50 protein-coding genes and 2 pseudogenes are annotated in these 57,671 nt (G+C 35.7%); 13 read left to right on the top strand and 39 right to left on the bottom strand.

The features are described from left to right. Positions 1–187 precede the first annotated feature (187 nt). The 6 genes from RTP99_RS25865 to RTP99_RS25840 all read right to left on the bottom strand — a co-directional run bounded on the left by RTP99_RS25865 (position 188) and on the right by RTP99_RS25840 (position 5,712). Positions 188–1,213 carry an NEAT domain-containing protein gene (locus tag RTP99_RS25865; protein ID WP_000592093.1) on the bottom strand — a complete coding sequence of 342 codons (1,026 nt, stop codon included), beginning with the start codon at positions 1,211–1,213 and terminating at the stop codon, positions 188–190. A gap of 27 nt (positions 1,214–1,240) precedes the next feature. Then, positions 1,241–1,492, bottom strand: coding sequence for a hypothetical protein (locus RTP99_RS25860; protein ID WP_000435470.1), 252 nt, complete (start codon positions 1,490–1,492; stop codon positions 1,241–1,243). Positions 1,493–1,604: 112 nt separating this feature from the next. Next, positions 1,605–3,137, bottom strand: coding sequence for a fatty acid--CoA ligase family protein (locus RTP99_RS25855; RefSeq protein WP_001055164.1), 1,533 nt, complete (start codon positions 3,135–3,137; stop codon positions 1,605–1,607). Positions 3,138–3,298: 161 nt separating this feature from the next. Beyond that, a complete protein-coding gene (locus RTP99_RS25850; RefSeq protein ID WP_000832624.1) occupies positions 3,299–3,727 on the bottom strand; it encodes a hypothetical protein in 429 nt (142 codons plus the stop codon). Positions 3,728–3,978: 251 nt separating this feature from the next. Next, positions 3,979–4,968, bottom strand: coding sequence for a lipoate--protein ligase (gene lplA, locus RTP99_RS25845; protein WP_000897256.1), 990 nt, complete (start codon positions 4,966–4,968; stop codon positions 3,979–3,981). A gap of 9 nt (positions 4,969–4,977) precedes the next feature. Then, positions 4,978–5,712: an MBL fold metallo-hydrolase gene (locus tag RTP99_RS25840; RefSeq protein WP_000784665.1), complete on the bottom strand. Its 735-nt coding sequence runs from the start codon at positions 5,710–5,712 to the stop codon at positions 4,978–4,980. Positions 5,713–5,892: 180 nt separating this feature from the next. On the opposite strand from RTP99_RS25840, the gene yhfH reads away from it, so the two are divergent. After that, positions 5,893–6,021 carry a protein YhfH gene (gene yhfH / locus RTP99_RS25835; RefSeq protein WP_000567010.1) on the top strand — a complete coding sequence of 43 codons (129 nt, stop codon included), beginning with the start codon at positions 5,893–5,895 and terminating at the stop codon, positions 6,019–6,021. A gap of 38 nt (positions 6,022–6,059) precedes the next feature. Here the strand turns inward: yhfH and RTP99_RS25830 are convergent, their stop codons facing one another. Next, positions 6,060–7,073 (bottom strand): LacI family DNA-binding transcriptional regulator, encoded by a 1,014-nt coding sequence (locus tag RTP99_RS25830; protein WP_000103718.1) that lies wholly within the window; start codon positions 7,071–7,073, stop codon positions 6,060–6,062. A gap of 197 nt (positions 7,074–7,270) precedes the next feature. On the opposite strand from RTP99_RS25830, the gene RTP99_RS25825 reads away from it, so the two are divergent. Together RTP99_RS25825 and RTP99_RS25820 are read left to right on the top strand one after the other, a co-directional pair. Then, the gene (locus RTP99_RS25825; protein WP_001082262.1) at positions 7,271–8,212 is read left to right on the top strand and encodes a helix-turn-helix transcriptional regulator; all 942 of its coding nucleotides are present in this window, start codon (positions 7,271–7,273) and stop codon (positions 8,210–8,212) included. 84 nt (positions 8,213–8,296) lie between these two features. Further along, positions 8,297–8,800 carry a DinB family protein gene (locus tag RTP99_RS25820; RefSeq protein ID WP_000713028.1) on the top strand — a complete coding sequence of 168 codons (504 nt, stop codon included), beginning with the start codon at positions 8,297–8,299 and terminating at the stop codon, positions 8,798–8,800. A gap of 67 nt (positions 8,801–8,867) precedes the next feature. Here RTP99_RS25820 and yknW read toward each other — a convergent pair whose 3' ends face one another. From yknW to RTP99_RS25805, 3 genes and pseudogenes are all read right to left on the bottom strand, one after another. After that, positions 8,868–9,545 (bottom strand): YknW family membrane protein, encoded by a 678-nt coding sequence (gene yknW, locus RTP99_RS25815; RefSeq protein ID WP_001198369.1) that lies wholly within the window; start codon positions 9,543–9,545, stop codon positions 8,868–8,870. 24 nt (positions 9,546–9,569) lie between these two features. Next, the gene (locus RTP99_RS25810) at positions 9,570–9,872 is read right to left on the bottom strand and encodes a DUF2087 domain-containing protein (RefSeq protein ID WP_000140259.1); all 303 of its coding nucleotides are present in this window, start codon (positions 9,870–9,872) and stop codon (positions 9,570–9,572) included. After that, positions 9,865–10,101, bottom strand: a pseudogene (locus tag RTP99_RS25805) (hypothetical protein). Before RTP99_RS25805 ends, RTP99_RS25810 begins: the two are co-directional and overlap by 8 nt. Before the next feature lie 320 nt (positions 10,102–10,421). On the opposite strand from RTP99_RS25805, the gene RTP99_RS25800 reads away from it, so the two are divergent. Next, positions 10,422–11,141 carry a hypothetical protein gene (locus RTP99_RS25800; protein WP_312368091.1) on the top strand — a complete coding sequence of 240 codons (720 nt, stop codon included), beginning with the start codon at positions 10,422–10,424 and terminating at the stop codon, positions 11,139–11,141. Positions 11,142–11,181: 40 nt separating this feature from the next. Here RTP99_RS25800 and RTP99_RS25795 read toward each other — a convergent pair whose 3' ends face one another. From RTP99_RS25795 to RTP99_RS25780, 4 genes are all read right to left on the bottom strand, one after another. Continuing rightward, positions 11,182–13,917, bottom strand: coding sequence for a YhgE/Pip domain-containing protein (locus tag RTP99_RS25795; RefSeq protein WP_000678113.1), 2,736 nt, complete (start codon positions 13,915–13,917; stop codon positions 11,182–11,184). A 215-nt stretch (positions 13,918–14,132) separates the two neighbouring features. After that, a complete protein-coding gene (locus RTP99_RS25790) occupies positions 14,133–14,705 on the bottom strand; it encodes a TetR/AcrR family transcriptional regulator (protein ID WP_000963380.1) in 573 nt (190 codons plus the stop codon). Between the two features lie 273 nt (positions 14,706–14,978). Beyond that, a complete protein-coding gene (locus RTP99_RS25785; RefSeq protein WP_000566592.1) occupies positions 14,979–16,910 on the bottom strand; it encodes a M56 family metallopeptidase in 1,932 nt (643 codons plus the stop codon). A gap of 2 nt (positions 16,911–16,912) precedes the next feature. Next, positions 16,913–17,314, bottom strand: coding sequence for a BlaI/MecI/CopY family transcriptional regulator (locus RTP99_RS25780; protein WP_000184506.1), 402 nt, complete (start codon positions 17,312–17,314; stop codon positions 16,913–16,915). 331 nt (positions 17,315–17,645) lie between these two features. Here RTP99_RS25780 and RTP99_RS25775 point away from each other — a divergent pair, with 331 nt between their 5' ends. After that, positions 17,646–18,500 carry a hypothetical protein gene (locus RTP99_RS25775; protein WP_000984160.1) on the top strand — a complete coding sequence of 285 codons (855 nt, stop codon included), beginning with the start codon at positions 17,646–17,648 and terminating at the stop codon, positions 18,498–18,500. Between the two features lie 58 nt (positions 18,501–18,558). On the opposite strand, the gene RTP99_RS25770 is transcribed toward RTP99_RS25775, so the two are convergent. From RTP99_RS25770 to RTP99_RS25760, 3 genes are all read right to left on the bottom strand, one after another. Next, positions 18,559–19,395, bottom strand: a complete 837-nt coding sequence (locus tag RTP99_RS25770) for an alpha/beta fold hydrolase (RefSeq protein WP_000021258.1) — start codon at positions 19,393–19,395, stop codon at positions 18,559–18,561. Positions 19,396–19,410: 15 nt separating this feature from the next. After that, the gene (locus tag RTP99_RS25765) at positions 19,411–19,713 is read right to left on the bottom strand and encodes a hypothetical protein (RefSeq protein ID WP_000226523.1); all 303 of its coding nucleotides are present in this window, start codon (positions 19,711–19,713) and stop codon (positions 19,411–19,413) included. A gap of 110 nt (positions 19,714–19,823) precedes the next feature. Next, positions 19,824–22,190, bottom strand: a complete 2,367-nt coding sequence (locus RTP99_RS25760; RefSeq protein ID WP_000279259.1) for a DUF6359 domain-containing protein — start codon at positions 22,188–22,190, stop codon at positions 19,824–19,826. 240 nt (positions 22,191–22,430) lie between these two features. Here RTP99_RS25760 and RTP99_RS25755 point away from each other — a divergent pair, with 240 nt between their 5' ends. Further along, positions 22,431–23,783: a DUF4026 domain-containing protein gene (locus RTP99_RS25755; protein WP_000453733.1), complete on the top strand. Its 1,353-nt coding sequence runs from the start codon at positions 22,431–22,433 to the stop codon at positions 23,781–23,783. A 39-nt stretch (positions 23,784–23,822) separates the two neighbouring features. Here the strand turns inward: RTP99_RS25755 and hemY are convergent, their stop codons facing one another. The 4 genes from hemY to RTP99_RS25735 all read right to left on the bottom strand — a co-directional run bounded on the left by hemY (position 23,823) and on the right by RTP99_RS25735 (position 29,555). Further along, complete coding sequence (gene hemY / locus RTP99_RS25750) at positions 23,823–25,244, bottom strand: protoporphyrinogen oxidase (RefSeq protein WP_001228088.1); 1,422 nt, start codon at positions 25,242–25,244, stop codon at positions 23,823–23,825. Positions 25,245–25,263: 19 nt separating this feature from the next. Then, entirely contained in the window at positions 25,264–26,199 is a 936-nt protein-coding gene (gene hemH, locus RTP99_RS25745; RefSeq protein WP_000726783.1) for a ferrochelatase, read from the bottom strand. Between the two features lie 14 nt (positions 26,200–26,213). Further along, positions 26,214–27,260 carry a uroporphyrinogen decarboxylase gene (gene hemE, locus RTP99_RS25740; protein ID WP_000252614.1) on the bottom strand — a complete coding sequence of 349 codons (1,047 nt, stop codon included), beginning with the start codon at positions 27,258–27,260 and terminating at the stop codon, positions 26,214–26,216. 177 nt (positions 27,261–27,437) lie between these two features. Then, entirely contained in the window at positions 27,438–29,555 is a 2,118-nt protein-coding gene (locus RTP99_RS25735) for a transglycosylase domain-containing protein (RefSeq protein ID WP_000756252.1), read from the bottom strand. Between the two features lie 127 nt (positions 29,556–29,682). Here RTP99_RS25735 and hmoB point away from each other — a divergent pair, with 127 nt between their 5' ends. Continuing rightward, positions 29,683–30,180, top strand: coding sequence for a heme-degrading monooxygenase HmoB (hmoB, locus tag RTP99_RS25730; protein WP_000644054.1), 498 nt, complete (start codon positions 29,683–29,685; stop codon positions 30,178–30,180). Between the two features lie 139 nt (positions 30,181–30,319). Here hmoB and RTP99_RS25725 read toward each other — a convergent pair whose 3' ends face one another. The 9 genes from RTP99_RS25725 to RTP99_RS25685 all read right to left on the bottom strand — a co-directional run bounded on the left by RTP99_RS25725 (position 30,320) and on the right by RTP99_RS25685 (position 37,985). Continuing rightward, positions 30,320–31,738, bottom strand: coding sequence for a PH domain-containing protein (locus RTP99_RS25725; protein WP_000278118.1), 1,419 nt, complete (start codon positions 31,736–31,738; stop codon positions 30,320–30,322). Next, a complete protein-coding gene (locus RTP99_RS25720; RefSeq protein ID WP_001182705.1) occupies positions 31,731–32,207 on the bottom strand; it encodes a PH domain-containing protein in 477 nt (158 codons plus the stop codon). Before RTP99_RS25720 ends, RTP99_RS25725 begins: the two co-directional genes overlap by 8 nt. A gap of 73 nt (positions 32,208–32,280) precedes the next feature. Next, complete coding sequence (locus RTP99_RS25715) at positions 32,281–32,577, bottom strand: hypothetical protein (protein ID WP_000606819.1); 297 nt, start codon at positions 32,575–32,577, stop codon at positions 32,281–32,283. A gap of 247 nt (positions 32,578–32,824) precedes the next feature. Then, positions 32,825–33,712: a hypothetical protein gene (locus RTP99_RS25710; protein WP_001228791.1), complete on the bottom strand. Its 888-nt coding sequence runs from the start codon at positions 33,710–33,712 to the stop codon at positions 32,825–32,827. Positions 33,713–34,360: 648 nt separating this feature from the next. Beyond that, a complete protein-coding gene (locus RTP99_RS25705) occupies positions 34,361–34,732 on the bottom strand; it encodes a DUF1304 domain-containing protein (protein WP_000402488.1) in 372 nt (123 codons plus the stop codon). Between the two features lie 510 nt (positions 34,733–35,242). Continuing rightward, a complete protein-coding gene (locus tag RTP99_RS25700; protein WP_000278220.1) occupies positions 35,243–36,685 on the bottom strand; it encodes a PH domain-containing protein in 1,443 nt (480 codons plus the stop codon). Then, positions 36,678–37,154, bottom strand: coding sequence for a PH domain-containing protein (locus tag RTP99_RS25695; RefSeq protein WP_000433535.1), 477 nt, complete (start codon positions 37,152–37,154; stop codon positions 36,678–36,680). The genes RTP99_RS25700 and RTP99_RS25695 overlap by 8 nt, the downstream gene beginning before the upstream one ends. 79 nt (positions 37,155–37,233) lie before the next feature. Further along, the gene (locus tag RTP99_RS25690; RefSeq protein WP_000783808.1) at positions 37,234–37,401 is read right to left on the bottom strand and encodes a hypothetical protein; all 168 of its coding nucleotides are present in this window, start codon (positions 37,399–37,401) and stop codon (positions 37,234–37,236) included. Between the two features lie 2 nt (positions 37,402–37,403). Further along, positions 37,404–37,985, bottom strand: coding sequence for a TetR/AcrR family transcriptional regulator (locus RTP99_RS25685; RefSeq protein WP_000164840.1), 582 nt, complete (start codon positions 37,983–37,985; stop codon positions 37,404–37,406). 155 nt (positions 37,986–38,140) lie between these two features. Here RTP99_RS25685 and RTP99_RS25680 point away from each other — a divergent pair, with 155 nt between their 5' ends. Further along, positions 38,141–38,284, top strand: a complete 144-nt coding sequence (locus tag RTP99_RS25680) for a YjcZ family sporulation protein (protein WP_000522749.1) — start codon at positions 38,141–38,143, stop codon at positions 38,282–38,284. Positions 38,285–38,324: 40 nt separating this feature from the next. Here the strand turns inward: RTP99_RS25680 and ecsC are convergent, their stop codons facing one another. Genes ecsC through ecsA form a run of 3 tightly spaced genes read right to left on the bottom strand, consistent with a single transcriptional unit; the run spans position 38,325 to position 40,993 of the window. Then, positions 38,325–39,032, bottom strand: coding sequence for an ecs operon protein EcsC (gene ecsC / locus RTP99_RS25675; protein WP_000634125.1), 708 nt, complete (start codon positions 39,030–39,032; stop codon positions 38,325–38,327). Positions 39,033–39,045: 13 nt separating this feature from the next. Beyond that, a complete protein-coding gene (gene ecsB / locus RTP99_RS25670) occupies positions 39,046–40,257 on the bottom strand; it encodes an ABC transporter permease EcsB (RefSeq protein WP_001089141.1) in 1,212 nt (403 codons plus the stop codon). Further along, complete coding sequence (gene ecsA, locus RTP99_RS25665) at positions 40,250–40,993, bottom strand: ABC transporter ATP-binding protein EcsA (protein WP_001292602.1); 744 nt, start codon at positions 40,991–40,993, stop codon at positions 40,250–40,252. Before ecsA ends, ecsB begins: the two co-directional genes overlap by 8 nt. Positions 40,994–41,553: 560 nt before the next feature. On the opposite strand from ecsA, the gene RTP99_RS25660 reads away from it, so the two are divergent. From RTP99_RS25660 to RTP99_RS25650, 3 genes are all read left to right on the top strand, one after another. After that, positions 41,554–41,988, top strand: a complete 435-nt coding sequence (locus tag RTP99_RS25660) for an HIT family protein (RefSeq protein ID WP_001016840.1) — start codon at positions 41,554–41,556, stop codon at positions 41,986–41,988. A gap of 174 nt (positions 41,989–42,162) precedes the next feature. Then, positions 42,163–42,525: a YtxH domain-containing protein gene (locus RTP99_RS25655; RefSeq protein WP_000030301.1), complete on the top strand. Its 363-nt coding sequence runs from the start codon at positions 42,163–42,165 to the stop codon at positions 42,523–42,525. Between the two features lie 298 nt (positions 42,526–42,823). Then, a complete protein-coding gene (locus RTP99_RS25650) occupies positions 42,824–43,381 on the top strand; it encodes an HTH-type transcriptional regulator Hpr (protein ID WP_000834918.1) in 558 nt (185 codons plus the stop codon). Position 43,382: 1 nt separating this feature from the next. Here RTP99_RS25650 and RTP99_RS25645 read toward each other — a convergent pair whose 3' ends face one another. Beyond that, the gene (locus RTP99_RS25645; RefSeq protein ID WP_000383661.1) at positions 43,383–43,721 is read right to left on the bottom strand and encodes a DUF1878 family protein; all 339 of its coding nucleotides are present in this window, start codon (positions 43,719–43,721) and stop codon (positions 43,383–43,385) included. Positions 43,722–43,839: 118 nt separating this feature from the next. Here RTP99_RS25645 and RTP99_RS25640 point away from each other — a divergent pair, with 118 nt between their 5' ends. Both RTP99_RS25640 and prsA read left to right on the top strand, forming a co-directional pair. Then, a complete protein-coding gene (locus RTP99_RS25640; protein WP_000172692.1) occupies positions 43,840–44,034 on the top strand; it encodes a hypothetical protein in 195 nt (64 codons plus the stop codon). Between the two features lie 425 nt (positions 44,035–44,459). Continuing rightward, the gene (gene prsA, locus RTP99_RS25635; protein WP_000710073.1) at positions 44,460–45,323 is read left to right on the top strand and encodes a peptidylprolyl isomerase PrsA; all 864 of its coding nucleotides are present in this window, start codon (positions 44,460–44,462) and stop codon (positions 45,321–45,323) included. 34 nt (positions 45,324–45,357) lie between these two features. On the opposite strand, the gene RTP99_RS25630 is transcribed toward prsA, so the two are convergent. The 5 genes and pseudogenes from RTP99_RS25630 to RTP99_RS25610 all read right to left on the bottom strand — a co-directional run. Beyond that, positions 45,358–51,150 (bottom strand): AAA family ATPase, encoded by a 5,793-nt coding sequence (locus RTP99_RS25630; RefSeq protein WP_000108792.1) that lies wholly within the window; start codon positions 51,148–51,150, stop codon positions 45,358–45,360. A 74-nt stretch (positions 51,151–51,224) separates the two neighbouring features. Beyond that, entirely contained in the window at positions 51,225–52,391 is a 1,167-nt protein-coding gene (locus RTP99_RS25625; protein ID WP_000433038.1) for a tetratricopeptide repeat protein, read from the bottom strand. A gap of 45 nt (positions 52,392–52,436) precedes the next feature. Further along, positions 52,437–53,954 carry an Hsp70 family protein gene (locus tag RTP99_RS25620; protein WP_000583401.1) on the bottom strand — a complete coding sequence of 506 codons (1,518 nt, stop codon included), beginning with the start codon at positions 53,952–53,954 and terminating at the stop codon, positions 52,437–52,439. A gap of 293 nt (positions 53,955–54,247) precedes the next feature. After that, positions 54,248–54,535, bottom strand: coding sequence for a hypothetical protein (locus tag RTP99_RS25615; RefSeq protein WP_000105691.1), 288 nt, complete (start codon positions 54,533–54,535; stop codon positions 54,248–54,250). Between the two features lie 32 nt (positions 54,536–54,567). Next, a pseudogene (locus RTP99_RS25610) lies at positions 54,568–57,671 on the bottom strand (hypothetical protein); the annotation flags it as partial.

Genomic DNA, 57,671 nt, shown 5'->3' with positions numbered 1-57,671 from the left:
AATAGAAAAAGGCACACAATATATTCACAAACGTGAACATTGTGCGCCTTCAGTTTATCTGATTAGCTTCTAATGTATTCGATTTCTTTTCATTTTAATTCTGTAATTCGCATGTGTCAACTTGGAATTTGTTTTTTTAATAACGAAAAGTCAGTGAGGATTTTCCCTCACTGACTTTTCGTTCACTTTATTTCTTCAACTTATCCGCCTTCGCAATAAATTGTGCTGCTTCCGCACGGCTTACCGCTTTATCTGGAGCCCAGCCATTATCTGTTCCAATTGAAATGTTTTCTTGGATTAAAATATTGGCATACTTCGCACCCCAATGATTGTTTAAGTCAGCAAATTCTTTCGGTAGTTTTATATTTTCATTTCTTTCTAATTTATATGCATTTACTAGCATAGAAGCCATTGATGCACGGTTAATTAACCCGCTCGGATTAAAGTTCCCCCTCTCATCACCTTTTACAATACCTGCTTTTTCAACAGCAGCGATATACGGCGTTGCCCAGTGATTTTGTGCATCAGGAAATGATGGCTTTGCATCTTTCTTAATTTCTAATCCTAAAACAGTTGCTAATATTTTTGCAGCGGAACTACGATCGATATTTTCAGCCGGTGCAAATGTACCATCTGGCTTACCGTGCACTGCTTCTTTATCTACTAAATATTGAACTGATTCTTGTGCCCATGCTGGTACATCTGAGAATTTAGATTCCTTTTTTATTGTACTTCCATCTACTTCAAATTGTACTTGGAAGTGATGATCATATTGCATTGCTGGAATCACGATATGTAATTTCATATTATATTTCTTTGAAAAGTCACCCAGCTCAAATTGAACAACTTTCGTACCGTTATTCGCTGCGCTTTCCGAGATTACTTTCACATCCTGGTACGTTCCTAATTGATTCGGATTTTCTACTTTGAACTCTTTAAAATAATTACTATCTGTCGCTGTTAATGTAACAATTTTTTTATTACCTTGAATCGTTACTTTTGCATCTTTTAAATATTTTGAAGCGATTGATGCTTCATTTGTTTTATCTTTATATGCTTTAAATACAACGTCATACGTGCCATCTGTTAGTCTACTATTTGCTTTCATTTCAACCGCTGCTTCAGCTTTCGCGATTGGTGCCATAATACCGCTAAATGGAACTACTAACGTTGCTGCTATAACGAATGCATTTACATGTTTTTTCTTAATCATTATCAATGTCAAATAAAAATAATAATATTATTTCCTACATAAGTACGCCTTCCGCTCGTTATTAAAAAGTAAATAATGTGCCGTATGAACTTTCCTCTCTAAATAATCAATAGAATACGAGCTTGATGGATCCACTAAATCACCTATCGCTCCTGAAAGATGATCAATGACTTGCTGCAAAATCTCTAAGTTTTTCTTCTCACTTTCAGCATTCATTTCATCCATAATGTCACAAATAAGATACTGCACTCGCCGTAAACGTAATTCCTTCTGTTCCACTTATATCTCCTCCTTATTAGTCATATTACGGTTTAAATATATGGCACCATAGCTTAACCAATGCTAAAAAGTAGAAAGGCAACCATCTTCATAAAGATGGTTGCCCCTATTTTTAAACTTGCATCGCTTTTTCTCTCAAAGCTCTTCTCAGCAATTTACCTGTCGTATTCTTCGGCAATTCTGTTAAAAATTCAATACTCTTTGGCACTTTATATTTCGCTAAATGTAACGCACAGTAATGCATCAGTTCTTCTTCTGTTACGTTCGTTTGTTTCAGAACGACGTAAGCTCGCACTGCTTCTCCTAAGTTTTCATCAGGAACGCCGATTACGACCACTTCTGCTACAGACTCGTGTGTATACAATACTTCCTCTACTTCACGAGGGTATACGTTATAACCGCCAACTAGGACGATATCTTTTTTACGATCAACGATATAGAAGTAACCTTCTTCATCCATCTTCGCTAAGTCTCCTGTATACAACCAGCCGTCCTTTAATGTCGCAGCTGTATCTTCTGGCGCGTTATAATATCCCTTCATAACGTTAGGTCCGCGAACAATTAATTCACCAACTGCTCCAACAGGTACTTCTTCCCCAAGTTCATTTACAATTTTATTTTCTACATGCCAAATATTTGTACCGATCGATCCTGGTTTACGCGGACGATCAAGCGGATTAAAACAAGTAACTGGTGATGCTTCTGATAAACCGTATCCTTCTGAAACGATAACGTCAAAACGTTTTTCAAAGTTTTGCAGAAGAGCAACTGGCATTGAAGCACCACCTGAAATACAAAGGCGAAGTGTCTTCACATCTTCCGCGCTCGCTTCTTCGAATAAATATAAATAATTGTACATCGTCGGTACACCAGCAAAAATCGTCGGTTCGTACGTACGACAAATACGGAATACTTCTTTCGGGCTAAATTTCGGTAACATTAAAATCGTTGCTCCGTTCACAATCGGTGCATTTACCGCCACCGTTAAACAAAATACGTGGAACATCGGCAGTGCCGCAACGACGCGATCATCAGCCGTATATTGTAAATACGACGCCACATCGCTCGCATTACTATATAAATTTTTATGAGTTAACATAGCGCCTTTCGGTTTTCCAGTCGTGCCTGAAGTGTATAGAATAACCGCTACATCTTCTTCATCTAGCTCTGGGCCTTCGTAAGTTAAATCTCCAGCCCCTATCATTCTAGTAAACGTTTTCATTTTTTCGGTTTCTGTATGGTTAAAATCTGATGAGGTTTCGCATATGATGATGTTTTCTAATGAAGGAAGTCTTGTTGTAAGAGATTGTATAACAGGTAGAAGGACGTCGAGTACGATGATTGTTTTTACATCTCCATTTTGTAAAATGTAATGCATTTCGTCTGCTGTATAAATTGGATTAACTGGAATAACAGTTGCTCCCGCTTTCATTGTTCCGTATAAACCGACCAAAAAATGTGGTGAATTCCCAACAACTAATGCAACATTGTCCCCTTTTCCAATGCCCATTTCTGCTAAATTGCTAGAAAACCTTGTGACCATTTTGTTTAATTGGTCATATGAGACCGACTGATCCATAAATATATAAGCCGGTTTATCCCCCTTCTTTTTCGCCGTTTCAGCCAAAGATTGAACGAGATTCACACAAACCCCACCTTTATAAAATTTAGAATATTTAAAAATTCTAAATTAATTATATTAAAAGAAAATTAAAGTGGCAAGTGTTATTCCATTAACTGCATATAGACAGATCACTTTCTCTTCATTTACTTTGGAAGGATAAGGGAATTTTGTTTGCAAGTAATTTATGAAACTAGACCAGAAATCATTTTAGGATAATATGCACTCATCTTTTCTCTCAGCATTGCAAGTTCTTGTTTATTTAAACTCGTATACTCCCCGTACAAGTTAAGAACGTCCGCTCCATCTTCATGAAAATACACCGTAACATATAATGTTGGTAACCCTGCATTGTCTTCATCTATTGAAAAGACGACATCTGGTGTCTTATTAACAGTGCTGAATGTTTCATTTCTTTTCCACTTCTTATTTTGAAACATGTCTTGTATTTCCTGTATCTTTCGTCTGTTATCTGTATGCGTAAAATATATAACATTATCTTTCGCTGGCTTTCCAATAGATAAAAGTGTGCGACTTTGGGACGTTTCATCGTTACAAGCTGTCATTCCGATGACAAAGCTGAGCAATAATACAACGTACATTACCCTCTTCATTTCAATCCGCCTCCTTTTAAATATATATATTCCTTTATAAGGGGCAAATGTCTTGTGATTTTATGGTATATGAAATTATATCGGCGATTTTTCACATATATCAGCGCAACTCAATTTATATCAGCGATTTTCCAAATATATCGACCGCAACTCGAAATATATCAGCGATTTTTAAAATATATCGACTTACCGACAAAACGCGACAATCTACGCAAAAAAAAAAGGCTGCTCGTTGGCAGCCCCCCTTATTTTTAGAAGAATAAATGTAAGAAATCTTCTGTTGTAATATTACCGAAATAGCGTTTAATATCTACGCCTTCTAAAGCTACAGTAAATGCATCTTTATCAAATTGTACCCCTGTTAGACGCTCTTCAATATCATGCACATCTAATGAACCGAAGAAGTCACCGTAAATTTTACATTCTGTTACTGTTCCTTTTTTCACTTCCAGACGAACATCAACTTGTCCAACTGGGAAGCGGTGTGAATGTTGTAAGTTGAACTTCGGAGATTTTCCGTAGTTCCAATCCCAATTTTGGTAACGCTCTTCAGAAAGTTTATGGATTTCTTTCCAATCTTCTTCTGTTAATTCATACGTTGGAATTTCTGTTTCTCCTTCGAAAATTGTTTCTAGAAGAAGTTGTCTAAATTCTTCTGTCGTCATTTCTTCGTTTAGGAACTCTGTAATATTCGCAACGCGGCTACGGATTGATTTAATGCCTTTTGATTGGATTTTATCCATTTTTACTTTTAACGCTGATACGACGTGATCGATTTCAGAGTCAAATAGTAACGTACCGTGACTGAACATACGACCTTTCGTTGAGAACTGCGCGTTACCTGAAATTTTTCTACCTTCAGCTAAAATGTCGTTACGACCACTTAGTTCTGCATTTACACCTAATTTACCAAGTGCTTTCGTTACAGGCTCTGTGAATTTTTTGAAGTTGCTGAAACTGTCCCCATCATCTTTCGTAATAAAACTGAAGTTTAAGTTTCCTAAATCATGATATACTGCGCCTCCGCCTGATAGACGACGAACGACATGAATCCCTTTTTCTTTTACGTAATCAGCATTAATTTCTTCTACTGTGTTTTGGTTTTTACCAATGATAATAGAAGGTTCGTTAATGTAGAACAGTAAATACGTTTCGTTAATATCTAAATTCTTCACACAATATTCTTCAATTGCTAAGTTTATTCTAGGATCTGTAATTCCTTTATTATCAATAAATAACATCGTATCACCTCATGAGTTCCATACGTAGCCACTATGCGCTAACGTAATATGGCCACTGAAAATTTGTTTTGCTTCTGTTACTAAATCAGCTGGATTGCCTGTATGCGGTAAGTGCGTTAATAAAAGTTCTTTTACATTCGCATCTTTCGCAATACTTGCTACTTCTGTACTATTCATATGCCCTGCTTTTGCAGCCTCTTGATGTGCATACATATTACACTCACAAATGAAAAGATCAGCATCTTTCGTGAATGGAATAAATTCAGGAATATAACTGGAATCTGCGCTATATACTACAGCGTCATTACCTGCTGTAATACGCATCGCAAAGCATGTAACAGGATGAACAGTTTTTAAGAATGAGATCGAGAACGGTCCAACTTGAAGTGTTTCTTCTGGATTGTACGCGATTCCTTTCGTATGCGGTTCATGTGTTAAAGAATGAAATCCATTCTCGTCAAACGTATGACCGTATATTAGTAATTCCGGTAGTTGCCTTTTTGTCGCACTCGTAATTAATCTCGCATATTGCAATACCCCAATATCTGCAACATGATCGTGATGGTAGTGCGAAAGTACAACTGCATCTATATCAGATGGCGTTATATATTTTTGAAGCTGTGCTAGTACACCACTACCACAGTCTACAAGTAAACGAAAACCATCGTGTTCAAACAAATACCCCGACGTTGCTTCTCCCGCTTCTGGAAAGCCGCCCCAAAAGCCGACAACAGTCATTTTCATATGTATCCATCCTTTCTAAAACCGAGTAGAAATGCATGTTTTACTTACATCCTACATTGTTAACTATAATCCATTTCCTAAACTTTTTCATTAATTTTCAATTTTGTTATAAAACAGTTGTTGACTTTTGTTTTTTGTACTAATACAATGATAGTAAGAAATGGAAATGGAGGGATTGACATGATCGATCAACCAATGGAGTTTTTCAGAAATTTACCGACGAAAACTTGTGCGCACTGCGGGAAAGAAATTGATGAGCAGCACGAAGCATACCATAACAAATGTGATGACTGCGTTCACGAAGAATAGTAGTTTGTGAACATAAAAAACCTAGCAGACATAGTCTACTAGGCTAATAACATCGTATCCTTCATCGTTGAACCTTTCACCAAGAGCTCCAGTTCAAACTCATACAATTCTTTTTTTCGATAATTTTTCGTATGGATTTTATCCATCATCAGGTCGACAACTTTTCGGGCCATCTCATCGATTGGCTGTTCAATTGTCGTAATACCTGGCTCTGTAATCTGTGATAAAATTTGATTATCAAAACCGATAACAGCGAGATCATCTGGAATACTCCAGTCATGGCGCTTCGCCTCTGAGATAATTCCAGCTGCTACCTCATCGCCTCCTGCCAAAATCGCGGTAGGATTTTTTTTGTCCTTTAATACTTCATGGAATATTCGTTTTCCATCTTCCCAAGAGAAAGCGTTTTCAAGAAAATCAATCGCTTCTACTTGGCGGCTCTTCTCCGTTATGGCACGTAAAAAGCCCATTTTTCGCTGTTGACTAACGACTTTGGTTTCGTTTCCACGGCAAAAAATAAGATTACGATATCCTTGTTCTAACACATGCTTAGCAGCTATGTATGCTCCTTGCGCATGATCAAACTTCACTGTTGGAATATTTGCTTCCTCAATATATTCATTACATAACACGATTGGACCGTGTTGTAAGTATGGCTCTACATCTTCCCACGGATTTTCTAGTGAACATAGAATAATCCCATCTACTTGCTTCGTAGATAATAATTGTAAATACTCCATCTCTTTTTCCGGTAAATATCTTGTTTGACAAATAATCAGTTTATATTTATGCTCAGAAGCAGCAATCTCGATTGCTTCAATAAATCTACTGAAGAAAGGATTTGTAATCCTTGGAACTAGCACCGCAATTGTTTCTGTTTTTTGTTTACGAAGCCTTCTCGCCGCAGAATTAGGAACGAAGCCTAAATGCTTCATTGCTAATTGAACCCTTTTTTTCTTCTCATCTGAAACATATGGATGATTATTAATCACCCTAGAAACCGTTGTCCTTGATAACCCCGCTAATTTCGCCACGTCCTCTATAGTCGACACGAAATTCTCCCCCTTTGCATGAAAACGTTTTCTTAAATTGATTATATAGTATATTATTGGAAACTGCAATACGGCTTCTTATGATTTTACTATATTAATATTATACATAGGGAAAAGTATGTTAAGGGGAGGGGAAAACATACTGCTTTTAGAAGTTTATAGTAAACATATTTATAAAAATTTGAAGGTGATATTTCATGAATCGGACAGATCGTTTATTAGCCATATTAATTGAATTACAAAGAAGACAAACTGTTACAGCAAAAAGCTTAGCTGAAAAATTCGAAACAAGTATAAGAACGATTTATCGAGACATGGATGCACTTAGTGAATGTGGCGTCCCACTTTTCGCTATGCCCGGCCACGGTTATTCATTAATGGATGGTTATTTCTTGCCCCCCATTCAGCTTACGCCTGAAGAGGCTGTTACTCTTTTACTAGGCGGTGATTATATCGAGAAAACTTTTACTTCTTCTTTTTCTGTACATGCACGATCAGCAAAAGAGAAACTTGAAATTGTTCTCCCTGCTGATCAACAAAAGAAAGCCCAGGAATTACGAGAAACTTTTCGTTTCCTTTCTCCTATATTTTCACATCAGCAATCTGAACAAGAAAAACTAGAAAATCACCTTCTTCTATTGCAAGAATCTATTCAAAAAGAACAAGCTATCTCTTTTTCTTATCGGAAACCGAGAGAAACTACAAAAATAAAGCGGACCGTTCATCCTTACGGCTTAGTCAATATTTCAGGGATTTGGTACATCGTTGCCTACTGTTTACTTAGAAAACAAATACGTAATTTCCGCTTAGATCGAATGGAGAAATTACAGCAAGAACAAGAATTCTTTACAAAACCCGAAGACTTTTCTTTGCAAGAATATCAGCCTGAAAGCAACCGTACTGTGATGATTCATTTATTATTCCCCTCCCATATTGCACATAAAATTATTGAATCACGATATTTTTTTATAGATTCATATGAACATAGAGATAACTATTTTCACGTCTTTTTGAAATCTAGAAACATAGATGAAGTGTTTCAATGGGTATTGAGCTGGGGAAGCCAAGTGCACGTACTTGAGCCAAAAATTCTTTCTGAAAAAATTCGTGATGAAGCAAAAAAAATGTTAAAACTTTAATTTCACTACTGACATAATGTTGTCAGTAGCCATCCTTTATATTAGGTAGTAACAAATATATTTTCATAAAAAGGAGTTAACGCTATGAAGAAATTTGAAGAATTAGCTACGTATTACATGGAGGAATTAGAAAAATATTCGATAGAACAATTTAGGATCAAACCTTCTGCTGAGGAATGGTCCCTCGGTCAAATGTATAATCATTTAATTACCTCTACATATATGCAGTTAGATGCAATCACGAAATGCAGAACTGAATTACCTTCTGTAACTAACAAGAAAACAGATATGGGAGAAAAGGTATATATGATGGGGGCTTTCCCAGACATAAAAATCAAATTACCAGATCATCCTGGATATACGCCTGAAAACCCAGCTAATAAAGAAGACGTACAGAAACAGCTTCTAGAATTAATTACAGTTGTTAAAGACATTGAGCCAACACTTTCTTCTATCCCTAGGGATTGTAAAGTCGAACATCCTGGGCTTGGTTACTTACATGCAGCAGAATGGTTTCAACTTATTTCTATGCATTTTGCACATCATCTTCGTCAGAAAGAAAGATTGGAGACAAAAATTTTAGTGTGAACAATGAAAAAAAGGTGGATTGGATATATCCAATCCACCTTTTATAGTTCTGCTTCTCATAATACCTTTATGGATTAGATATTTCCTGCATAAATCCAGCCATACTTGCTAATAAACTAGTAAAAATGAAAAGTACAATAATAAGAGGAATAAGTTTATCCTTATTTAAATTCGTAATCGTTTTTAAACCTATGCCTAATAAAATGTAATACCAAATATTAAATATATCTATTCTTTGAGCGATTGTATGTAAAACCATATTATCCGTTGCTATCGCGCCTAAACTTGTATAAGATATCTCATACCCACTTAGAGACAGTGCAATTAATCCGTTTAAAATCATCCCTAATCGCAATACAAATGAAGCATAAATAATTATCGGGAATGTTTGCTTATAGTTAATGTCAACCCCGAAAAAAATCATAATATTTTTATAGAATATAGGCGCAAAAAATAAAGCTACGATTCCACTGACTGTAGAAATCCCAAATGTGGTAAAGAAAGTTATGTATTTTGGTACAGTAAATCCCGTTTTATCATGAAACATACTAAGCGCAGGATTATTTAAAGCATTCCAAGACATTAAAGCACTTGAAATAATAATAAGAACCATTAAAAGAGCGAGTGGTAAAAATATATTTCTTTGATTCTTCATCCTTTTGAATTGCAGTGTTGGTGAAGTAAACATCCCCAAAATTGATGGTTTCCCTGAAATCTCTTCATGTATAAGACTACTAACTTGCAAGAAAATCCCCCTTCCTCATTACATCTATAACTCCTCCCACTTCGTCCAAACTTCTCTTTCATTTATACGATACATATTATCCTCGCGATCCATAAACCCCTGCACAATAAACTCGCGTCTAATCGTACAAAAATCGTCATGATATTGTTTGATGAATGCATTGATTTCTTTTTCCGTATACTGATTTTCAACGTTTAATTTGCTAATTAAATACTCTAACAATACTAGTTTTTTCTTCTTTTGACCTGGAATCGATTTTAGACGGTCCTCTTTATCAAAAAAGTTACGAATGGTCGTATCCCTGAATTTTATTTCACTTTCAGTCATTTTGTTGTCCTCCATCGATTTTTTCTTTATCATTTTTATTGATTTTTTTACTTAAAAAGTAAATAAAGTACTAACCACCCATTAACACATAGTAGAACGTAAGTATTCCAAATGCATCTCTCATACTTGTATATACTTCTTTATCAAACAATATAGGTGAAAGGGCATAAACAAGAAAAATAATTAGCGGATTTATAATTAAATAAGAAATATGTTTTCTTTTCATCATATCCCCCCTCTACTCTATGTTTCTCTATAAATTGTTGTAATTCCTATCCTTTTATTTAGCCTACACATGAAATATGGTGAAATTAAGAAAAAAAAGGGATATAAAACAACCATTACATTATGAAGAAAATATTTTATCCACTTTAAATACAGTTGTACACCTTTCTTACAACTGTATTTCTTTTTCATTTTTACTCCTCTCATCTACACTTCTCTTAATTTATTTATTACTTTTACGTCTGCAACTTTTTATTCAAATTAATAAATTCAATATGGTAAATTATGTTATAATTTAATTATACATACTTTGGAGGGGAAATAGTGAAAAAAGCTATTATCGTATTAAGCATCCTATATCTTATTTTAACCGTACATACAGGAGCTGTTCTTTTAGGAAAAGAGGATTATAAAGGGACTATCAATACATTAAAGAAAACAAAGGAAACCGCTTCCTTCCAATCTGCAAAAGACGGTGTGATTTTATTAAAAGGAACATTAACTACCGCGCAACCTATTACAGAGGAAAAACTTCAAAATAAAGAATTCGCACTCCTTGAAATTAATACATATAAACGACGAAAAGCAAATTGGATAAACATTAATACTGAGCAGCATATTGCAAAGCAACTCTTACTAAACAATGAGACTCTTCCTACCTTAAAAGAAATCCGTTTCTCAATGGAACCAATTACACTGTCAGGCAAAGATATTTCTGCCGAAGACTATTCACTAAAAAAGAATGATACCCAATTAACAATTAAAGGTAAAGGATACCGATACACCGGAATAGAAAACAAATCAGACGTTCTTATTTTTGGCATAAAAAAAGGAGATACACTTGAAGGTTATAGTGGCTCTGAAATTCTAATAGGAAAAACAAAAGAGGACATTGCCAGCAACATGAAACTATATACTTTTGCTGAAAAATATGGTCCATTTGTTTGGATTGTAGCTACAATTATTCTTATAAGTATTGCTATATGCTTCTTCCGTAAAAATAGAAAAACAAATGAAATTTCTCAGCCAATAAAACAAAACTAATAAAAAAAGCACCATTTCGGTGCTTTTTTATGTTCCTTATTTACGCTTCAATCGATTGATTTTCAGCAATATTTCTAAATTGTCGTTTGTGCATCCAAGTTAATGAAGCGATTGTTCCAAGTGATAATACAACGATGAAGATCATGAGTACTCCTATGTTTTGCCACATGAAGTTAAAGTCTCCGCTTGATACGACTGCCTTCAATCCAGATACAGAGTATGTCATCGGTAACCAAGCATTGAATGGTTGTAAAAACTTCGGAATCAATTCTAGCGGGAATGTTCCGGCACTCGTTGTCAGCTGAATAATTAATGTGATGATGGCAATGAAACGTCCTGCATCACCGAATGCTGTTACTAAACATTGAATTAATGCGATAAACGCTAAACTTGTAACGATGCTAAAGAGTATGAAATACGGAATACTTTGTACTTCTACACCTAATCCGAATAGTAATATGATATCTGCTACTACAGCTTGAATAATACCGACTGATAGTAAAACGCCGAACTTACTAATAAACCAGCTAAACCCTGATTTTGGAACACCAACTGTGTCACGTAATGGATATACGATTGATAATAGTAATGCCCCAACAAATAAACCGAGTGATAAGAAATACGGTGTAAATCCAGTTCCGTAGTTTGGAACTTCTGCCATTTTCTCCGTCTTCACTTTTACAGGACTTGCAAACATATCATACGTTTTATCCGTCCCTTTTACTTCACCAGTTTTTTCTGCTCCTTCGCCAAGTTTCTCAGCAAGTTCACCTGAACCGTCGTTTACTTTTACGAGACCATCTGTTACTTTTCCTGATCCGTCTGCTAGTTTATTTACGCCGTCGATTAGCTGGGTTGAGCCTGTTGACATTTTGTTTAGGCCACCATTTAGATCGCCCAGACCTGTTGTTACTTGATTTGAGCCATCTGCTAATTTGCTTACTCCTACAGATAATGAGCCTAAACCGCCTGTTACTTGACTTGAACCGTCCGCTAATTGATTTATTCCACCTGCCATTTGATTTGCTCCTACAGATAATGTACCTAAACCACCTGTTACTTGGCTTGAGCCATCTGCTAATTGATTTGCTCCTTCAGATAATTGACCTAATCCTGCTGTCACTTTTCCAGAGCCACTTTGTAATTGCGTTACTCCATCAATTAATTGAACTGATCCATCTTTTAATTTATCGGCACCTATTTTTGCATTACCTAATCCTTCACCTAATCCATGGAACTTACTTACAAATTCGCTTTGTGCATTCGCTAATTTTTTAATACCACTCGTTAAATTTCCTACATCTTCCGGATTCGGCATTTTGCTTTGCATCCCACTTGTCTTTTCACCGATTTCACCTTTTAATTGTTTTACTTCTTCATTTAATTTATTTGTTCCACCTGCTACCCCAGCAGCTTTTTGCTGAACTGTCGTTGTACTTTTTACGGCACTTGTTATGAATGGTTGTAACTGCTCTTGATATTCTTTCGGTAAACTTTCAATTTGCTTTTGTAAATTCGCTACCTCTTGCGCTGCATTTTTTGCATCTCCTGCTGTTGATTGCGTAAGTTCATTTAACTGATTTACATTCTCTCCAGCTCCAGTTATTTTCTCATTTACTGTATTCAATATAGAAGGAACTTTCAACTGCATTTCCTCTAAAGCTCCAGCAGACTTTTGTACGTTACTATTTAATTCCTGCAAACCCTTTTGAATTTCTTGAGACACTTTTTCTAATTGATTTTGTCCTTCAACAAGTTTCTCCATACCATTTGATAGATCCGTTGTTCCTGTTTTTAATTCACCGGATTTACTTACTAATTTGTTCAAACCACCAGTCACTTTCTCAGATCCATCACGCAATTCACCCATTTTACTATTTAACGTATTTAAACCTGCTGTTACTTTTCCGGAGCCATCTACTAATTTCCCTATACCTGTCTGCAATTCACCTGTTTTGCTATTTAGCGTATTTAAACCTGCTGTTACTTTTCCGGAGCCATCTACTAATTTCCCTATACCTGTTTTGCTATTTAGCGTATTTAAACCTACTGTCACTTTCCCTGACCCATCTACTAATTTATTAGATCCATCTGCTAATTTCTGAACTCCATCCTTCATCTCTCCAGACTTCCCTTGAAGTGTATGAAGGCCGTCCGTCACTTTACTTGAACCATCATGCAGCTCACTTGATCCGTCGTGAAGTTTATTTGCTCCTTCCGCCCCATCTGCTAATCCTTTTGAGACGTCTTGAATGGAATCAAACATTTTCTCTGCATATGTTTTCGTTAACGTACTTGATACTTCACCTTTAATTTTTTCAATGGCTGTTCCGCCAATTTGTGAAGATAAGAAGTTCAAGCTTTCGTTTGGAATGTATTCTAAGTTTAATGGTTTTGGATCATCTTTTAATAACGTTGTAGCGTTACTTGAGAAGTCATCTGGAATGCGTACTAACATGTAATACTTTCTACCTTCCATTCCTCTTTTCGCTTCTTTTTCACTTACAAATTCCCATTTAAAACTTGTATTATCTTTTAAATTATCAACGAGCCCTTTTCCGACCTCAATTGGTTTCCCATCAAATACTGCCCCTTTATCTAAATTGACTACCGCAACTGGTAAATCATCTAACTGTTTATACGGATCCCAGAAGGCCCATAAAAACATACCTGCATATAAAATCGGTACGAATAAAACCGCGATAATTGGAATTAATATTTTTTTACTTTTTATAATTTGTGTGAACTCTTTACGAAGTAACTGATTTCCTTTCATTATTCCTCCCCCTTTTTAAAATGACCAAAACGTTCAATTGGTCATTTTCACCCAAACAAAAAGGCTATACTTATTCATACATATGCCTTATCCCCGAATTTATACTATGCAACTGTTCCTTAATTTGAAAGTAATATTTCTATTATCCCCCCTTAAATTGTATTTATGACCATTTTGTTCATACGGTCATTTTTTATAATAATAAAAGGATTATCTTAATTTGACAATCCTTTTAATAAATAAAGTTCAAATAATTCTGCAATTTTTTCTTTTTCTAGCGGTTCATGATTTTTTTCCCAATCAAAAATAAGCGATACATATAAGCGAAGCATAATAAATGCTGTAATTTCTGGATCACATTTGCTAATTTCACCTTTATCAATCGCAATCTTTAAATACGATTGAATGACAGAAACGATTTCCACATCTACTTGTTGCATCACTTCTTGTACTTCTTTCGTTCCCATATCACGCTCTTCTTGAATTAACTTAATCATGAGCTGATGTTCTTTTCTGAATTCTAATATGCTATATAATGCTCTATGTACATTTTCAAAAAATGAAACTTCTGAACGAATTGCATTTTCTGCAACTTGCTTCATTTCTGTAATTAAATTAGAAATAATCTCGCCAAATAGCTCTTCTTTATTTTTAAAAAAAGTATAAATCGTTCCTTTTCCTACATTCGCTAACTTCGCTACTTGATCCATCGTTGTTGCTTTATAACCGAATGCTGAAAAAGACTTTGTTGCAGCTTCAATAATAGAACGTTTTCGATCTATCGCCACATCTTCACCTCCAAAAATGACCAATTGGATAATATAGTCAATTAGTACATCTTTGATATTACCACACGCTTACATTGTATACAAGTTCTCTTTTTTATTATTTCCAGTATAAAAAATTCCAGTCAAGTTATATCATACTGTTCATAGTGTATCAAAAAGTATACTTGTATGGAAAGCTGGAATATATTAGTAAATAATTGCTGACTAGATCCCAATAGAAATTTAATAAAATAGACAGTGTTCTTAAAACAAAATGTTTAAGAACACTGTCTATTATTTTGACATAGAAAGTAAGATTTTCTCCATCTCTTTCTTAGTTAGCTCATCATCGATTATCTCTTCGTATATCTTTGTATCTCTTGTAAAAATATCATTCACTATGACAATTTGATACTCACTATTCTTACCTTGTGCTGGTACAAACATTTTGAGTCCTTTTAACTTACCCTCTCCATGAGAAGATTTATTATAGACCATTCCTTTCCCTTCTAAACTATAACTTTCTAGATTCTCTTCTCCAGGCATCATGTAGTGTAGTGGGTCCTTATTACCACCTGCATACATTCTTGACTGATAAATTGTAAAACCATATTTCCCTTTTTTATATTCTGATTTAGTAACTAATTCTATATCTCTTCCAAAATATGAATCAGCCCATTCTCTCTTTAACTCATAACCTTCAGGTATATAAGCCGGCTGCTTAATTTGAAATGGCACATGATTTTTCGCTTCTTCTATAGTATATGTTAAAGATTTCTCCAGCTTTTCTCCAAGCGGTTTTAATGTCTTCTCAATAGTAGCTAGTCTTTCCTGATCAGCTTTCTTCAAGCGTTCAGGTTTATATTCCTTTGTATCTCCATCATAATTTTCAGGCACATTTTTTTTAACCATTGCTTTTTTACGAATTTCTTGGGCTTCCTTAAATAATTGAACATACTGCTCAAATTCTTCTTTTGTAAAATTCTTTTCTGCCAAATATAAAAAATCTGTATTCATTTTATATGACTTTATTGACATCCCCCATTCTCTACTTGCATTCTCCGGTGTGCCTAATACTGTTTCTATCGCTTCTTCAAAAGCCGCTTTAGATTGCTTTTTTTCTACAACCTTTTCTTTCTGTCTTTCATCCCCCTCAGTTATCCTTGCATTTAATAAAAATCCGCCTGCTATAGCTGCTATAGCAATAACTCCAAGTAAAGAAAGACGATACGATTTCTTTTGGAACTTTTTAATCATAACGATTCTCCTTTTTAATGTTCGTTTATTTCTACTTAAATTTGCTAGGCTTGGTACTTGATAGGAATAATGTTCTAGGAGGGTAATAATTGTATGACCGTATGCAATTTGCTCCTCTTTATCTATAAACGTAAGCGCATATGCATCACAAGCTAATTCTTGATCTTCTCTCATACAGAAATAGGCGTACCAAAGAATCGGATTGAACCAATTTAATAGGATTAAACTGTACATAATCCAATTTACAGCTACATCGTTTCTTTTAATATGAGCTAACTCATGGTAAAAAACATGCTGTAATTGTTGCTCGTTTAATACTTTCATATGTTTTTTTGATAGTAATACTTTTGGGCGAAAGAAACTAAACACAGTTGGACTCGCAATCTTTCCTGCTAAACGTAATGAAACTACCTTCTTCATTTTCATAGACTGCTTACAGCGATTAAACACCGTAACGAACTGTTCATCCGTAATATCCGGTTGTTTCTTTATATAAGAATATAAACGTCTATTTGTAATAAACGTTATAACTGCTAATAGGAATACCCCAACTAACCAAACATACATAGCAAGTTTGTATAAAGAAAATGGAGTCTGTTGTTCCAAACTAACTTCTACTTCCGGTTCGCTAGTTTTTGTAACCATTTTAGAATTTGATTCCACTGTACGGTCGCTTTCTATATTCACTATACTCTCCGTAGACGGCATATTTTTAGGAATAACTTCCGATACGCTAGAACGATAGGAAAGTAATGAATAAATGCTATAAGAACTATCTGGTGACCATGGTAAAAGGAGTCTAATCATTAATACAATCCACAGCATATATTGCCACCGGGGTGTTAATTTATTTCTAAATAAAATTTTTATACATAAAATAAAACCCACTAATATGCTAGCCATAAGTGATGTTTCTATAAGCCAATCAAAAAAATGAGGAAGGTATACATTTATAAGCATGTCTATCATTTTTATCGATCCTTCCTCTTATTCTCCTCTGTCTTCTCATCTAAAATGCGTTTTAGTTCATTAATATCTTCTGAAGATAATTTCTCCTCTTTTAAGAAATTAACAAGTAATGGTTTAAACGCTGCACCGCAAAAACGCTTTAGCAAAGATTTCGTTTCCACTTGTAAATAATTATCTTGTGATACTAACGGATAATAAGCATACATACGTCCTTTATCTTGATGGTAAGAAACGGCTTCCTTTTGTACTAACCGATTAATTAATGTACGGATTGTTTTCGGTTTCCAGTCCATTTCATCTTCTAGTTCTTCTATAATTTCATTCGCTGTTTGTGGAGAATTAGACCAAAGTACTTTCATAATTTCTAATTCTGCTTCGGATATTTTAGGTAATTGATTTGTCATAATATATTTCACTCCCTCGTATTACATTTGTAATCTATAACTAAGATTACAAATGTAATACTTAATTGTCAACCATATTTTAGAAAAAACTAATTTCAACTAAACCTTACTTCCCAACAACAAATTTCTCTTTTTTCAAATAATCAAATAAAAAACAAGAAAATCTTTACATTTAATAGTAATATAGAAAATAGACAAGTTTATCCGACTTTAATGGGCAGTAAGACCCCCACCTCAAAATTCAGCGAAAGCAAAGAATTTAGGTGGGGATCGGGCTGTCCATAAAAGTCCGATTAGTGAAGACTAATAATCAGTGGGGGCTTTTTCAGTCATGATGCGTGCACTTCGTTTAAATATAAAGCAAGCTTTTTGTAATCGTGTTTCTTTAATTATTATGTTTAGTGGATTCGTTCTTATTTGTATTTATCATTATTATTATGTCATTCGTTATTTAGGAGACGCTTCGAGCGGACCTATATCAACAGATATAAAATGGATTGGATTTCGTGATAATGAAATGGATGTTTATTTATTATTAATGCCAGTTATTGCGAGTTTCCCCTTTAGTACAAGTTACAATTCCGATAAGTCAGATGGTTTTAAACCGTTCGTGAGCAAAGGAATTTCTTTATTCCCTTATTCAGTAACGAAATATATCGTTACGTTTTTTTGCGGAGGATTTCTTTATACCTTTCCATTCATCTTATCGTTATTATTTTGCAAATTAACAATTCCAGACGGAACACCTACGATTGGTTCTGGCATCATAAATGAGGATGGAATGTTCGCAAACCTATACTTCGATGCGCCTCTCACTTACATTACGGTATATATTGGAATTAATTTTTTATTTGCAGGTTTAATGGCCCTCTTAGGACTTGCTGCATCTGCATGGTCACAAAAAGACTATATGGCCATTCTATTTCCATTTGCAGTTAACTCCATTCCGTACGTCCTACTAAATACAATATTCCCTACAATAGGTGGAGCACCTATTCATTTATATGATCCAAAGCAACCATTGCAAGGCATGTCACCGTACATTTTAACGATGCAATGTGCTTTCTTCCTTCTCGTTAGCTTACTTATGTATATACAAGGAGTAAAGCGAGATAGAAAAAAATATAAAAGAAGACTGCAAAAAAGAGATCGATGTAGAAAAGCGTTTCAAGTAATTTCAGACTAAATCATTGAACGAATAAGAGCGTAATTCCCTAAGTTATATGGGAGTTACGCTCTTATTCTTAGTTCTCAAAAAAACTATATGCGATATTACACATTTGCTTTGGCTGCTCTACTACCGTCCAATGTCCACAATTCGCAATCTCTACAAACTCTATATGAGGTATGTATTCTGTAAAATGTTCTTTTATAGTGGCAAGAGTTAAAATATCATGACTTCCTTGCGCAATTAATATTGGAATTTTCGAGAGCTTTTTTATATGTTTAGTCACATCATAATTTTTCACCATATCTGCACCTAATATCGTATTAACTTCATTACTAAAAGTTGTTTTCTTTTTATAAGTTAAAGTTTCCATAGTAAATACATAATACGGATCTAACACTTGTAACATATCGTATATAGAAGCCTCTCCTATTTTAATCTTCTCGCTTACTTCAGAAATGATTACTTTATCTTCTTCCGTTAACCTCTTCTGCAGTTCTTCACCAAACATTTCTAATCCTTTTACATTAACTCCTATCGCAGCAGTTAAAAGTAACTTATTCACTCGTTCGGGGTATGTAGTTGCATACAATAATGCAAGCATCGATCCCCATGATTCACCTAATATATTTATTTTTTCAAACCCTAATTGCACACGCATTGCTTCTAAGTTTGCAACCTCATCCCTCATAGAATATTTATTATTCTTTGGTGCTTCCGATTCTCCACAACCTGCTTGATCATAAAAAACTAATTGGAATTTTTCTGCTAGTGGAGCCATATAGGGAAGAAAAAAGCGGTGTTCACTTCCAGGTCCTCCATGAAGAAATATGATTGGTTCACCTTCTCCTAACATTTTTACATAGAGATTATTATCATTTACATGTATCAATCGTATATTTTCAATACTCATATAATCATCTCCCCTTTACGGCGTACCTGCCAACATCCATAAAACTACAAAAACAATCATATAGATTATTTGAATTCCTACCGCCGAACATACTGAAATAATGGCATATTTACTTAATTCCTTTTTAATACCCAATATAGTAAAAATTACGGCTAGACCGAATGCTATATAAGCGATATTTGTACTAAGCGTGCCTAAATAATACATACCTAGTGGTTGCGTAAGGCCTGTTACATCGGCTAGAAACTTAATTATTATGAACATGCTAAAAAAAATCGCTAGTTGGTTCATTAGTTTCCCATTTAGTTGGGCTACCATATGTCTACACCCCCTAACAATAAAAATGAATATTCAGTCTATTTTACCACGAAATTCCTAATTATGTAAAAGAACGCTCAGTATATTTCTAAGCGTTCTTTTACAATTATTTAAGAAGCTTTCTTCAAATCAATTTGAGCAAGTACTGGGTCGTGGTCACTTACACGTCCATGTTCTTTCATAATGTTTGAGTTTAAGTGTACTGGATCTACTATTGTGTGCGGTGCAATGTTGTTTGTTACTAAAATATGATCTAACACTTGTGCATTTCCTTCATGGATGTACGTGTAGCGATTTTCTTTCGGCACTGTGTTTAACATATTTTTCAAGATTGTTCCTTCTAACGTTTTTAATGGTTTAGCAAACTCAAAATCGTTCATATCCCCTAACACAACAACTGGTGCATTCGTGTTTTTTTTCTGAATACCTTGTACGAAATTGTTTACTTCTTGTGCTAATTGAACTCGTTTTTCTTCACTTTTTAATACGAGTGGTTGTACTTTTCCAAATGGCGTTGCATCTCCTAGTTTTGAGTTTAAGTGATTTGCAACGACGACGACGTTTTGTCCTTGGAATGTAAATTCTGCCGCAAGTGGTTTACGTGTACTTTCAAACAATGGGTTTTCGTCTCCAATGCGAACGACATTTTTATCAAGTAACTTCGGTACCGCTGCTAATTTCACGCGTGATGGGTTGTAGAAGAAACCGACGCGAATATTCGCTCCTGGCGCTCCACCGTCTAGATTATTATGCGGAGCAATTTCTACATACTCATACTTTGGCCCGCGAATTTCTAGCACCGCATCAATAATACGTTTTGCGCTTAATGAAGCATCTGTTGTACCGTCATTAATCGTTCCATTATTATCTTGCATTTCCTCTACCCCGATAATATCTGGCATTTTTAAATTGTATTTAATAGAATACGCTAACGCCTTTACTTTTTCATCTGTTGTTTCTTTTTTATTCGCCGAGAAGTTTTCAATGTTATATGTAGCAACTGTTAACTTATCAAGACGCGGCTGAATATTCGCCCCTACTTGCTTAAATCCACCGTCTACTACAGATGGTAATTCCGTTATTGGCGAAATGCGGAACGCACCATAATCATATCCGACTACTCCTGTTATATCTCCAGTGAAAGTATCTCCTACTTTCGCTACATAATCACGAGGTACTTTTATAGAAAGACGCTCTGGATTTAATTGATTTTCATCTAATACAGGTGTGCCATATTTCGTTACGACTTTATTCCCGCCATTTTTCACTGTTACATATAAATTCCCGTTTTTCTGAGGGGCAATAATTTTTGGCGTTGGCATCGTAACGCGCATACCTTCTATACTTTCATAAAAGTCGATTGCATCTTCAGTTGGATCAAATAAACCAAATGCATCATTATCGATAATTTGATCAGGAATTTTCACACCGTTTTCTCCAAGTACAATCGGTGCTGGTAAAGCTTGATCTTTTGCGATTACAGCAACGCGACTCGCTTTAATTTCCGTCGTCGTTAAGTCTGTTTCAAACCTTTCTGCATATCCAGGTCCAACATATTCTTCTACTACTCCATCAACTTGAATAAGATCTCCTACTGCTACATTTGCATCTTTTTTGTATACGTACATACCTTCTGAAGTAGCTGGATCATTATCTGGCTGGTTGTCTTCTATATAAAAACCATTTTTATCAAGTGCTGTTACAACGCCTTCCACATTGTATACTTTCTTCCCGTTGTAAGGAGAAATATGTGATTTTCCTTGAATATCATGAATACGAACTGGCTCATTGTTTACGATAATAAATGAAAATGTTGAAACTACTGAAGAAGTAATCCCTTCTTTTTCAGCAATTGCTTTCACTACACTATTTTCATTCACTATAATTTGTCCATTATAACGAACACTTTTATTTGTAGGGTTAGAACCATCTAACGTGTAATAGATTGTTGCTCCTTCTGTATTCGTTGTTAACGTTACCGCTGTTCCTTTCGCAACTTCTCCGCCACTAGGTGAAGCTACTACATCGCTAACACGGTTTTGTCCTTCTCCTTGAAACTTATGAGCTGTTACTGATTTTAAACCTGGGCTACTAAAATATAATTCAAGCGTCCCTGTTAAACTAACTTTCTTCCCAATATTTTCAGGATGATCTTTTACGTTTACTGCCGCTCTCACATCGCCTTTTGGCAACTGAACAGGCATGATTTTGTCTGGATTCGTTTCATTTGGAGAATCGGCAATTGCCACATTTGTGTCGTCAAACTTAGCCGGATCCTTCGTGTACTTAGAAGGGCTTTGCGTATATCCAACGATATATCCTTCCACTGTCCCCTTCGTTTTCCCTTGCTGCTTAAATACTTGAATTGCTTTTTCTACTGACATAGAAGTAGTTTCTTCTGCTTGTACTAAAGTTCCAGTAAATGAAAGCAATAGTATGAATGATAAAAAGACACTTAACAATTTCTTCACAGCCATTTTCCTCTCCCTATTTCATATTTTCTCAGCATTTCTATCATATCAAATGATTCGTTATATAGAATGATATTTCGACAAGTTTTACAAAAAATTAATCTAATTTACTCGTTTTCAAACAATAATACAAAATAATAATTTTACACCTTCGACGAATGCGTTTTATAATATGAAAGAGAAAAAACAGAAATATCGAAATTTAATTGGCATGTAAAATGGATTCATTTGAATAGGAGTGATTGGATGGAAGTGCAAACAGAAACATACCGCGCAGCTATGAATGGAACATTAGAACGTCATTTTTCAGATATGATTGCTGTTATACCAACTAGAATTACAATTGAGCAATTAAAACAGCGGCTAGAAACTATCGCTACTAAAGTTGATGAGTTAAAAATTGTTTATAGTGATGAGACAAGCCTTATCGTTGAGTTACATATGGATGAAAAAGTCATACCATATGAACTGCATATTGATGAGGCGAATGACCCAGAAGAATATAAACTGTACAATAGACAAGATTCTACAATCGTAGATCGTCATTTTGAAGATGCGGCTTTCGGTACTGAAATTTTCAGCCGTACGCTATTTGTAGGCGATGTGCTGGACTGCTTTTTCCAGCAGTTACAATTTTTATGGAACCTCGCCCCAGATTTGTTATTTGTAATCGATTCAAGTGCCGCAATGAAGGTGATATCTAGAAGCTATATTGAATATCACGTTGAAAATGAATTATTACCTGACATTCCCGACTTATACGTTATTCATTCCGTTTATGAAGACGATAAAGAAGGCGAGCCTACGCAATATTGGTTTCATACACACGGCCTTTTAAGAGCGGGCGTAACAGAAATAGAATTAATTATTCCAAATCGTATTTCTTCCTACTACGGCATTGGTGACCTCTTTCAAACATTTGCGAATAATGCCGTTGAGAATGGACAAGTCCCTATGAATGAGCCTATCGTTATCGCGCATAGTCAGCAAGGTTCGATACATACAGTAGCTGTTCCGTGGGAAAAAGGATTATCTTATATTGGGCATAAAACGAGTATGGATCAATTATCTTCAATTGATAATGAAGAAGTGAAGCTACAACCAATAGATGCACAAAACACATTCTTAGGCGGGATGGATGACCGCGATGAATACCATCAATCACCATCTGTTCTCTTGTTCAAATTTGATACTTCAGAAGAATGTATCGAAAGCTTTTTCAAAGAACACGAGGAAGCTACAGGACTTATGTTCTATAAAACAAATAGTGAAACCGATCGTATGGCTTACAATGCGAAGAATACTTTCGGGTATTTCAGCAACATTTTTCAAATTGAACAATCGAATGAAGATTTTCGTTTTCTCGCTAAGTTTGGTGTTTCCTACGAAGAGGGAAAAAGTGAACATATGTGGTTTGAAATGCAAAACATTACGGAAGAATTCATTCAAGGAATACTCATTAACGAACCATATTTTATAAAAGATATGAGTGAAGGAAATAGTTATCATTTAGATTTTGATGACTTAACAGAATGGGTTATTTATGCAGGAGATGCCGTTATAAAGCCAAATAACTTATATATGTTTATTGGTGAATAAGTAACAAAACGCCTTCAATGTGATTGAAGGCGTTTCTCTTTACTGTGCGATTAATTCCGTATCCATTACTTTCTCCAAATGAGCTAGCACACGCTTTGCTGCTTTCTCACCTTGATCAATACAGTCCGGCAGACCAGAACCAGCGTAGGAACTACCTGCCAAGTATATACCTGGCAACTCTTTTTCCATAAATGTTGTGAGTTTCTTCATTCGCTCGTTATGGCCTACTGTATATTGGGGCATCGCTTCTTTCCAGCGGCTTACGACTGTAAACTCTGGATCCTCTGTAATATCCATCGTCTTTCGTAAGTCTTCTAGTACGAGCTGAACGAGTTCCTCTTCTGTTTGTTCTACAACTGCTTCATCACCAGGTCGTCCAACGTAACATCGAAGAAGCATTTTTCCTTCTGGCGTTGTATGTGGCCATTTCTTATGTGTCCACGTACATGCTGTAATTGTGTAATCACTATTTCGAGAGACAACAAACCCTGTGCCATCAATATCGCGCTGAATGGCTGATTTCGGGAAAGCCATTGCTACATTCGCGACTGATGTGGACGGGATGTTACGGAAGAAACGAAACTGCTTGTACTGCGCAAACATAGATGGCAATACTTTATGTGAACTTGCCACTACGACCGCGTCCGCTTCTATTTCTTTTCCGTTACTAAGAGTAATCGTATAAGCATCACCCTGTTTTGCAACTTTTTCAATGCGAGTTCCCTTTATTATCGTACCTTCATGCATCTTTGCTTCGAGAGATTCTACTATAGATTCTAAACCAGTTTTCACTGTTTGGAAGATTCCTTTTTTCGGTTCAGCTTTCTCTTCTTTTGGAGCGAGCGTACGCATACCGAGTGAAATACTGCGATGTTTCTGCTCAATTTGATACATTTGCGGGAATGTTGACATTAAGCTCATTTCATCAATATCTCCTGCATAAATACCTGATAGTAACGGTTCTATTAAGTTTTCAACCACTTCGTTTCCAAGACGATGTCTGAAAAATTGTCCGAGTGATTGGTCACATACTGGCTTTGACCTCGGCATTAATAGATCAAAACCAGCTCTTAGTTTACCAATTGGGGAGAACAGCCCGGAGAATAGAAACGGCGTAATTTGCGTTGGAATTCCCATCATTGATCCATTCGGCATTTTATGTAACCGATTGTTTACGAGGATAAATGATTGACCGGCCTGATTATTTACAAGTTCATCGCCAAGACCTAATTCTTTCACTAATGTAGCTGCACTTTCTTTTCGTGCTAAGAAAGAATCCGGTCCGCGCTCAATTGTAAATCCATCTTTTTGAACGGTTTGAATTTTCCCGCCAAGTTTACCCGATGCTTCTATAAGTAATGTATCGATCGGCAAGTTGTTGTCACGAATATCTTTTTGTAAATTATACATCGTTGTTAATCCTGTGATGCCACCGCCGATGATTACAACTTTTTTCCTCAAGCAGGCTCCCCCTTTCTTCTTACAGTACAGATTCTTTTTTCTTTAATACAACATCTGTTAAACAGTCAATAAATGCGTCCGATGCATTTGGCATTTCTGGACGATAATATTTCGCGCCAATTTCATCTGTTACAACTTTACACTCAAAGTCGTTGTCATATAAAACTTCTAAATGTTCCGCAACAAATCCAACTGGTGCGTATACGAATGAAGTATAACCGTGCTTTTCATTTAGTTCTCTCGTTAAATCTTGTACATCTGGACCAATCCAAGGATCTGGTGTGTTTCCTGCACTTTGCCAACCTACTGCATAGTTTGCTACTTCAGCGCCCCTTGCAATATAATCCGCTGTTTCATGTAATTGCTCTGGATATGGATCGCCCATTGCGATAATTTTTTCTGGTAAGCTATGAGCTGATACGATTAATACTGCTTTTTCACGTTCTGCGTCTGACATACCGTTATATATACCTTTCACTGCATCAACCCAGTACTGGATAAATTTCGGTTCTTTATACCAGCTATCGATGCCATGAATTGTTAAGTTTCCAAGTTTCTCAGCTTCTTCTTGTGCTCGTCCAACGTATGATTTTACGCTAAACGTAGAATAGTGCGGCGCAAGAACAAGTGCGATTGCATCTTGTATACCGTCGTTATGCATATCTTTCACTGCATCTTCAATGAACGGTTCAATATGTTTTAAGCCAAGATACATATGGTACTCTACTTCATCTTGTACTTCATTTAAACGCTTCTCTAACTTTTTAGCTTGCTCTAATGTAATAGTAGCTAAAGGAGAAATACCACCAATTGCACGGTAACGCTCTGTTAAATCTTCTAGCATTTCAGGACTTGGCTTTCTTCCTCTGCGAATATGTGTATAGTAACGTTCAATATCTTCTTCTTTATATGGCGTTCCGTATGCCATTACAAGCAAACCAATTTTCTTTTTCATACAGCAATGCTCCTTTACTTCGCTAACTGCCCTTTAGAGTATTCATGAATAAATGTAGTTAAACGTTTTAATGTATCTGGATTTACTTCTGGGAATACACCGTGACCTAAGTTAAAGATATAACCTGGCTGCTTCATCCCTTGATCTAAAATACCTTTTACATGTTCTTCAATAACAGACCATGGCGCAAGTAAGAATGAAGGATCCATATTACCTTGTACCGCCTTATGAACGCCGCGTGCACGTGCTTCTTCAATTGGTAAACGCCAGTCTAAACCAACTACATCAAGCGGTAAGTCGTGCCATTCATTTACTAAGTGTGCAGCTCCTACGCCGTGCATAATCATCGGTACACCCATCGTACGAACTTCTGCAAAAATACGCTCCATTGCTGGTTTAATAAATACGCGGTAATCTGCTACATTTACTGTTCCAACCCAAGAATCGAAAATTTGAACTGCTTTTGCTCCTGCGTTAATTTGCGCTTTTAAATATGTAATAACCATATCTGCTAGTTTATCCATTAATGCGAACCAAGCTTTCGGCTCTGCATACATGAACGCTTTCGTATTATGGTAGTTACGAGATGGACCGCCTTCAATCATATAGCTCGCTAACGTAAATGGAGCTCCTGAAAAACCGATTAACGGTACGTCTAACATTTCAGTCGTTAATAAACGAATTGTATCTAATATGTACGGTACGTCATCTTCTGGATTGATTTCCCCTAGTTTTTCTACGTCTTGTAAAGAACGGATTGGATTATCAATAACTGGGCCAATACCTGATTTAATTTCTACATCCACACCAATTGCAGGTAGTGGTGACATAATATCTTTATATAGAATTGCTGCGTCTACGTTATATTGATCAACTGGCAGTTTTGTAACGTAAGCACATAACTCTGGATTATGTGTAATTTCAAATAAAGAATACTTTTCTTTTATCTTTCTATATTCCGGCTGCGAACGACCTGCTTGACGCATATACCATGCTGGTACATAATCAGTACGTTCCCCCCTACATGCTTTTAAAAATGTCTCATTTATAGTTCTTACCAAGACCCTTGCTCCCTTCCTTACCAATGCTTCGAATACGTTCGATATTTATCTTTTTTTACTATACAGCTTGTAAAAACAAAATGCATAATATTATGTACGTTGTTCATTAAATTGACACAAACATTCTTAAAAACGCTTACTATTTTCACAACATTCTTATTATAACACAGAGAAAAACTATGGTTTAGCTACTTTTGACTTTTCTCCTTCACGATTCGTTTGTGTGTTATATGGCACAACGTAAAAACTCGGTTTTGAAAAGATGTTAACGAACTTTTCCTCATATTCCCCGGCACCTTTTACAGTACCTACATGCGTATGAATTCCATTTTCCACTCTATAAATACGATACATAATTCTTTCATCTGGAAGTGGTGTCCAGCTTAATTTCGCTTTAAATAAACCGAAAGGACTAAATGCTAATTTCATTTTCACATCTTCAATCTTGCGTAGACGAATCGGAGCACCGATTGTTTCCACACCTTCTGGCTTCCTAAATTGCTCTTTCTGTTCTACATTTGCTTTCGTTAAAATTTTCTTAAACAATTTCGTTGCTGACGCACTTTCTCCTTGCAACTGATGCTCTTTATCTATGCGGTCATAGCCAATCCAAACAGCACCTACTAAATTTGGCGTATAGCCAACGAACCACATGTCTCTCGCTCCATTATCGTCATTTGGCAGTGAAGTTGTACCTGTTTTCCCAGCTAACGCCCCATTATATACACCGGCTTTCGCTGTCCCTTCTTTCACAACTCCTTCAAGCATTTTCGTCATATACCAAGCCGTTTGTTTCGAGAAAATTTCCGTTTCTACTTTTGGCGATTCTCCAATGACTGCGCCGTGTCTATTTAACACTTTATCAATAACGTGCGGCTCAATAATATCACCATTTGCTAAAAACGCACGGTACATTTTCACAAGATCAAATGGTGAAACCCCGTTTTTTAATCCGCCAAGCGCTGTACTTAAACCAGCATCAGCAATGTGAACATTTCCTTTCTCTAAATATTGCTTTCCTTCTTCTACCCCTAACTCATTTAATAAAGAAACTGCTGGTACATTTGCTGACTCTAAAATCGCATCGTACATCGTTATTTCCTTCGAATATTCACGGTTATAGTTCCGAGGCTCATAACCTTCAAAAGAATGTCTTTCATTCGTCAATAAAGAATACGGATTATACTTTTTCGTTTCGAGTGCTGGCGCATAAACGATAAGTGGTTTTAGCACAGAACCGGGCTGTCTTTTTGCAAAAATACGATTGAACCCTCTCGGAACGTACTTTCTTCCGCCAATCGCCGCTTTAATGCCACCTGTACGATTATCCATTAATAAAAAAGCACCTTGCGCCCCCTCTTCTTTCCCAGGGAAATTCCTTGCATCTTGAAACTGGTTATATGCTACCTTTTGAATCTTTTCATCCATCGGTACAACAAACGTATACCCTCCGCGAAGTACTTCTTGATGAGACAATCCGTATAAACGTGCTGCTTCATCTATGACCATATCAATATACGGCATATATGCGAGTTCATTTTCATCTAAGTTTTTATATAGAGCAATTGTCTTCCCTTGATAACGTACGCTTTCTTCGGCAGTCAAATAGCCTTGTTTATGCATAAGTGACAATACGAGATCACGGCGTTCTTTACTCTTCTCTGGAGAAAAATAAGGTGAATAACCGTTTGGCGACTTCGGAAGACCTGCAAGCATTGCGCCCTCTTCTACTGTTAAATCTTCTACATTTTTATTAAAATATAACTTTGCTGCAGCTTGAATACCGTAAGCTCCATGGCCAAAATAAATATGATTCATATACATTTCAAGAATTTGTTGCTTCGTATATTTTTGCTCTAATTGAAGGGAAATTGCGACTTCCTTCAACTTACGCGTAAATGTTTTTTCACGAGTTAAAAAGACGTTTTTAGCAAGTTGCTGCGTAATCGTGCTACCGCCTTCGACCTTCCCTCCTGCTAACGTATCTTTATAAAGGGCCCGAAATATAGACGGATAATCAATTCCTTGATGCTCATAAAAACGAGAATCTTCCACCGCAACGAACGCCTGCTGCACATATTTCGGAATTTGCTCAATTGGCACCAAGTCTCTATTTTCTACGTATAATTTCGTAATTTCTTTCCCTTTCTGGTCAACGATACGTGATGAAGAGTGGAAAACGAGCTGCTTTTCATCCATCATATAGCCACCAGCTAACACAATTAGTTTATAAAGGACAATCGCTAATAGTAGCGTTGCTAACCCACCTAATAAAGTCCACTTTACTTTCTTCATACATCGGCCTTCTTTCCAAATGATGGTACATTTATTATTTGAAAAAGAGGTATCTTTATGTATATAATCTTCGAAGTTTTTTAAGAGAGTTGATATAATAGAAACAAATAGATAAGGGGGCATTAAAATGAAGGCTATTATTTCATACGAAACACCTCTAGAACAAGCACATTTCACTGCAAAAAATGATGAAAAAAATATGTTTTATAAAGAAAATACAGAAGAATCTGTAGAAGGTTCTCTTAAGTATGACGTACTAGACGCTGTTGGAGAATTTAAAGGTCAACCTGGCTATATCGTTTGTAATAATATTTCTGTCACAGACGAAGGCCGCCCTGTATTTGAAAACCGTTTTAAAAACCGCGCAGGCCTTATTGAAAACGAACCAGGATTCCAAGCGATCCGCGTTCTACGCCCATTAAGTGACGATACATATGTCATCTTAACGATGTGGGAAACAGAGCAAAACTTTAAAGACTGGACAGAATCACGTTCATTCGAAAACGCTCATAAAAAACGCCCTGCCCAAGCAGAAGGACAAGCTCCGGCGCATCCACATGCAGAACAACAAAAGAGTATTTTCTCTCGTCCGTCTTTCGTGACTACTTTTGATGTGTTAGTTTAGGGGTTTGGAGTTCGAAGGCCACGGTATGTGAAATTATATCGGCGATTTTCCGAATATATCGGCGCAACTTGAAATATATCGGCGATTTTCCGAATATATCGACTTATCGACAAATGACGACATAAAAAAGGAAACACTGTTACACGCTGGTGTTTCCTTTTTCTTTATACCAATTATATATACAAAGCGCATCTTCTTTTTGCATATGCTTCACTTTGTAAGGATGCCCCGCTACTGATACGACAGCTGTACATAGCTCGTCTTTCTTTTGAAAATACGATTGACTGTATCCGACTGCTTGAACATGCCTTCTTCGCATGATTCCTGTATATTTCGCGAGTCCTCGGTACACCATGACTAACTGATTGTCTCGTATCATATAACCACTACTTGTATACCGCGCGTATGCAAGTAACGTAAATATAATACATAGTGGTATGAGAGTGAATAACGCGATATTTTGTTTAAAATATATACTCGCACCTATGATTGGCACAGCGAGTACGGCACTTGTAATCCAGCCCATGATGACGTAACGACGTAATGCTGCTTTCGGTAAATGAACGATTTCCGCTTCCATTTCATACGGCAACTGTAAATATGCGAGTAACTGCTGCACATCTTTTTTCTTCATAAAAGGATGTAACATTACTTCATTTCCCGCCGCCTCTATACTTTGAATAACTTCTACTTCGACAGAGCAATATCCGAAAGGCTGGCGGAGAATACCTTCTTTCACCGTAATCGCTTGAATACGGTGTAATTTTAAAACAAACTCTTTCTTATCAAATAAACCTTGCACGATACGAACTTCATTTCCGTTTCGCTCAATTTTAAAGTTCGCATATTTTAATGCATAACCGGCTGTTGAAATGACCCACGAAACTGCCATTAAAATCGCCGCCATAACGATTAATTCATATACACCGTTATCCATCACATACGCTTCTACTTTATTGATAAGCCATTCTGGTAGAAATTGATTAAACTCTGTGTAAAGGATGACTAACATAGAAAACACTAATCCGAATCTACCAGATGTAATAGATGCTGCTAAAATTTCTTTTGTTGTTAACTGATATACCGTCTTACTTCCTTCTTCCGTAGGCCCTTCTTCACTCACAACACTTCTTTCTTTATGTAATAAAGTAATGAGTTCCTTCGCTTCTTCTTCTCTAATCCCCGCCAACATCACTTCTGGCTCAGTACCGCCGCCTGCCACTTCAATATTTAATTTCGTCAGTCCGAGCACTTGATAAATGATGTTAGAAGACGTACTAATATTTTGCACACGATCTTTATTTAAGTAACTTTCTTTCTTAACGAACACACCATGCTTTATATGTAAAATATTACTTTCAACCCAGTACACTTTGAAATACCATTTTATAGCTGAGAAAATTGCCATAATAAATAATACGGCCAAAAGGACAAGATGTAAGAAATACCAAGGTTCTACTTCACCATCTGAACGAAACAGAACGAGAAAAATAAAAGGCAGTAAACCTGCAATTCGAATACCTAACAATATTGTGATCGGATGTTGCCTCTTATACATCCTCATCACTCACTTTCGCAAGTTCTCCAATTTGTCTTTTCAGCTGCTCTGCTTCTTCTTTCGTTAAACCTGGAATACTATGAGAAGTTGCTGCTGTTGAAATATGTAATTCTGCTAAATTGTACTTTCTCATAATCGGGCCCTGCTCAATCGTTACGTGCTGCACGCGAATCATCGGAATAAGTACGCGTTTTACAACGAACATTCCCTTTTGAATCTCAATCTCTTCTTCATTTAATCTATAACTATAATAACGTTGACGTAAATTTGGAAACACAAAATAATCAAGCGGGATAAATAAAATAGCGCCTGTTACTAACAAGCCAAACAACCAACCCCACCAATTAAAATTAATCATAAAAAAGAAATATGCAATTACGACTGCTAGTATAACTGCCGCCCCAATTAAAGCGTGAATTCGCCACACTTTCAGCATATTAGAATGAATCTCCCTTTCTAACGGCTGCATTTCATCACTCCAATTATATGAATTTATTACTTATATATTAGTTGGTATATACATATTTGTAAAATTATAGTTTTTACATCGTATCAATTATTTCTTTAAAATTCCCTTCATTAATGGAATACACTTGAAACTGAATGTAATCTATCTCATTCGTATCTAGTTTAGCAAATGGCAAAATGTTAAATTTAGAAGCTGATCTTCCTAACATATCTACAATCATTAGAGAAACATCAATATGGTCGAAATCTACACGGAATACTACCTCTTCCCCTGTAAATTCATAATCTTGAATCGCATCATAAGACTTATTCGCACTAATGAGCATCACTTTTAATAGTTGGTTCAAATTTTCTGGTTTAAAATTAATCATATACGTGGCTCCTTTTCCAACAAAACACTATAAAAATAGTGTAATCTTATACTTTCATAGCTTCACACATCAATTATATTAAAAATAAAGCTAGTTTTTTATAAATTTTTTGATATAATTACTTACGGGAAAAGGGAAGAATTTTGTCTTCCCTTGTGTTTTTATTTGCATCTAGTACTTTTGCTAGATGCCTTTTTTTATGCTAAAAAGGTATCCTCAAACACTTTGAGGATACCTTTCCATTAATTTAGTGCACTTCAACAATTGTACCATCTTCAAATACTTTAAATACTCCAGTAAATCCTGATCCAGCTGCGCCTTCTATTTTATATGTCGTACGCACTCTAATTTGATAATATTTCTTTCCATTCTCTACTTGCGTATTTTCTAGCGTATAATCATAGTCTTCTTTATATTCATTTTTAATATATTCTTTCGCTTTCTCAAAAGTAAATGCATCTTGAGTCTTTCCTGTCTCTACCTTTTGGTTCTTCTCTGTCGTTACCTCCTGGTTCTTTTCTGTCTCTACTTTTTGAGGCTTCTCTGTTGTTACCTTTTGATTCGTTGCTACATTCGTTTTTTCTGCCTTCGCTACCGTTGCATTCTTTTCTGCTTCACCAATTTTAGTAATTAATCCTGAAGCTTTTTTATTATATTCTTCAAGATTTTTGTTATCTTTTGTTTCTGAAACTAGCTTATTTAATATATCTTTCGCTTCTGCGTAATTTTTCTTATTTATTAACTCTTCGCTTTTCACCAGTTGCTCGCTATACTTCTTTTTTTGTTCTAAAATGGCTAGTAATGCTGTTCGTTCTTCCTTTGCCTGCTTTATAAGCGCATTATTTCCATTCTTCGTGTTCTCTACTTTTTCAAATAATTGAATGGATTCTTCTATCTTTGTCTCTTCTTTTAATTTCACCGCTTCTATCATGATTTTCGTTTGTTCTACAAGCACTATTGCATCTGAATCGTCTTTTTTCTCATCCAGCGCTCGTTCAAATGATGATAAGGCATTTTTATATTCTTTATTCGTTAACGCAGTCTTCCCTGCATCCATTTCTTTTTCAAAATCTCCATTACTGCATCCTGCTAACATTAAACATGTAATTCCAATTACCGTTAATAACTTCCTCATTGTTTCTCCCCCTATGTATTCCTAAAACAATAACGTCATATGTATAAAAGCCTGCGTAGTAATTAGACTGAAAGTAAATATGTACTACATTGTGTGTGGGAAAGGAAGTACATTTCATTTACTATCATTAGTTAAAACTCCTAAATAGTTGGTAGTTGGTTTTCTTCTTTTAAGACAGAAAGGAATTTTAATAATGTGCGTAAAGCTCTCATCAGGTTCTTTACTACACACGCTCTTATACACATAGAAAAAATTTTTTTATTTTTTAAACTTTATATATCTTCTGGTGATTCGATACGCACTCCGTTTTGTAACGCAATGAAAAACAAAAGAAAACAAAATGCAATATATGTTACAGTTTGTAATCGACTTGTAACACAAATGTAACACAGTGTTTTTAAACATACAATAGTTTTTTACATTATTTTCCCCCACTTTCTATATTTTAAAGCGTTAATCAGGTTCCAAGCCTTAATGTAATACGTATTTTCATAACAATCACGCTAAAAAAAGAATTTACATTTTTGATTAAATTGAAGGATATACCCCCTTAAAAAGAAAAAATACGCTATTCTTTCCTATGAGCCTATAGGAAGAAAGAATAACGTATTTTTCAAAAATGAGTTCTTTTATACAAACGCTTTAGTTCTATATCACAATTAAAAGGGCAATCAACGCTAATATAGCTGGAAGCCCTTGTTTCACAATGATTGATTTATTAGATGTGAAACCGCCGAACAGAGCTGCTACTACCACACACATTACAAAAAATAATTGAACCATATAACCAATTGAATTGAAACCAAGTATAAGCCCCCAAATGAGACCAACAGCTAAAAATCCATTATATAAACCTTGGTTTGCAAACATAATGGCTACGTTTCGATCTCCTTCTAAATGCTCAGGTAATTTAAAAGCACGTTTTGCCACTTTTGAATTCATAAAAAACATTTCGAGGATCATGATAAATAAATGTTCTAATGCTACGATCCCGACTAAAATAGCTGCGATTATTTCCACAGTATTGTGCCCCCTCTATCTTCGCTTTAATCTTATAGCTTATATAAAAATCCGACATCGTCTGAATAACACGTTTTCAAAAATTCCTCCTTCTTACTTATTAAAACATTAATTGACATATCAATATTTGATATGTCAATTAATATACAACTCCCCTTTTAGTTTTGCAAGTTTTTTTGCTCAATTCGTTTTATCCCACTTTAATGGGCAGTAAGACCACCATCTCAAAATTCAACGAGAGCAAAGAATTTAAGTGGGGATCAACTGCCCATTAAAGTCCGATTAGTTCAACTAATAATCAGTGGGGATGAAGAAAACCCAAACTGATTAAAGTTTCACTTTATTTTGTTCCACCATCTTTAAATCAATTCAAATCCTATGTTAGCTCCCTAGAAACTATACTGTTTTTTAATAACTCCATAAAAGGAATCAGCTATATCGTCAAAATACATTATTCATTATTTTCACATAAAAAACAGCCCGCCTTCCGCAAAAGACGAGCTATTCCATTTAATTTTCACTTATTCTCTTCTTATACCAATCCTGCATTCTCTCCGCATCTTCTACTCTCGTATGCTCTAATTTATAACTTGATGATGCACTGGAAAACTTATACGTACATAAATCCGCGCGGCGCTGGAAATAGGATTGCGTCTTCTCCATTGATTGGACGTGTCTTCTTCTGACAAGTCCGGTATATTTTCCGACGCTGCGATATACAAGCGTAATTTGCTCTCCATTTACACTGTAACCATTTGTTTTAAATGTTGCGTATCCAAGTGTAAAGATGAGGATCGCGAGCGGAATGAGTGCCCACATAATGAAGTGCTTTTCAAAGTATATACTTATTCCAATAAGCGGAATAGCTAACATTGCGAAGAAGATGAAGCTATCAATGAGATAGCGGCGTAATGCTGCTTTTGGTAATGAAATAATATTTGTATTCAGTTCGTATGGTAGTTGTAAATGCACGAGTAACTGTTGTACTCGGTCTTTTCGAATGATTGGATGGAGTGTAACTTTCTCCTCTTTCCCCTCACTTTGAATAACTTCTACTTGCACAGCACAATAGCCGAACATTTGACGGAAAATGCCTTCTTTTATCGTAATCCCTTGAATACGATGTAACTTTAGGACGAGTTCTTTTTTCTCAAGTAATCCTTGTGAAATGCGGACTTCGTCATTTTTTCGATTTACTGTGAAATCTCCATGTTTTAGCGCATACCCGATTGTAGATATAATCCACGAAAGGGCAAGCAAAATAGCTACCATGAAAATCCAGCCATATATATCATGTTTCATTACATACGACTTTACGCTATTCTCTATCCATTTCGGAATATACTCATCTACTTGGTGATACACGAAAAAGATTAACGAGAATAATAGCCCAAACTGACCCGATGTAACAGAGGCTAATAAAATTTCCTTCCAAGTCAATTTATATTCTGTCGTTTGTTTTTCTTCTGTAATGATTTCTTTTTCTACTGTATTTTCTATTGCTTCGTCTACCGTTTCTTCTGCTTTCACTTCTGGAGTTGGCTCATTGAGTAAGGAAATAAGCTCCTTCGCCTCATCTTCCTTAATTCCAGCTAAGCTTACTTCTGCATCATCGCCTCCGCCAGCTGTTTCGATTTGAATTTTCTTTAAGCCAAGCATTTGATATAGCACGTTAGAACTTGTATTAATCGTTTGCACACGTTCTTTATTTAAGTAGCTCTCCTTCTTCACAAAGAGACCTTGTTTCACATGTAATACGTTATTTTCAACCCAATACGTTGTGTAATACCATTTTTCAAACGCTGAAAAAACGGTGAGTAAACCGAATGCAGCGGGAATTAAATACCAAAACGGAAATTTTCCGTTTAAACTAAACATGAAAATAATGAGTGGGATAAAGTCTGTTATTTTTAATTCTAATAACATCGTGATTGGATGCTGCCTCTTATACATCCTCATCACTCACTTTCGCTAATTCTGCAATTTTCATTTTCAACATTTCTGCTTCATACATCGTTAAGCCTGGGATGCTGTGAGAAGTTGCTGCTGTTGAAATGTGTAATTCTGCTAAGCCATATTTTCTCATAATCGGCCCTTGTTCAATCGTAACGTGCTGCACACGAATCATCGGTACTAATACGCGCTTTACGACGAAAAGGCCGTACTGAATTTCAAGTTCTTCTTCATTTAGTTGGTAGCTGTAATAACGCTGACGTAGTTTTGGGAATACGAAGTACTCCAATGGTGCTAACGCAACTGTTAACCCGATTAACACGTACAAAATCCACGCCCACCAATCAAACTTTATCATGAGGAAAAGGTAAGCTAAAATGACAAGAATACCGATCCCTTCTTCTATTACAGCCCGAACTTTCCACACCTTGACCATGTCAGGGTGAATTTCATTTTTCAATGGCTCCATGTAACCACTCCAAATCTAGTAATCTAATATATAAATAGTCTCAATCTATATTTTACGTAACCTTACAGAAAATTGAAATTTAATCTTCTTTCTTCTCAGGAATAAAATATCCGAACCAAAGTAGCCAAATGAAACCGATTAACTTCATCCAACTTCCATCCGCTTGAAAAGCTTCAATCATACCTGGTATTTTATAAATCCCAATAAATCCAAGAAAACCGAGCCACCAGTTTTTTTGCATTTTCATCTTTATCCCTCCTTCATGACGTTTTTCACATTTCGAATCCAAATTTCTTTATACTTTAGCTGAAATCCCATGAGCATGTAGTTGCTCATATTATCGATCACAAGCGCCAACGTATGAGCATTTTCTTCCGTTGCCTGTTGTGACACAACGTCAAGTTCCACACCTTTCTTCAATAAGTCGTGGAAACCATTTAAAAACTCTTCTTGTATTTCAAATAAGCGTTTCTGATACTTTTCATTTCGCGCCGCAGTTACGATAAATTCATTTATGACACGTAGTATTCCTTCTTGTCCTTCATACTCAGAGAGCATATGTAAACCATCTGCGATTAACTTTTCTGCAAAATTTTCTCTCGTATATTGCTCTTTATCAAAATAACTCATGAAATGATACCCAGAAAAAATTTCTTCAAATAAAAAGTCCACTAACGCTTCTTTAGAAGAAAAATGATAATAAATAGCCGGTTTTGAAATACCTACCTCTTTCGCAATCATGGAAAGGCTCATCTTCTCAATGCCGTGCTCTGCCATAAGTTTAAATGACGCCTCTACAATGTTTTGCGATGTTTGTAAATTCTTTGTCATACTGTACCTCACTTGTTTTTACTTACCGGTCGGTAAGTAAATTATAAAATGAAACAAAATGATTTTCAAGTTAGTTAGCGCTTCAGAAGGTATTTATTGGAAAATACAGAAATTTATAAAGTAAACGCAACATATAACAATAAGGAGGATATCATATGGGACTTGGTGGTAAAGGCGGTAGTGGTGGCACTGGCGGCGGTGAAGCTGGACAAGCTGGTAAGAACGGATTTTCATTCATCATTGTACTTTTTATCGTATTGATTATAGTTGGAGTTAGCTATATCGGACTTGGCTTCTAAGAAAAGGCGCCCTACATTACACATGTAGGACGCCTTCCTTTTAATCCTTATTCAATAATCGCATACGATAACAATTCATCGTTACTTCTCCAAGTCTTTGCAATAATTGATAGTTCGCATATGCGCCGACCGGGGCACCGATTATTGGTACGAGCTGAAGCATTTTGGCTAAATCGATATAGTCTCGGTACTCTGTTTGGAACTTTTCCCAGTCCATATGATTTTCTTCTTCTGTATCCCACGTTTCGATTGCTTTCCATATTTCTTTTCGGTGGTCGTCACTTGAAAAGGCAAGCTGGAAAACGTGAAGGATAAAAAGGCGCTCTTCTTTGTCGCTCGTATCAAATCCGTACAATGTTGCTGCATCGAATAAAAATTTAATTTTAATACCGAGTAGAAGCGGAAAGTCAGCAAGGCCAAGGAGAATACCGCCTGCTCCCGTCCCTGCTCCTTCTGCCGCTGCTATTTTTTTGTACTCATCCATTTTTTTACGTACTTCATCGTCTCGTCTTTGCAATGACCAGTTCGTCTCTTTTAATTTCGGCTTTATAAAGTTTGATCCGGCGCTAATTGTTTGCACCATCATCCGAATCGTTTCTGTTAATACTTTTTGTACTTTCGCCGGAATAAGCTGTTGTACTTTCGTCTGCACTTTCTTTGAGAACCGTGTCATCATAGAAGAATCTTTCATGAATGTAGCTTTCCACTGCTCCAGTTCTTTTATAACCTTTTCTTCATATGTAATCATGGGTTCATTCCCTTCAATTTAAACGCTCAATACGTTTTGCCCCGTATTGATAAACGAAGCCGATACTAAATACTATGCTTACGACTAATAAAATTCCCGTCATCATGAAATCTTTCGTCGCTAGTAGAAATATGATTGTAAAGATAATACTACCTGTAATAAGGATCGCATTTAATAAAGTAAGGAAATCTTTCTTCTTCTCTTCTCCGCCTACTGGGTACAAATCAAGCCAAATTTTCATGCGGTGATGTTTCCATAAAGTTAATAGCTGATAACCGATTAAGTATAGGAAGATAAGGCTTACGATAAATCGTCCATATAAAAACGGAATGAAGTAAAGAATAACTCCGCCAAGAACGAGCAGGCGTACATATAAGCCGAAATAGTTACCAGATCTTAAGAAAGTTCTCGTATATAAGTATAAATATGTACGCTTTTCGCCGATCATTGAAAGAATAAAATCAAGCCATTTTCTACGTGCTACTCTCTCTTTTAATGCTGGTACATCAACGAACATATTCGCGATGCGGTACAACAGCATCATCTTCTTACCTTCTTCAGAAATTAAATATTCCCAGTTTAACGGCTTTCCCTTCACCATTTGATACATAATCGCAAGGTATAACACCATGAGAAGGACGATTCCAGCAATAAAGATAACGGAAGTACGTTCTACAAGGAAATACACAAATAAGGCGTTTAAAATAAATCGAATGAACCAATCGGCTCTTTGTATATTTTGATCTGTTAAAAATGACTTTTCCCACGCTACAAATAAATTCCACGCTTTTACAATGACAAACGCGATTACAATCCATATGTAAGTCGCTCCTGTTTGCTTCATTTGCTGGAAGTATAACGGAGCAAGCGCTGCCGCTACAATTGCGATTATGTACAACTGAATCATAAACGTAAAAAGAAACGCCTTTGTAAAATATGGTTTTAATTTTTGTTCAACTGGCAGTAAGTAAACGAGATCCGCTTCTTTTAATAACGTTTGAATAGATCCGGCCGTTAATACGAATCCAAGTAACACTGCCATAACGAGCGCAGTCGGAAACGAAGGTGTTAACGTTTGTAACCATTGCTGGTAATAATACGCTCCTGCGCCGATGATGAATACGAAAATAAATTTTAAATGATCATTAAATACGTATTTACTATATGTACGAACTTCTTGTAGAAAGTGACGAAATCGTTCTTTCCATAACGCTGTGCTATTCATAATCTTCTTCCTTCGTTAATGCAATATAAATATCATCTAACGTTGCACCTGGCATATGAAACTGTGATTGCAGCTCAGATAACGTTCCCTTCGCTCTTACTTCGCCTTGATGCAAAATTATGAACGAATCACAATAACGCTCTGCTGTCGCTAAAATATGTGTACTCATTAAAATACCCGCACCGCTCTTTTTCATTTGATCCATCATTTGAAGGAGTGATTGAATCGCTAACGGATCAAGCCCAACGAACGGTTCGTCCACAATATAAAGAGATGGCTCCACTAAAAATGCACTCATAATCATTACTTTTTGTTTCATCCCTTTTGAGAAATGAGACGGAAACCATTTCAAACGATTTTTCATACGAAATTCTTGTAATAATTGTCCTACACGTTCTTCATATTGTTTTTCATCTACACCGTACGCCATCGCTGTTAACTTCAAATGTTCTTCTAGCGTTAGCTCATCATATAATACTGGTGTTTCTGGGATGAACGAAAAACTAGAACGGTACGCTGTCATATCATCACGAATTGTTTTCCCATTAATTGTGACAGTTCCTTTTTTCGGTTCCATTAAACCGATAATATGTTTAATCGTCGTACTTTTACCCGCTCCATTTAAACCGATTAAGCCGACAAGTTCGCCTTTATTCACAGAGAACGAAACATCTTTTAATACAGGTCGTTTCGTATATCCTCCTGTAACATTTTCTACACGCAATAACTCGCTCATACGACACCACTTTCTTCATTTATATTCGTTCTATATTTATCTTACCAAAAATTACGCTGTACTACATAGTATCGATGCGTTCAAAAAAAATTTAAATTTGTTCGCATATATTATTACGAAAGCGGACATCATAATTATTGAAGAAGGAACACATTGAAAAAGCGACCACCTATTGATGAGTACAACAACATAGTGAAGTCATCATGAAATGGGGTGTCCATGTTGGACAAAGAAATTTACACATAACCAGATCATTTGTTTCATTTTCGAAACGGGGTGTCTCTGAAAGAGCATATACTGTTTTAAAAAATAAACAATTTCATTTTATAAAAGATTGCAATTCATTTCACTTGAAAATGGGGTGTCTACGGCAGAAACTTTAGCCGATTTACCGTGCATTTCTTAAATAAATGAGGTGTCTGCGAAACGTAAATTACGATAATGCTTTTTCAATCCCTCTTCAGAAAACAGGAAGCTGATTCAGCTTCCTGTTTTTCGTGTTTGTTCTCTTATGTAATTATGGTAAAATACGGCTAAGGATATTTGAAAGGATGAGATCAATGAATCATACAGCGGACAATTGTATTTTTTGTAAAATTATTGACGGGCAAATCCCTTGCTCAAAAGTATACGAAGATGAACATGTGCTTGCATTTTTAGATATTAGTCAAGTAACAAAAGGACATACTCTTGTTATTCCAAAAGTTCACAAACAAGACATTTTTGCGTTAACGCCAGAAATCGCATCACACATTTTTTCTGTCGTTCCGAAAATCGCAAATGCGATTAAAGCAGAGTTTAATCCAGTTGGCTTTAACCTACTTAACAACAACGGTGAAAAAGCTGGACAAACTGTGTTCCACTTCCACCTTCATTTAATTCCACGCTACGGTGAAAACGATGGTTTCGGTGCTGTTTGGAAATCACATCAGAATGAATACACTATGGAAAATTTACAAAACATCGCAAGTACAATTGCAAATAGCGTGAAATAGTGACACTATAATAAGTAGTCATACATAACAAGCCACTTTCCTAAAGTGATTAAATATGGCACGGCTTGTTTCTTCACTCAAGATGCCAGGGACTATACACTTTTCCCTTGTCTTAAAGATATGCATATTTTTTCACATCATGAATACGAACAAAAAATAAGGAGGTCTCCTTTTATGTCAAAAGCTAAATCCTTTATTACAGGTGTCATTTGCGGCGGAGCAGTTGCTGGACTAGCTGTTCTTTTCTCAACTCCTTCTTCTGGCAAAGACATGCGCGGTAAGTTAAAAGAAAAAGGAAATGATATTAAAAAGACTTTAGCTGATATTACAGCTGATACAAAATTATTAAAACGTCAAATCGTTGAAACTGCTTCAGAAGGTAAAGAAGTGTTCCAAGAATTAAAAGACGACATGCACGATACACTTTCTAACTGGAAGCAAGATATTTCTCAAAACAAACGACATATTGAGCAAGAGATTTTGGACATTCAAAAATCAATTGAGAAACTACAAGAAGCTGTTCCGGAAAAAGCGTAAACAAATTCCTGCTTAGTTTTTTGCATATAACAAATATTTTTTATATAAATTGACCTTAACACGGCATATCACATAGATATGCCGTGTTTTTATGCATTTACAATATATGTTATCACTTAACATGTATGGACAACACATGTATTCATGACTTATAAACCGCTTCCATAGTTATGCATGATTTGTATAGAATGTCATTTTTTTAAAAAATTTTCACAATTCTCACAAAAAGACTTTATTAATTTTTATTTTACTGGCATAATAGATAGTAATGAAAAAGAATGTTAAAGTGGGTGAGTATATGAAAAGTGGAGAAAAAGATTACTCGGTGAAAGAAGCAATGATTTTCAGCCAACGCATTGCTCAATTATCGAAAGCGTTATGGAAATGTGTAGAGAAAGATTGGCAAATGTGGATTAAACCTTATGATTTAAACATTAATGAGCATCATATTTTAACAATCGCTTATCATTTAAAAGGGGCTTCTATTTCTGAGATTGCTAAGTTTGGAGTTATGCACGTATCAACGGCGTTTAACTTCTCGAAAAAGTTGGAAGAACGCGGCTATCTTGTATTCTCGAAAAAAGAAGATGATAAACGAAATACGTACATCGAAATTACAGACAAAGGGGAAGAATTACTACTTCGCTTAATGGAGGAGTATGACCCTGAAAATAATTCAGTGTTTAATGGGGCTCTTGCACTTCGTAATTTTTATGGGAAGTTCCCAGAAAATATCGAACTGATTGCTATCTTGCGTAACATTTACGGACAAGACTTCATCGATATTTTTGAGAAATCATTAGAAGATATTGAAGAGAACTTTACAGAATCCGATCAAAAGTTAGTTAAGAAGTAATCTATTTATTTTTCGCAATCATGCTTAAGAATTCATTCATAAGCGGTTTGAATAAACCTTGTTTTGCTAGCGCTTCCGCAGTTTCGTGTACTTCGAGCTGATGTGGAAGCGCTTTTTCAAATTGATCTAATAGCGCATCGAACAAAAGAAGTCCTTCTGCTTTCTCCGCTACATATTGTTCGTTCAGCTTTTCACAAAGATGTAGTATACGTTCAACATCTTTTTTACGAGCTTTTTTCTTTATGATCAAAGAATAAAATGGACACTTTTCTTCATCAATCATTTTAAATAGTAGGTCTACGTAGTATTCAGCTTGTTCTAATCTTCTAACAACGTCCATTTTCTCCCTCACTTTCTAACACAAAGTCTTCTATTTCTGAATTTTATAACACGAACAAAATATCGTATGATACAATATATAAAGTATATGTATTTTAGCCAAAAGGAGGTCTCGCCTCATGACACTTATAACAGTTGTTTTTGTCGCATTCGCACTTCTTGTTATATTTTACACGAATTTCATGACACATACACTGTGTGAACGAAAACAAATATCTGCGAGCCGCCAACCCGGTGTCTTTCGGGTTATTAATGTATGTATAACAATTTTATTAATTTCTAGTTATATAGAAATTATATTTCATGGAAAGTGAGGAAGGAAAGCCCCTTCCTCACTTTTTTCCTCTATAAGCAAATTATACCTACTATAACCAATAAAATAAACAGTACAAGTAATAAAATAAGTTGAGAATTCATCCCTATCCCCTCCTCTTTTCTGTATATGCGGCATACGCCCAATATGGAACACCTTCAAAATCTGACACGTACTGGTTAATTTTTCTTTATCAATATGAAAACACGTCGAAATATGATATATTAAATTTTGTACATATTGCTTATACTATGAAATAAATGACACGCATCTTAACTTTATCCTAAAGCCTCGGTAAGCCCTGTTAAGCGCGCTTTACCAATATAAAAAGCAAAAGTATCAGTGAGACTTAATCGGGCTCTGATGAACTAAAATTCATTGGTATAGGATAAATTAAAAATACATAATAGTAGGAGTGTTTATCGAATGAAGAAAGCGATGCTTGCCTTAGCCGCAACAAGTGTAATTGCATTATCAGCATGTGGAACATCATCATCAGACAAAATCGTTACATCTAAAGCTGGTGACATTACAAAAGAAGAGTTCTACAACGAAATGAAGCAAAAAGGTGGTAGCCAAGTCTTACAAAGCATGGTTATGGAAAAAGTACTTATTAAAAACTACAAAGTTGATGAGAAAGAAGTAGACAAAAAGTACGATGAAATGAAAAAACAAGTCGGTGATCAATTCGATACACTATTAAAACAACAAGGCCTTAAAGAAGAAACGTTAAAAAATGGTGTTCGTGCTGAATTAGCTCAAGACAAAGCTATTGAAAAAACAATCACTGATAAAGAACTAAAAGAAAACTACAAACCTGAAATTAAAGCAAGCCACATTCTTGTAAAAGATGAAGCGACTGCGAAAAAGGTGAAAGAAGAACTTGGACAAGGTAAATCTTTCGAAGAGTTAGCAAAACAATACTCTGAAGATACTGGTTCAAAAGAAAAAGGTGGCGACTTAGGATTCTTCGGACCTGGCAAAATGGTTAAAGAATTCGAAGATGCTGCTTATAAACTGAAAAAAGATGAAGTAAGCGAACCTGTGAAATCACAATTCGGTTACCACATCATTAAAGTAACAGACATTAAAGAGCCAGAAAAATCATTCGAGCAATCTAAAGCTGACATCAAAAAAGAATTAGTTGCGAAGAAAAAACAAGATACACAATTTATGAACGATCTTATGACAAAAGAAATCAAAAAAGCTGACGTAAAAGTTGACGATAAAGATTTAAAAGATCTTTTCGAAGAGAAGAAAGCTGACGCTAAGAAAGACGAAAAGAAATAATGAAATAAAAAGCTCGGGCTTAGGCCCGAGCTTTTTACTTAATATCAGTTTCTTCGATTTTCATTAAATTATCAAGAGTTAAATTTACACCTCGTAAACGTACTGCTTGATTTCGTTTTGTTTCCTCATATACATTACGTACGTACCTTCCGTTACCAAACTGTTCTGCTGTTCGAGCTATTTCGGTTTTCTCTCGAAGTTTCTCATAAGCAGCCTCTGTTAGCTCATATCCGTTCTCTTTAAACATTTTCTCTCCCATTTGCAGTAGCTCATCAACACTATAATCTTTAAATTCAATTTTATTTGGAATACGTGATCGCAGTCCTGGATTTGTATTTAAAAATCCTTCCATTTCATCCGTATAACCAGCAAGAATTACAATTAAATCTTCACGATAGTCTTCCATCGCTTTTAATAACGTATCAATCGCTTCCTTCCCAAAACCATGGCTAGTATTTACATCTTTAGCTAGGGCGTAAGCTTCATCAATAAATAGCACTCCACCAAGAGCCGATTGAATCACTTCTTTTGTTTTTATAGCCGTTTGACCTACATATCCAGCAACAAGGCCAGAACGATCTACTTCAATTACCTTATTAGAAGAGAGAATTCCTAACTGATAAAGTAACTCTGCCACAACTCTTGCTACAGTCGTTTTTCCTGTTCCTGGATTACCAGTGAAGATCATGTGTAATGCGGATCCTTCATCTACTGGCAAACCTAAGTTTTTCCTTGTTTGTGTAATTCGAATTTGATCTTGTAAACTTCTCATAAAGTCTTTCACTTCATTCAATCCAATAATTTTCTGTAAATGTTCTTCTAATTGGAATTCTGCAGTTGCATTATTTTGTTCCTTCTCAAAATCTTCAGGAAGCAAGGTAACCATTTCATTTCCATCTAGAATTCCTTCATTTACAATCCGATTATCTAACTCTCTCTTAGCTTTCTCAATCACATTTCGTACTAGCCTTCCATTTCCTGCATCGGCTTTCAAGCGTTTAACCTCTCTCGCAAGCACTTTCGACAACGGTGCAATTGACTCCTCTGCTAATACAAGTCCTGCTTTTTCTGTCGCTACCTTTGCAATCTCTACTAATTCAGCAACCGAATAGTCCGGGAAATATACATCATTCGGGAATCGAGATTTCAAACCTGAGTTAGCTTGTAAAAAGTCCCTCATTTCTTTCTCGTATCCAGCTAGTATAACGATAACGCTATCTCGATGATCTTCCACTAGTTTCACTAACGTATCAATCGCTTCTCTACCAACATTATCAGTACTCAACGCATATGCTTCATCTATAAACAGTACTCCACCAAGTGCAGACATAAATACTTCTCTTACCTTCTCAGGCGTTTGACCAGCGTAAGGAGAAATAAGATTACTCTTATCCACCTCAACCAATTTACCGCTTTTTAAAACCCCCATTCTCTTTAATAAATCACCAACTACACGAGCTACCGTCGTTTTTCCTGTCCCTGGATTCCCAGTGAAAATCATATTTAAATTTTGAGAAGACTTCTGCCTAATCCCAACGCTTTGGCGAAGTTGCTGGGCAATTAGTTGTTTTTCTAATGAACGGACGAAATCTTTTATGTCTGTCAATCCAACAATTGTTTCTAGTTCTTTTTCTAAATCAAAATCTTTATCTCTTGTATCTACGAGAAAATCTGATGCTTTAAAAGTAATAAGTTCTGTTGAATCCGTGTATTCGTATCCATCTTCACTAATTCGTGCCGACTGTCTACGCTCCCCTTCTTCCACAATATTTCTAATCATTCTTCCGTTTCCTGATTCTGCAGAAGATAGCTGCATTTCAGATTCTACTCTTTCCACTAAAGCTTCTCTTGCCTCTTCTGATAAATGGAATCCTCTACCTTTAATCATGCTTTCTCCAATTGCGACAAGCTCATGTAATGAGTAATCTTTGAAGTCAACATTTAAAGGGAATCGAGATTTTAGGCCTGCATTTGTTTTTAGGAATTCTTCCATTTCTTTCTCGTATCCAGCTAGTATGACGATAATATTCCCTTGATGATCTTCCATCAGTTTTACAATCGTATCGATCGCTTCTTTCCCAAAACTATCCGTAGCTAACGCATACGCTTCATCTATAAATAAAATCCCACCTAAAGCTGACATAAATTTGTCAGTTGTTTTCGGTGCTGTTTCTCCTACATATCTCCCAACAAGTCCACCTCGATCTACTTCAACAAAGTGTCCTGATTTTAAAATTCCCATTCTCTTTAGTAAATCACCAACTACACGAGCTACCGTCGTTTTCCCTGTCCCTGGATTACCCGTGAAAATCATATTTAAATTTTGAGACACTCTGTTTTTAATACCTGCACTTTGGCGAAGCTGCTCAGCACTTAGTTGTTTTTCTAATGAACGGACGAAATCTTTTATGTCTGTCAATCCAACAATTGTTTCTAGTTCTTTTTCTAAATCAAAATCTTTATCTCTTGTATCTACGAGAAAATCTGATGCTTTAAAAGTAATAAGTTCTGTTGAATCTGCATATTCGTATTCACTTTTACTAATTCGTGCTGACTGTCTACGGATCCCTTCTTCCACAATATTTCTAATCATTCTTCCGTTTCCTGATTCTGCGGAAGATAGCTGCATTTCAGATTCTACTCTTTCCACTAAAGCCTCTCTTGCCTCTTCTGTTAAAATGAATTCTCTTCCTTTAATCATGCTTTCTCCAATCGCAACAAGCTCCTGTAGAGAGTAATCTTTGAAGTCAACATTTAAAGGGAATCGAGATTTCAGACCTGCATTTGTTTTTAGGAATTCTTTCATTTCCTTCTCATACCCAGCTAGTATAACGATTATATTCTCTCGATGATCTTCCATCAGTTTTACAATCGTATCGATCGCTTCTTTCCCAAAACTATCCGTAGCTAACGCATACGCTTCATCTATAAATAATATCCCGCCTAAAGCTGACATAAATTTGTCAGTTGTTTTCGGTGCTGTTTCTCCTACATACCTTCCAACAAGTCCACCTCGATCTACTTCAACAAAATGTCCTGATTTTAAAATTCCCATCTCTTTCATCATTGTCCCTAATAATCTAGCGACAGTTGTTTTACCAGTTCCAGGGTTACCAGTAAAGATCATATTCAAGCTTTGATTCATCGTAGAGTGTAATCCAGCAGTCTTCCTTTTCTTTTGCGCTACAAGCTGAAGTTCCATCTCCCTCATAAACTCTTTCACTTGATCGAGGCCGATGATTTTATCTAATTCAGCATTTAAGTCAAATGTATTTTCGCCACCTAATCCAAAATCTTCTTTCGTTAACATATTTAATTCTTCATCACTTAAAAATTTTAAAGATTCACCAGAATTTTTGAGTCGACCTGATTGCTCTGCTATAGCTTTCTCAACAATATTTCTTGCCAATCGTCCATTTCCAGAATCATTTTTTCCTGGTATTTGTTTTCTCGTAAATTCTTCAATCAAATCATCTTTTAAATCATCTGCAATCGTAAACCCTTCACTTTCTACAATTTTTTCAGAAATCATGAAGAGTTCTTCAGATGTATAATCTGGAAAATCTATATGATTATTAAATCTAGATTGCAGGCCTGGATTTGTCTTTAAAAAATCGTCCATTTCATCCTTATATCCAGCAAGAATGACAACTAAATCTTCTCTAAGGTCTTCCATTCCTTTAACTAAAGTATCAATGGCTTCTTTTCCAAAATCATTTTCTCCACCTCTAGCTAAGGAGTATGCTTCATCGATAAATAAAACCCCGCCTTTTGCAGAATCAATCACAGCTTGTGTTTTTGGCCCTGTCTGCCCTACATATTGTGCAACTAAACGTGCTCGGTCCACTTCCACTAAATGACCACTTGATAAATAACCTAATGCCTTTAAGTATTTCGCTACTAACCTTGCGATAGTAGTCTTACCGGTACCTGGGTTTCCTGTAAAGATAAAATTCATCGTTAAACGTGTTTGTTTCGCCCCGCGAGATTGTCTAATCTTTTGTAGTGCCAAGAACTCTTCCAGCTGAAAAACTCTTTCTTTCACTGCATTTAAACCAATGACTTTTTCAAATTCTTTTTTAATATTTTCTAAATTCTCTGCCCCTGCTTTTTTACGAGTAACTTGTATTTTCTCCACACCATCATCTAAATATAATTCATCTGATGCTGTAAGCTGATAAATGATGCCAGGCTCTATTTTTCCTGATATGCGTAAATTTGTAATGGATTGATAAATATCGTCTTCTATATAACTCTTAATCCCATGTACCCCCATCGTTAAATTAGCTTTCTCAACAATAAAGTCAGATACACCATGTGTGTAGTTCATATTTACTTGTAATTTCGTATGAATACGTTTTTGATATTTTTTCAAATAGCGATCTGATATTTTTGTTAAAGTACGGGGCGGTAATACAGACGTTTGTGGATAATCTATTATTTTCTCTAATACTGTGGCTGGAAACATTGTACGAATATCTTTCAAATCTTTTTCGGTAGATAAAATAATTAACTTATTTTCTATTTGAATCGAATCAATGCTTTTCTCAGCTAAACTGCTATATGTTTTTTCGAGCGATTGCCAATTCGCATTATAAACATAGCGATCCTTCAACTTAATTTTCCCATCCATAATTAATTCTGATAACTTAGAAATTAAATCAGGTGGACATTTATCGACATTATCAAAGTACAGTACATCTGATTCAGACTTGATTCCTCTATACACATCTGATAAAAAAGTACTTTCAATATCTGATGCTCCAAGCGAACTGCTAATATCGATATAGTGTACATCTGGTTTTTCATATAAATCATACTCATTCATAATCGCCGTTAAATATTTTACGGATTTATATATACCTGTACCTTTTCGACCAGAGACAAAAATAACATTTTTTAAGTTCGCATCTGGACGTTCGTAAATAAAGCTTCTCATATAGCCCATACATAACTGATCGATAAACTCTTCCTGACCGAGTATATAGCTATTTAAACGTTTTTTCCCATCTTCAAATACCCTTTTATACTTATCGATTTCGTTGTTACGATTTTGCTCCCCCGTATTTGAATCGTAATTTGGGTCTCTTCTTCTTTGTTGCTTATATTCTTCTTTAGGGGGTTGCTTCACATTTACTCTTTGAGCATTTAACATTAACTCACGGAATCGATCAGCCCACGAGGAATTCGGATTTCTCATTAAAAACTTCTTACAACACTTTATGCATTGCGCTTCCATTTCTGATTGTAAAAGAGCTTTCGCATAGTAATACTCTAATTCGTCACTCTTTCCGTTTTTCAACGCTTGTTCAAAATATGTAATCGCTTGTTGCACATGTTTTTTTTCAAACAGATAGGCTTGTCCCATTCTAACATTCGCTTCATGGTGCAATGAATCTTGGCTTAAAACTTTATTGAAATAAAATCTAGCTTTCTCATAATTTTCTTGTTTTAAATATAATTTCCCTAACCCCATTAACGTAGTAATATCTGATTCACCTAAATTATATGCACTTAGAAGCAATGTCTCTGCTTGATTAAGCTGATTTAGTTCTACATATGTTATCCCTAAATACACCATATATTCGCTATTACTCTCATCTAATGATAGCGCTTGCTCAAAATACATTTTTGCCTTATCGTAATTTTGATTATGTAAAAATAACAACCCAGCTAAATAAAATAACCCCGGATGATCAGAATATTGAGTAAGTAATCCTTCAATTTGAGTCAATGCTTTTGACAACTCTCCTGAATGGACATTTGCTTCAAATAATGATTTAAAGGCCAAAAACTCTTCTTTGTTATACAAATTTACCGTTGACATTGTATCCCTCCTATAAAGCAATTAAAGATTTATGAATAAAGAAAACTCCTATATAGGAGTTTTCAAAGTGTTCATCATCTTCTACCAAATACAACCGCTATGGCGGTTAAAATACTTCGATTTCGCTTCTCTCTTTGACCTGTATGAACTTCTTTATTATCAAGCCAAACTGGAATTCTACTAATTTTCCAAACAAAATAAAGCAAAGCTCCACTAATTAATAAACTAATAAATGAGAAAGAAAATAGTGCATTTAAGAACCATATTGCTGGAATGAATCCTAAACCAACAAAACGTCCTACAAGGAACTTTGTTTGTAATGCTTTTTCACCTAAATCAATAAATGTTTGAATGTATCCAAGTAACTCTCTATCTGTCGCATAAATCTTAGCTTCTCTTAATAAGATTAGTCCTTGTTCAGCGCTCTCTTGAGAAATATAGCTATAATAAGTCTCACCATTACTCTCTTGAGGGTATAGCATTGATAAACACTTATAGTAGTAATTATAAGCTAATTCATTGCCTAGACTTGGGTCTTTCCCATATGTTTCAATTAGTTGATGTAAAATGTCAATCGCTTGATCATAATTATCTCTATGTCTTGCGATAACTGCCATTCTGAAACGATATGCTCGCTCATTCGGGTTAATACTTAATGCTTGTTGAGTTAATCTTTCAGCGTGATCTAATCGCTCTTCGAAGCTTAATTTCGGATGATCCAAATAAACATCAGATAAATCATAATAGAATACATCGTTATTCGTTTCGATATCCATCGCTTTTCTATACTCATAAATCGCATCATCAAACTCATTCCACATATAATGTGCTCTCGCTAATATCGCCCATCCGTGTGCGTTAGCTCCATAATCTTCAGTGACTTTTTTCCCTACAACAATCGCATCTGCAACTCTTCCTTCTTCTAATAGACTCCATGCAAGATCTATTAATTCTTGTGCAGTAGTTTCTGTTGGATTATCAAACTGTTCTTGTTGATTCGTATTCACTTCGGATTTAGAACCTTCTAACATACGATTATACTCGCTTCTCTTCGCTTCATCCAAAAGGATTACCTCAGCCTCAGCAAGAATCTCAACTTTTCGTTCTGCTTCCTGTCTACGCTTTAAATCAGGTGCATTCGTTCTCCCTAACCATTTTCGCTGCGCCTCAATTAACTTCTCTTTCAGCTCGCTTGCTCCAATATTTGGATCGACCTGCAGCAATTCATAATAATTCTCCAAAGGTTAAACACCCCTATCCGTATAAAATACATCAAAAAAAAATCGTTATTCCACTGAAATTCCTGCTAACTTTTCAGCTTTTTTCTCAATTGCTGCTTCTGTTAAATTTGATTTTCTTTCAATTTGCATTTCACCTAAATGTTGACCAGTATTTTCATCTTTTCCATAAACGTGTACAACGCCATTTTCGTCATATGTAAAAATAAAGCGAACTGGGTATCCTTGTGGTTTTGATCCTCTTAAATCTAGATTCGATTCACCGATAACTTTTACAAAGTCAGGGTCACTGTCTTCTCCTTCTGTTACTTGAACGTGAAGAGATGTTTGCCCATCATTAACTGTATAAAAGACAGCTTCTTCACTAGCTGGAATTGGTGTATTTCGAACAATCATTTTTTGGTTAATGAATCCACCAGTGTTATTATCATGAATTAAAATCCCTAAACTATGTGAGTTTACATCTACTACTCTCGTTTTTGGTTTAAACTCTTCTGCATTGTTAGACGCTTCATTATCTACTTGTAATAAACTTCCTTGAATAGCAGCTCCTAATGCAACTACTTCATCAGGGTTAACATCTTTTGAAGGCTTAATTCCTGTTGTACGTTCAATTAAATCTGATACAGCTGGAACTCTTGTCGATCCACCAACAAGTACAATCTTATCAATATCTCCCCAAGATAATTCAGCATCCATCAAAACATTTTTCATAATTAAAGCCGTACGACTTAAAAGAGGTGACAGAAGTTCATCAAATTTTTCTTTCGTCACTTCAACTTTTACTGTACGCCCTTGAGATGAAAGTGTAATAACCGATTTTTTACGAGATGATAGCATTTTTTTACAAGCTTCCGCTTTCTCACGTAAATCTTGTACTGCATTTAAATCATCATATAAATCTAATCCATGCTCTTCTTCAAATTTCTGTTCTACTAATTCAAAGATTTTGTTATCAAAATCGAAACCGCCTAAGTTACGATCTCCCCCAGTAGCCTTAACAACTACTTCATCTTGATTTAGTTGTATCAGCGTCACGTCAAATGTACCTCCGCCTAAATCGTACACCATTACATTCTGCTTTTGCTCACGATTCGCTAAACCATATGCTAATGCAGCAGCTGTTGGTTCGTTAATTACCTTAAGTACATGTAAACCAGCAATTCTGCCCGCATCTTGCGTTGCTTTTCTTTGCGCATCATCAAAATAAGCTGGTACTGTAATAACAGCTTTCGTCACTTTAGCGCCTATTGCTTCTTCTGCATCTTCTTTTAAACGTTTCAAAATAAGAGCCGAAAGATCCTCAGGTGTAAATACCTCTCCACCTATCGGGAATTTATAACTTGCATTTCCCATCTGTCTCTTCACAAATTGAACAGTATTTGTTGGGTCTGATACAGAAATACTTTTTGCAGTTGAACCTATAACAGGTGATCCATCTTCAAAAAATATAACTGATGGAGTAACTCTTTCTCCCTCACGGTTTGGCAAAATTGTTGGGTTTCCACTATCATCTATGTATGCCACCGCCGAGTTGGTTGTTCCTAAATCGATACCAATAATCACCTAATCAGCTCCTCAATATCCTTTTTTCACTACATATTGTTATAACAAATAAGATAAATCTAACATTTTTTTCACAAATTTACCATAAGCACGACTCATTAATTATAATAAATAGTTAAAAAAGTTCCGTCAATGAAAATTTCCCGTAATTTAACTACATCATTTTATGTATATTTTATACCTTCTACAACCATTTTTGTTGTGTTTTTTCAGAAAAATCATAAAATATTTTCTGATATAAAAATATGGCGGCTTTAGCAAGTACGCTACAAGCCACCTTAACTACAAATATATTAAATTTTTTCATCTACAATGCGAATCATAAAGTACTCAACAAGCGATTCAATTGTTGGAAACTTAGTCCCAACTTCGTTCAAGTCCATTTCAAAGTTCAACTCGAAAATATCATGTAATTCAATAAGAGCCGAAATGAACATCCCTACATCCCCAGTGTATGCAACAGGTGACCCATCTATCTTCAACTCTTCTACTGGCTTTAATCCTTTTTCCGAAATCACCGCTAATACCGATGCAATTACAGATTGTATTAAATTCTCTTTTATTGTTTTTAATGTTGACATTTTATCCACCTCATAAATATTTTATTAAACTACTATCTTTTTCGCTTATACAACAGTTTTCCTAATTTAATAGTCAGGCGAGGGATAGCAATCGTAGCATACGTAACGTGACGTCCTAAATTTTGAGCTTCTTCTCCCAATCCTTTCACAAATTCCCTCGTGAATTCTTTTCTTTCTAATAATTCTTTATAATGCGCAATGGCATTTTTCCATTGTTCTACAAATGTATCACCTTCACCATTTTCTTTCCCTTCCTCAACACGTGTACGAATGTGACGAAGAAACGGAACAACTTCTCCTAATATGCATTCCGTTATTTCACTTGCAAGTTCATCCATAATTTCTTCCATTCCCTCTTGTAATGTTTCACTTATTTCTTCGGGAATTTCATCTACACCGAGTTTCTCTTTCACATAATTGTCTACCGACTCTGCGAGTATACTATTATTTCCTTGCAACGATTCCATAAGGTCACTTACGTCTACATCAACTTTTACTTCTTGTATTTCTTCAGCAAACTCATTTATCGTATCCTCTGTCTCCGTTGACAGTACCCCTGGCGTCGCCTCTGTAAATTGTTTTTCAATATCTTCCCAGCCATCTAAGTATAATTTACTAGATATTTTCTCTCCAAGATTATCAATAAATGTTTCTCCAAGTGTTGTATCTGTCTCCACTTGTAACACTTCTTCTACAATATCTTCTTTCACATAAGCTTCCGCTGCCGAATCAATAAATGTATCCCTAATTTCTTGTTTACTGTCCTTCTTTAAATCTTCTTCTTCTTTTCTTCTAGCCGTCTCCAAACTAATTTCTTCACGTAGTTCTGCTACCAATTTTTTATAATCAGTCTCCTCAACACTTTCAATTTCAGCCATCATTTGGTCGAAGAAAGATGGTGGAAGCTGCTCTTCATACTTAAATGAATCATCTCCCTCTAGTTGATCCTCTACCCCCTCCCTTTCTATTTCTCTAACCTTTTTTTTATCATCTTTTTTCTCAGAAGCCTTATCATCAACTTCATCAAATAACCCTGGTGTGTCCATATATTTAATAAGATACATTCTTCCATCTTCAAACAGATGTCTCGTTTCTCTCTGAATACTTTTTATATTATAATCCCACCATGCTCTTGGACTCTTCTTAGCTATCTCTAGCTGCGCCTTAAAACTGCTTATTATCGTATTTGCTTCACCAGCTTCTCTCCATTTTTTATCACGTGCTTCCAAAATATCTCTTGCATCAGCTAATGGCTTATACTTATCAATGATTTTATTCGCTACTTTCATGCTATCTTCATAAACTGTTTTTATTTCTCTACTAAACTCTTCTTTATTATATTTAAACCATTCTGCCGGCCCTTGCTTTATCGCTTCTATTTGTGCTTTCATACTACCTTTCAATGTGTACTTTTCGTCTCCAGACTCGCTCCATATTTTCTCGCGTTCTATGGCAACTTCTTTTATAGAAAATAGTATTTTATTACCTTCTATCATTTTATTTGCTACTTTCATACTATCTTCATACACATTTTTTATTTCTTTACGAAACTCTTCTTTGTTATATTCCCACAATCTACCTTCTTTTGCTGCATCTATTTGTGCTCTTACACTATTTTTACACATTTCCAATAGCGTTGCGCCCTCGCCATCTTCTATTCGCTTTTCATGTCTCTCTCTCAATGATACTTTTGCATTTGCTATTACCTTATAAGTATCAGTAATTTTATCCGCTATTTTCACGCCGTCTTCATACACATTTTTTATTTCTTTACGAAACTCTTCTTTGTTATATTCCCACAATCTACCTTCTTTTGCCGCATCTATTTGTGCCCTCACGCTATTTTTACACATTTCTAATAGCGTTGCGCCTTCACCATCTTCTATCCGTTTTTGATGTCGCTCTTCCAGTGACACTTTTATATTTTTTAACGTTTGATAATTGTCGGTAATTTTATCCGCCATTTTTGCACAATCTTCATACGCAGTTTTTATCTCTTTACTAAACTCTTTCTTATTGTACTCCCACCATGCTTTTGGCCCTTGTTTTGCGGCTTCTATTTGCGCCTCAATACTACTTTTTAATGTGTATTTTCCTTCGCCGGCTTCATTCCATTTTTTATTCCGCTCTTCCAGTACTTCTTTTATAGGACCTAGTATTTTATTATTTTCAATTACCTTATTCGCTAACTTCATTCCATCTTCATACACATGCTTTATCTCTTTCCGAAACTCTTCTTTGTTATATTCCCACAATCTACCTTCTTTCGCTGCATCCACTTGTGCTTGTATGGCATTCTTCCAAATTTCTTTAAAACTATCACCATAGCCAGCTTCTCTCCAAGCATCTTTTCTTTCTTTTAAAATTTGTCCAATCGTTCGTTGATCTATCTCTTTCTTTTTCTGATCAAACAATTTATCTAGGTCGAATCCCGATTCTTCTTCGGTCTCACTTCTCGGCTCAAACTCTTTTTTAACAGTTTCTTCTCTTGAACCTTCCGACGAATCGGTTCCTTCTATATTCTCTCTTGTCTCAGAGGGGTTCTCATCCTCCTGCACTTCTTGTTCCAATGGTTCTTCTGACTGATCAAGCGCCTTGTCTCCATCTGCTTCCATTTGCTTCGGCATTTCTTCTACTTGTTCTGGAGTTTTTCCTCCCGCTTCTTCTGTTGTTTCTCCCAACTGATCAAGCTTCTTGCCTTCAACTGTTTCTTCTTTTTTCGGCGTTTCTTCTACTTGTTCTGGGTTCTTTTCCACATCTTCTTCTGTTGTTTCTCCCCACTGATCAAGTTTCTTGTCTCCATCTGCTTCCATTTGCTTCGGCATTTCTTCTACTTGTTCTGGAGTTTTTTCTCCCGCTTCTTCTGTTGGTTCTTCCAACTGATCTAGTTTCTTACCTTCACCTGTTCCTTCTTCCTTCGGCATTTCTTCTACTTGTTCTGGAGTTGTTTCTCCCACTTCTTCTGTTGGTTCTTCCAACTGATCTAGTTTCTTACCTTCAACTGTTTCTTCTACTTGCTCTGGAGTCTTTTCCACATCTTCTTCTGTTGTTTCTCCCAACTGATCAAGCTTCTTGCCTTCACCTGTTTCTTCTTCCTTCGGCGGTTCTTCTACTTGTTCTGGAGTTGTTTCTCCCA

The sequence above is a fragment of the Bacillus sp. (in: firmicutes) genome (assembly GCF_031983925.1).
Lineage (GTDB): Bacteria > Bacillota > Bacilli > Bacillales > Bacillaceae_G > Bacillus_A > Bacillus_A pacificus.
This window is presented reverse-complemented; position numbering and strand designations above follow the sequence as displayed.

Bases quoted from the DNA above. Each gene is read 5' to 3' on its own strand.
- RTP99_RS25865 (WP_000592093.1), bottom strand. From the start codon at position 1,213: ATGATTAAGAAAAAACATGTAAATGCATTCGTTATAGCAGCAACGTTA.
- RTP99_RS25850 (WP_000832624.1), bottom strand. From the start codon at position 3,727: ATGAAGAGGGTAATGTACGTTGTATTATTGCTCAGCTTTGTCATCGGA.
- lplA (WP_000897256.1), bottom strand. From the start codon at position 4,968: ATGTTATTTATTGATAATAAAGGAATTACAGATCCTAGAATAAACTTA.
- RTP99_RS25840 (WP_000784665.1), bottom strand. From the start codon at position 5,712: ATGAAAATGACTGTTGTCGGCTTTTGGGGCGGCTTTCCAGAAGCGGGA.
- yhfH (WP_000567010.1), top strand. From the start codon at position 5,893: ATGATCGATCAACCAATGGAGTTTTTCAGAAATTTACCGACGAAAACT.
- RTP99_RS25825 (WP_001082262.1), top strand. From the start codon at position 7,271: ATGAATCGGACAGATCGTTTATTAGCCATATTAATTGAATTACAAAGA.
- RTP99_RS25820 (WP_000713028.1), top strand. From the start codon at position 8,297: ATGAAGAAATTTGAAGAATTAGCTACGTATTACATGGAGGAATTAGAA.
- RTP99_RS25810 (WP_000140259.1), bottom strand. From the start codon at position 9,872: ATGACTGAAAGTGAAATAAAATTCAGGGATACGACCATTCGTAACTTT.
- RTP99_RS25795 (WP_000678113.1), bottom strand. From the start codon at position 13,917: ATGAAAGGAAATCAGTTACTTCGTAAAGAGTTCACACAAATTATAAAA.
- RTP99_RS25785 (WP_000566592.1), bottom strand. From the start codon at position 16,910: ATGATAGACATGCTTATAAATGTATACCTTCCTCATTTTTTTGATTGG.
- RTP99_RS25780 (WP_000184506.1), bottom strand. From the start codon at position 17,314: ATGACAAATCAATTACCTAAAATATCCGAAGCAGAATTAGAAATTATG.
- RTP99_RS25775 (WP_000984160.1), top strand. From the start codon at position 17,646: ATGATGCGTGCACTTCGTTTAAATATAAAGCAAGCTTTTTGTAATCGT.
- RTP99_RS25770 (WP_000021258.1), bottom strand. From the start codon at position 19,395: ATGAGTATTGAAAATATACGATTGATACATGTAAATGATAATAATCTC.
- RTP99_RS25765 (WP_000226523.1), bottom strand. From the start codon at position 19,713: ATGGTAGCCCAACTAAATGGGAAACTAATGAACCAACTAGCGATTTTT.
- RTP99_RS25760 (WP_000279259.1), bottom strand. From the start codon at position 22,190: ATGGCTGTGAAGAAATTGTTAAGTGTCTTTTTATCATTCATACTATTG.
- RTP99_RS25755 (WP_000453733.1), top strand. From the start codon at position 22,431: ATGGAAGTGCAAACAGAAACATACCGCGCAGCTATGAATGGAACATTA.
- hemH (WP_000726783.1), bottom strand. From the start codon at position 26,199: ATGAAAAAGAAAATTGGTTTGCTTGTAATGGCATACGGAACGCCATAT.
- RTP99_RS25735 (WP_000756252.1), bottom strand. From the start codon at position 29,555: ATGAAGAAAGTAAAGTGGACTTTATTAGGTGGGTTAGCAACGCTACTA.
- hmoB (WP_000644054.1), top strand. From the start codon at position 29,683: ATGAAGGCTATTATTTCATACGAAACACCTCTAGAACAAGCACATTTC.
- RTP99_RS25725 (WP_000278118.1), bottom strand. From the start codon at position 31,738: ATGTATAAGAGGCAACATCCGATCACAATATTGTTAGGTATTCGAATT.
- RTP99_RS25720 (WP_001182705.1), bottom strand. From the start codon at position 32,207: ATGCAGCCGTTAGAAAGGGAGATTCATTCTAATATGCTGAAAGTGTGG.
- RTP99_RS25715 (WP_000606819.1), bottom strand. From the start codon at position 32,577: ATGATTAATTTTAAACCAGAAAATTTGAACCAACTATTAAAAGTGATG.
- RTP99_RS25710 (WP_001228791.1), bottom strand. From the start codon at position 33,712: ATGAGGAAGTTATTAACGGTAATTGGAATTACATGTTTAATGTTAGCA.
- RTP99_RS25700 (WP_000278220.1), bottom strand. From the start codon at position 36,685: ATGTATAAGAGGCAGCATCCAATCACGATGTTATTAGAATTAAAAATA.
- RTP99_RS25695 (WP_000433535.1), bottom strand. From the start codon at position 37,154: ATGGAGCCATTGAAAAATGAAATTCACCCTGACATGGTCAAGGTGTGG.
- RTP99_RS25690 (WP_000783808.1), bottom strand. From the start codon at position 37,401: ATGAAAATGCAAAAAAACTGGTGGCTCGGTTTTCTTGGATTTATTGGG.
- RTP99_RS25685 (WP_000164840.1), bottom strand. From the start codon at position 37,985: ATGACAAAGAATTTACAAACATCGCAAAACATTGTAGAGGCGTCATTT.
- RTP99_RS25680 (WP_000522749.1), top strand. From the start codon at position 38,141: ATGGGACTTGGTGGTAAAGGCGGTAGTGGTGGCACTGGCGGCGGTGAA.
- ecsC (WP_000634125.1), bottom strand. From the start codon at position 39,032: ATGATTACATATGAAGAAAAGGTTATAAAAGAACTGGAGCAGTGGAAA.
- ecsB (WP_001089141.1), bottom strand. From the start codon at position 40,257: ATGAATAGCACAGCGTTATGGAAAGAACGATTTCGTCACTTTCTACAA.
- ecsA (WP_001292602.1), bottom strand. From the start codon at position 40,993: ATGAGCGAGTTATTGCGTGTAGAAAATGTTACAGGAGGATATACGAAA.
- RTP99_RS25660 (WP_001016840.1), top strand. From the start codon at position 41,554: ATGAATCATACAGCGGACAATTGTATTTTTTGTAAAATTATTGACGGG.
- RTP99_RS25655 (WP_000030301.1), top strand. From the start codon at position 42,163: ATGTCAAAAGCTAAATCCTTTATTACAGGTGTCATTTGCGGCGGAGCA.
- RTP99_RS25650 (WP_000834918.1), top strand. From the start codon at position 42,824: ATGAAAAGTGGAGAAAAAGATTACTCGGTGAAAGAAGCAATGATTTTC.
- RTP99_RS25645 (WP_000383661.1), bottom strand. From the start codon at position 43,721: ATGGACGTTGTTAGAAGATTAGAACAAGCTGAATACTACGTAGACCTA.
- RTP99_RS25640 (WP_000172692.1), top strand. From the start codon at position 43,840: ATGACACTTATAACAGTTGTTTTTGTCGCATTCGCACTTCTTGTTATA.
- prsA (WP_000710073.1), top strand. From the start codon at position 44,460: ATGAAGAAAGCGATGCTTGCCTTAGCCGCAACAAGTGTAATTGCATTA.
- RTP99_RS25630 (WP_000108792.1), bottom strand. From the start codon at position 51,150: ATGTCAACGGTAAATTTGTATAACAAAGAAGAGTTTTTGGCCTTTAAA.
- RTP99_RS25615 (WP_000105691.1), bottom strand. From the start codon at position 54,535: ATGTCAACATTAAAAACAATAAAAGAGAATTTAATACAATCTGTAATT.